Source organism: Candidatus Dactylopiibacterium carminicum, assembly GCF_014736495.1.
GTDB classification, from domain to species: domain Bacteria; phylum Pseudomonadota; class Gammaproteobacteria; order Burkholderiales; family Rhodocyclaceae; genus Uliginosibacterium; species Uliginosibacterium carminicum.
The window spans coordinates 1-54638 of record NZ_MDUX01000020.1; the positions used below are offsets into that span (position 1 = coordinate 1).

The window sequence follows — 54638 nt, forward strand, 5'->3', positions numbered from 1 at the left end:
TGAAAAACAGTATTTCATGAAGCTCGGGGCTGTCTAGGAAACCCGGGGCGATTCAGCTAGAATACAAGGGCTTTTCCGATGCGCGTTGGCATCGGCTACGGAACCGGGGGCGACCTGGCTTCGACGTGGGTCAAGAAGCGACGTGGTGCATACCGAGGACCAGTCACCTCGTAAATCCATCTGGAAATCTATACTCGCCAACGACGAGCAATTCGCAGTAGCCGCTTAAGGCTACAGCCGCTGCACTGGATCGGTCTCTGGGTCAGGTGGGGAAACCCGCAGCAGCGTCATTCACAGAGACTCGTGCCGCATCGGGTTACTTGGTGCGGAGCTAAACTCAAGGTGACTCGCCTCGTGTCGGCCTGCCGGTCGGCTAAGCACGGGGTTAAATTCAAATAGAGCGGCTAAGTATGTAGATCCAGTTGTGGAAGTCTTGCGGACGCGGGTTCGATTCCCGCCGCCTCCACCATTTATCCAAAACCCAACCGTTCTCGGTTGGGTTTTTTCTTGCCCGAAACCCCAGTGCTGGCGCGGTTTCCGGCGTTCGCCTCTTGGACACGCCACCCCGCCGCAGGTCGGTTCCGGGCCGTTTCCGGGCGTTCGGGCCTCTCCGTTCTCTGCACCCCTCTTGAGCTTTCAAGGGGCGAAGTCATGGATTGACGCAGGTCGGAGGGCGGTCGGTTGCGGTTTTCGTCTGGTGGCCGCAGGCGACCGGGCTGGCGATGGGCGAAAAAAAGGCCGCCTTGCGGCGGCAGGTCGGCAAGGCGTGCGTCAACGCAGGCTGGCGTCCAGCTCACCCCGCTGCCCCTGCCAGTACGGCGTAAACCTGCCGCGCAGCAAGGACGTGAGGCTCACGTCGAGACGGCCTTCGGCCATGCCCTCGACCAGATCGGGAGCCAGTTGCGCCAGCCGGTAAATGCGGCTGGCCTGCCCCAAGTCGATGTCCTCGGCGGCGGCGATCTCGGTCATGGAGCCGAACTTTCCTTCATCCAGCAACCGCTGCCAGTGGTACGCCAGACCCAGAGCACGCATCAACGGCGTGTCCCGCGCCGCTTCCCGCAACCGCTGTTCGCGCTGGGCCTCCTCGACGAATACTTGCGGCGCATCCAGTGGCGTGATCACTTCCTTCTTGAAGCCGCGCTGCACGAGCTTCCACGGCAGGAAGGTTTCGATCTGCACGCCGCCCGCAGGCAAAGGCGTCTGGTAGGTAACGGCGTCGCCGGTCGCGCGCCCACGATGCTTCTTGCTCATGCATCCTCCCTGAAGCTGGCGATCAGATCGCGTTGAGCCTGCCAGTCCACCATCAAGGGATGGCGCTGGAACCAAATCAGGTTGAGGCGACGCGGCTGCGTGCCTGCCATGAACTGCTCGATGATGTCCGGGGCCAGCAGCGTCAGGCGCAACAGCTCGTTGACCACGGATTGATGCAGCCTCTCGGCGCGGGCAATGGCCGAGCCGCTCTGCATCACGCCGCTGTCCAGCAGGTGCTGCCAGTAGAACGCGCGCGCCACGCCTTCCAGCAAGGTCACGTCGTGGACGCACTGGTCTTGCTCCAGCACGCGCCTCGCGCCCCGGCGGCGGAAAGCCAGTGGCACGGAAGGTGGTCATGGCGTCGTCCGTCATCACTCCACCTCCATCAGTTCTGCCCCGATGCTGCCCGGCGCGAACTCCTCGACCAGCGCGTTCCAGCCCAGCTCACGCCACTTCACCCGGATGCCTTGCACTTCGCCCGCGTGGACGAGGTCGATGCGCTCGATCATCAGGTTGGCGATGCGGTGGCGCTCGACCGGGAAAAGCTGATCCCACACGTCGTTGAGCCGTCCCATCGCCATCACCGTCGCAGCTTCATCGATCTGCGCGCCAGTCTTCCGGATGTGCCGAACCACCGATGCGATGGCTTCGGGGCTGGTCAGCACCGTGCGCATCTGCGCCACCACCGCTGCTTCGATTTCCGGCGCAGGCAGACGTTCGAAGCCCTTGCCCGGCGCGCCGAAACGGCTCTCCGACTTCGAGACGTAGTAGCGGTACTGGTTGCCGTTCTTGCGCGCATAGGTCGGGTACATCCGCTCGCCCGATGGCGCGTACAGCAGGCCGCGCAGCAGGGCGTCGGTACGCGAGCGAATCTTCGTGGCGACGCTGCGCGCGTGCCCATCTTGGGACAGCACCTCATGCACCTTGCCCCACAGACCCGGATCGATGATCGCCGGGTGCGCGCCGGGGAACCAGCTGCCCTTGTGGGACAGTTCGCCCAGATAGATGCGATTGCGCAGCAGCTTGTGCAGGTACTTCTTGTCGATGCGCGCCCCTGAGCGGGTCTGCCCCTCCTGCGTCGTCCATGCCTTGGTGGTGACGCCATCGGCGGTCAGGCGGGCCGCGATCTGCGTCGGTGAGCCGATGGTCAGCATCTCCTCGAAGATGCGCCGCACCACGGCGGCCTCGGTTTCGTTGATGACCAGTTGCCGGGTGGCGACGTCGTAGCCCAGCGGGGGGACACCGCCCATCCACAAGCCTTTTTTCTTGGCGGCTGCGATCTTGTCGCGGATACGCTCGCCGGTGACCTCGCGTTCGAACTGCGCGAAGGACAGCAGGATGTTCAGCGTCAGCCTCCCCATCGATGTCGTGGTGTTGAACTGCTGCGTGACCGAGACGAAGGACACGCCGTGGCGCTCGAACACGTCCACCATCTTGGAAAAGTCCGCGAGGCTGCGGGTCAGGCGGTCGATCTTGTAGACCACCACGATGTCGATCTGACCGCGCTGGATGTCGGTCATCAGACGCTTCAAGGCGGGCCGGTCGGTATTGCCGCCGGAGAACCCGGGGTCGTCGTAGTCGTCCGCCACCGGAATCCAGCCCTCGGCGCGCTGGCTGGCGATGAAGGCGTGGCCCGCCTCCTTCTGGGCGTCGATGGAGTTGAATTCCTGATCGAGACGTTCGTCCGAAGACACCCGGCAGTACACCGCGCAGCGTTTGCGCGTCTTGGTCGTGGCGATGTGCGAAGGGCCGTTCATCGCGCACCTGCCTTGCTGGCAAGGCCGAAGAACAGCGGCCCCGACCAATGCGTGCCGGTGATCGCGCGCGCCACGGCGGTCAGGCTCTTGTAGCTGCTGCCTTCGTACTCGAACCGCCCTTCGGCGGTGACCGTGACCTTGTGGTCGCGCTCGCCCCATTCGCGCAGCAACACGGTGCCCGGCGCGAAGTGGTGGTCGAGCGGCTTCGCCCTCAGCTTGATCTTGGAATGCTGCGAGCCGATGGCCTCCAGTCGTTGGCGTGTGGTCGGCGACAGACCGCCGAACGCCTCCTCCTGCAACTTGTAGGCGACGCGGGATTCGATGAAGGCCCGGTTGGTTTTCATGGGGCGGCGGCTGAAGTACCGATCCCACTCGGCCCATAGATCGGCGAGTGGCAGATCGGCCAGCGCCGCGATGCGGGCCGAGATGGATGATTGGCTTTCGTTCATTGCAACTTCTCCTGTTGAGACGGGGTTGCATGAACGCGCTGGTTGGGCAGGAAGCCAAGGCGAACCGCGCCCGGTTTGGGCTCGCCAGAGACAAGGCTGCGGGTGATGGCCGCAGCAAGGATGGTGGTGATCTCCGCTGCGCGGGCGGCCGGATGCATCGCCGCAGGGGATGGCAGTTCGAGGTTCTTCATGACGGCTCCGAGGAATAGCAACCGTCAGGGATAGTGAGCCTGATCTTCCGAAGCGGATGGCAATTCCGGGTAATGCCGATGCCGCGCAGTCCCCAAAATTGCGCGTTCACGAAACAGTTGACAGGCTGACGGAGGGTTGATACGATCCAGCCATTAACTAATCACGCAATCAGGTAACAACCATGCCCTTTGGAGCCTTCATCCGCAAGAAGCGCGAAGAGAAAGGCATTCAGATGAATGACTTCGCGCGGCAACTGGAGATCTCGCCCGCCTACTGGTCGCGCATCGAGCGCGACATGGAAAAGCCACCGAAGGACGAGCTGATCCGCAAAGCCGCAGAGATTCTGGGCATCAGCGCCGACGACGCCTTCGTCGAGGCCAGCCGACTGCCGCCGGACATCCGCGATGATGTGGGCAATCTGGTGCGGATGTACCGCAGGCAAGTGACGGAGAAGAAGTGAATGCCGGTTCTGACGCTTGACTACCGGCATTGCGACCGGAAACGCCCCAAGTACCTCAAGCACGCTGACGTCGAAGGCATCGCCGCGCTCGCGCGTCAGCAACTGGTCGCGGCCAGCATCGACGCCATCTCCTTCGATACGCTGCGCCAGATCGATGGCTTGAAGGTCAACGGCATCGACATCTCGCTGGAGGTCAGCACCGACTACGACGTGCATGACGAACAGGGCAACCACGTCTTCGGCATCTGCGAGTACGACCCCGGCGTCCCCGACACGGCGATGGTGTCCGTCTCGCCCGTCGGCGAGAAACTCAGCGAACTGCTGGCTCTCAGCACGCTCGCCCACGAACTGGGGCACGCGGTGTTCGACGCACCCGGTTGGATTTTTCAAGGCAGCAAGGGGCCGGGCCTGTTCGACGCCATCGAACCTTCTACGCAACGAGCCTACCGCAACCACGACGCCGGACAGCGATCATCTGGCAAAGTCGCTGGCGGCAGGCAACCGGATCGGGCCGACCTCGGACGAGCATTTCGCTGAGCTGCGCGCCAACGAGTTCATGGGGTCGCTGCTCGTGCCGCGCCAGCGCCTGAACGCCGCTGTCGAGGAGCTTGCGCCGAAGTACGGCGTCACCATCCATCGCAGCCCGTCCCTTGATCCGGACATCCCCGGCACGGCCCTGCGCCTCACGGCGGACGGCGACATCGGCTTCTTCGACATGGAATGCTTGGAGAAAGCCTTGGCCACCCGATTCGGCGTCAACCGCCGCTTCATTCAGGTGCGTTTGGATCGCTATGGCCTGACCCGACAGGAGGCCGTGATGCGCTGACCTCCGCCTGCCCGCCCACCGCGCCGACTTCGCGTCGGCATTTTTTGAGTCTCGCCATTAACCATTCGCGCAATCGCGCACTTTTTTGAAGGAACCTGCCTATGCCAACCGGCCAAGCCTCCACCGCCCCGCAGAAATCGGCTGTCGCCAAGCAGTCGACTCCGAAACGTGCGCGCGAACAACGATTCGATGATGGCTCGACCATCCTGCCGAACATGGAGCACTTCGTCGGCCTGCTGCGAAAGCTGAAACGCCCCGGCCTCGCGATGCGCTTGCTTGAACAGGCCAGCGGCGCGGCGCTGCCGGAACTGCACGCGCTGGCCGACGCGGCCAAGGGCAAGCTCCCGGTCGAATCCCGTCAGGCGATCTTCCACGCCGTCACCAAGCTGGAAGTCACCGCCCAGCAGAACATCGAGCGCGCTGCCGAACGGGTCATGCTGCTCGAAGACGACTACGGCGCGCAGGCCGTCCAATCCTTGCTCGACGAGCAGCGCACCGACGATGCCGCCGTTCTGGCGATGCCCAGCGACCGGTACAGCCGCGCGCTGTACCTGTGCATCTTGCAGGAGTTCCCAGAGAACGGCGCGCGACGCGAAGATCGGTTCGATCAGGCCGAACACCCACCTGCAAGTGATGCATCGTCAGTGGAAGAGCGACCACTACTCCAGCCACTACCTCGGCCCCAAGGGCGTGCTGCCGAAGACGGGCACGGACGTGCAGGAGGTGCTGCGCACGCGGATCGCCGATCTGTTTCCGCAGGTGCCGAAGGATCAAATCCTGATTGAACAGTTCACGCGGCGCGACCTCTCGCACGCCCAGCGCGATGGCGATGAAGATGCCGACGAAGATGACCCGGCATTGCTCCACACGTTGACTGCGACGTTCAACGGCTCGACGGCTCACTACCAGCAGGTCGCCAACGGGCAGGTCGTCGATCACGAGGAACCTGCCGCGATGTCGGCGCGCTTTTCGTGGGAGCCGGAAACCGGCGCGCTCAGCGTGTTCTGCGAAGACCGAGAAGCACGCCGCGAACTGGCCACGATCTTCCGTGACGTGGCGCTGGCGCACGATGGCGACATCGACGACATGCCCATGCGCCAGTTCGACCTGCTCGGCTTTTCGACATCGGAGATGCTCAAGCGCCTCGAACGGGATCGCATCGCGGGCATCGAGAGCATCTCGATTCTCCAGATCAAGGTGGCGCGTCCGTTCGAGCAGCAGTCGGAGATCAGCGGGCGCACTGTCGTTCGGCAACTGTCGAGCAAGATGGAAATCACCCGCGACCGCCGCGATGGTCGCAGCATCTATCAGGTCGCCTATAAAGACTACAGCGCCGACGACCTGAGCCAGTACGCGCTTGTGCAGGTGAAGCTGGTGATGCGCATGGCCAAGCAACCGCATCGAAAAGCGCACAACGTCGCCGTGCAGATCACCGCTCCGAACGGGCTGAACGACAAGAGCCGGACGGAGGACGACCGCAAGCGCGTGCTGGAGCAGCTCACCAAGATCGGCGTGTTGAGCCAGTTCTGAGGAGGACGCTGACGATGTCACCGTATCTGAGCTTCTTTCTCGCACTGAACAACCTGCCACGTCTGGACGCGCCAGTCTTGGCTGCGAGCCTCGGACGCGACGGACGGCAGTTCCTTCAGCGTCGCTGGATTGCGCCCGCAGGCTTCCACACCCATGTGATGGTGCCGTTCCTCGATTCCGAGCAGGAAATCGAAGTCGAGGTGGATGAGGACGCAGGCCGATTCCAATACCGTAGTCCGCAGAACGGGCGAACCGTCGTGCAACCGTTGGCGGACATTGCGCTGTATTCCATCCAGATGGATTCGTGGCTCAATGATCTGGCCGCGCTGATCGGCATCGAGGCCCGCCGATGCTCCGCCATTCAGAACCGCATACCGAACCACCTGTGGCACCTCGGCGAGATGCGAATCGCCAACACACACGACTTCGCGCCGGTGTTCGTCGGGCGAGCGTGGTCGCGCGCGCCGCAAGACAAGACCACTGCCGTCCTTGCCGATTCGGGCTGGGCGCGTGGCGGTGTCGTCCTGTGCCCTCGGCGTATCGAAGCAGCACTTCCGCGTGATCACGCCATGCGAGGCCTCGACGAGCTCGTGCGCGTGTTCGATGGAGTGGACGCGTTCGACACCGATGCATTCAACCGTGTCCTGCGCGGATACGTCACCACCGTGGGCGAACCGGAGCCCGTGCAATTCTTGAACGGTACGCGGCTCAAGCTCCCGCACATGACATCGTCAATCGAACTCACCGAAGCGCGCGCAAAGATTATCAAGCAGATGTGGGGCACCGATGGACACGCACCGCCCGTGATGTCGTGGGCGGAAGTCAATGGTGCCGTCACCGTCAACACTGGCTATCAGTCATTCGACAACGCTTTCAACGAGACCCCGAGCTGCGAGGACGTGATCGAAAAGGTTTCGCGCGGGAAATACCGCCTGCGACGCAACCCATAAATCCGACTACAAATCGAACTACACACGGGCCATAAACCCGTGCGGAGACTGCGATGTGCCCATTTCATCTAGGAGGCACATCGCAATGCAACCCCAAACCCTTTCCACCAAAACCGGGCTGATCGCGCATCAGCCGATGCCGGGCGGGACGCCGCGCATCGCCCTCGACGAAAACCAGCTCGCCATCCGGTGGGGGCTTTCCGTCAAGACCCTGCGCCGCTGGCGTCAGGAACAGCTCGGGCCGATCTACTGCAAGCTCGGCCACCGGGTCACCTACCTGCTGCACGAAATCGAAGCCTTCGAGCGGCGCGTCTCGCGCTACTCCAGCTTCACTCGTGCGTACCAGTGAGGAGACGGTCATGAACGATTTGACCCTCTTTCCCGCCGACATCGCCGCGATGTCCGTCAGCCAGTTGGCCGCGCTGCCTGCCGCGCAGAAGGCCGAGATCGACAAGAACCTCGACGAAGCCCTCGACTGGCTCAAGAAGGCGCGCACCAAGTTCGACGCGGCGCTCGACGCCGCCTACGGCGAGCAGGCGCGCATGGCGCTGCGCGATTCCGACCGCGACTTCGGCACCGCGCATCTCGACGACGGCCCGCTGCACATCAAGTTCGAACTGCCCAAGAAGGTCAGTTGGGATCAGAAGAAGCTGGGCGACATCGCCGCCCACATCGTGGCCTCCGGCGAGAAGATCGAGCACTTCCTCGACGTGAAGCTGGCGGTTTCCGAATCGCGCTTCACCAACTGGCCGCCGACGCTCCAGCAGGAGTTCGCCGCCGCTCGCACGGTCGAGCCGGGCAAGCCGTCTTTCACCCTTTCCCTCGATTCGGAGCACTGATCATGAGCACCAGCCTCATCGCTTTGCTGCGCAAGCAGCTGCCGTCCATCTTCGGCGAATCCCTGCCCACAGACATCTACTACCGCAGCGCCGACGGCAACGTGGTCGCCGTCGCGCTCGACGCGGCCACGGTGGACGAACTGGCCTTCGCCATCCAGACCGCCAGCGCGGAAGCGTCGGCCTTGAACCGCCGCCGCAACACGCTGGAAGACCTCCACGCCGAGGTGCGCAAGCGCGCCGCGCGCGGTGCCGACCGCATCGCCGACATCGCGTGGGAGGGCTGATCATGAGCGCGATCATTCCCTTCCAGTTCGATAACCACGCCGTTCGCACCGTGGTCGATGACAACGGCGAGGTGTGGTTCGTCGGTAAGGACGTTGCCGGTGTGCTCGGCTACGCCAATCCCTCGGACGCTATCTCCAAGCACTGCAAGGGGGTCGCAAAACGCTACCCCCTTCAGACGCCCGGCGGCACTCAGGAGGTTCGGATCATCTCAGAGCCTGACCTGTTCCGTCTGGTTGTGAACAGTAAGCTCCCTGCCGCCGAACGGTTCGAGCGTTGGGTGTTCGAGGAAGTTCTGCCCACGATCCGCAAGACCGGCGCGTATGCCGTCCCCGGCACGTTGGCGGCTTTGCCAGCGCCGACCCACGACCGCGTGTCCGCCATCCTGCTGATCGGCGAGGCCGTGGCGAAGGTGCCGGGCGTGAAGCCGGGCATCGCGGCGGCGGCGACGCTGACCTGCATTCAGGAGAACACCGGCATCACCACCGAGGTGCTGCGCCGCGCGCTGCCGTCGGCCAACGAGCCGATCTGCGCCTTGAACGCCACGCAGCTGGGCAAGCTGCTGAACCGCTCGGCCAAGGCCACGAACCAGTTGCTGTCGGCGGGCGGCTTCCAGTTCCGCAACGACCGCGACGAATGGGAACTGACCGAGGCCGGTGAAGCGTGGGCCGAGGCCATGCCGTACTCGCGCAACGGCCACAGCGGCTACCAGATTCTCTGGAATCCCGCCGTCGCCGACGAACTGAAGGAGGTGGCGTGATGTCCCTCCCGATCATCTCCGCGCAGCAGCGCATGGCCGAGCGCAAGGGTGTGAAGCTCCTGATGCTCGGCAAGTCCGGCATCGGCAAGACCACCCGGCTCAAAGACCTCGACCCGAAGACCACGTTGTTCATCGACATCGAGGCGGGCGACCTCGCCGTGGCCGACTGGCCGGGCGACACCATCCGTCCGGCGTCTTGGCCGGAATCGCGCGACTTCTTCGTGTTCCTCGCCGGGCCGGACAAGTCCTTGCCGCCGGACGCCGCGTTCTCGCAGGCGCACTACGACCACGTCACCGAGAAGTTCGGCGACCCGGGGCAGCTCGACCGCTACCACACCTTCTTCCTCGACTCGATCACGCAGCTCTCGCGCCAGTGCTTCGCGTGGTGCAAGACGCAACCGGGTGCGGTCAGCGACCGCACCGGCAAGCCCGACATGCGCGGCGCTTACGGCCTGCTCGGCCAGGAGATGGTCAGTGCCTTGACGCACTTGCAACACGCGCGCGGCAAGAACGTGGTGTTCGTCTGCATCCTCGACGAACGGCTCGACGACTACAACCGGAAGGTGTTCGTGCCACAGATCGAGGGCAGCAAGACCAGCCTCGAACTGCCCGGCATCGTCGACGAGGTCGTGACGCTGGCCGAGATCAAGGCAGAGGACGGCAGCGGCTTCCGCGCCTTCGTCACCCACACCCTCAATCCCTACGGCTACCCGGCCAAAGACCGCAGCGGTCGCCTCGACCTGCTCGAACCGCCGGACTTGAACGCGCTGATCGCCAAGTGCGCGGGCACGCCCGTGCCCGCCAGCGCCGCCATTCCCCAATCCCACGAATCTCAGGAGTAATCGCCATGACCACGCAGAACTGGAACGACTTCAACGACGCCGAACAGCAGCAAGGCTTCGATCTCATCCCCAAGGGCACCATCGTCCCGGTGCGCATGACCATCAAGCCCGGTGGTCACGACGATCCCGAACAAGGCTGGGGCGGCGGCTATGCCACCGAATCCTTCGAGACCGGCTCGATCTACCTCGCCGCCGAATTCGTCGTCACCGGCGGCGCGCACGCCAAACGCAAGATGTGGTCGAACATCGGCCTGCACTCCAAGAAGGGGCCGACGTGGGGCCTGATGGGGCGCAGCTTCATCCGCGCCGCGCTCAACAGCGCCCGCAACGTCCATCCGCAGGACAACGGCCCGCAGGCGGCGGCCGCGCGCCGCATCCAGGGCTTCCACGAACTGGACGGCATCGAGTTCCTCGCCCGTGTGGACGTCGAGAAGGACGCCAAGGGCCTGGATCCCAACGTCGTGAAGCTCGCGGTCGAACCCGACCACCCCGACTACGCGAAGTTCATGGGCGTGCCGCCGAAGACCAAGACCGGCGGCGGCACCTCGGGCGCTGCGGCGCAGGCCGCGCCGTCTTCCTACACCGCCACGCCCACCGCGCCGCAGCGCGCGCCGGTGACCGGCAAGCCCGCGTGGGCGCAGTGAGGGAGGCGAATGAAATGCTGGGTCTGCAAACGACAGGCGCGCGGCTACAGCCACACGGATGGCCGGTTCAAAACCGCCGATCCGCGCCGCTACGTGATCGATTGGGTGTTCTGCTCGCGCCGCTGTCAGGACGCCTTCCACATGCTCTACGGCAACTGGATGCGCGTGAAGGAAGGGCGCACGCCCAAGACGGAGGTCGCCATGATCGATCCGTCTGATGTCGAGCTGGGCGCGATGCGCAAATGCCTCAAGGCTTTCGGCGAGGCGGCGGGCGAGATCGGCTTCGACAAGCCCTTGGGCAGCTACGCCGAAGCCGAGGCGCTGCGCGTCATCGACGCCATCGTCACCTGCTACACGGAGGCGATGGTCGATCACCACGAAGCGACCAAGTACCCGCCCGTGCGCGGCATGGAGCCGACGCCCGATCCGTTCGGCTTCTCCGATTTGGAGGACAAGGAATTCTGGGACGAGCCGAGGGGGAAGAAGCCATGATGGACTTCAATTCCTCGTCCAGCGTCTCCGGCCAGATCACGGCGCTGATCGACATCGGGATGCAGCATGCGCGCGAACAGCAGCCCACGCGCGACTACCTCGGTGCCTCGCGTCTCGGCATCGAATGCGAGCGCGCCTTGCAGTTCGAGTACGCCAAGGCTCCCGTGGATCACGGGCGCGACATGGGCGGGCGGATGCTGCGCATCTTCGAGCGCGGCCATGTCATGGAGGACTGCATGGTCGCGTGGCTGCGCGCGGCGGGTTTCGACCTGCGCACGCAGAAACCCGACGGCGGCCAGTTCGGCTTCTCCGACGCGCATGGCCGTCTGCGCGGCCACATCGATGGCGTCATCGTCGGCGGGCCGGACGGCTTCCGCTATCCCGCGCTGTGGGAGAACAAATGCCTCGGCGCGAAGGCATGGCGCGAGCTGGAAGCCAAAGGCCTCGCGGTCGCCAAGCCGGTCTATGCCGCACAGATCGCGCTGTATCAGGCGCACCTGCAACTGCACGAGCACCCGGCGCTGTTTACCGCGATCAACGCCGACACGATGGAGATCTACGTCGAACTCGTGCCCTTCGATCCCGCGCTGGCGCAACGCATGACCGACCGTGCGGTGAAGGTCATCGCCGCGACCGAAGCCAGTGAACTGCTGCCGCGCGCATTCAACGATGCCACCCACTTCGAATGCCGCATGTGCGCGTGGCAAGACCGCTGCTGGAGGACACCGGCATGAACGATGAAACCCAATTCGCTGGCGGCGTCGAACCCATGATCGACGCCAAGCAGGCTGCCGCTGCCTTGCGTTTGCCGTACTACTGGTTTGCCGATCATCAGATGCGATCCAAGTACCGGATTCCGCACTACCTTATGGGGGGCTGGTTCGCTACCGGCTGTCGGAACTTTCCGCTTGGGCCGCGCGCAGCAACGCAGTCCAGAACCGCAACGAACACGACGGCGGATCGTCTGTCGAGGGGGTCGAATGATCGACTTCAACGACGCCAATCCACCTGCCTCTCATGACCTCGACGCCGAACGCGACACCATTCGCACCGAGCTGCTTGGGCGGCTGGAATCGGTGCTGGCGGCACTGTTTCCCGCAGGCAAGAAGCGCAATGGCAAGTTCCTGATCGGCGATGTGCTGGGCAGTCCGGGCGACAGCCTCGAAGTCGTGCTCACCGGCGACAAGACCGGCCTGTGGACGGATCGCGCCACGGGCGACGGCGGCGACATCTTCACGCTGATCGCGGCGCAGCTCGGCGTCAATGCGCACGCGGATTTTCCGCGCGTGCTCGAAGCGGCGACCGAACTGGTCGGGCGCGCTCCGACGACACCGGCGCGCAAGGGCAAATCGGTGCCGCCGGTCGATGACCTCGGCCCGGCCACCGCGAAGTGGGACTACCTCGACGCATCCGGCAAGCTGATCGCCGTCGTCTACCGCTACGACCCGCCCGGCAGGAAGAAGGAGTTCCGTCCGTGGGACGCGCGCCGCCGCAAGATGGCTCCGCCCGATCCACGTCCGCTCTACAACCAGCCGGGCATGGTCAGCGCATCGCTGGTGGTCTTGGTCGAAGGCGAGAAATGCGCGCAGGCGCTGATCGGCGCAGGCGTCGTCGCCACCACCGCGATGCACGGCGCGAACGCGCCGGTGGACAAAACCGACTGGTCGCCGCTGACCGGCAAGGCCGTGCTGATCTGGCCCGACCGCGACAAGCCGGGCTGGGACTACGCGACGCAAGCGGCGCAGGCCATCCTGTCGGCTGGCGCGAAATCCTGCCACATCCTGTATCCGCCCGAAGACGCTGCCGAGGGTTGGGATGCGGCGGACGCGGCAATCGAGGGTTTTGACATCGCGGCCTTCCTCACGCACGGGCCGCGCTTGCAGATGCACGACATCGACGAGGAAGCCGCGCCAGTCGTCAGCAACGACGAATCGGTATGGGGCACCGAGGATGCGCTGGCGCTGTCCTTCACCCGCCGCTATCACCGCGACTGGCGCTACGTCGCATCGTGGGGACGCTGGCTGGTGTGGGACGGGCAACGCTGGCGCACCGAGGACACGCTCGCGGCGACCGACCTGATCCGCAGCGTCTGCCGTCACGCCGCCGTCCACGCGGAAAACCCGAAGATTGCCGCCAAGCTCGCCACCTCCGGCACGGTCGGCGGCGTCGAACGGCTGGCGCGCGCGGATCGCAGGCATGCAGCCACCACACCGCCGAATGGGACGCCGACCCGTGGCTACTCAACACGCCCGGCGGCGTGGTCGATCTCACCACCGGCAGGCAGCGCACGCACGACCGCGCTGACCGGATGACGAAGATCACCACGGCCACGCCCGGTGGCGACTGCCCGATCTGGCGGCAGTTCCTCGCCGAAGTCACGGGTGGCGACAACGAGCTGCAAATCTACCTGCAACGGATGGCGGGCTACGCGCTCACCGGCTCGACGCAGGAGCACGCACTGTTCTTCCTGTACGGCACGGGCGCGAACGGCAAGTCCGTGTTCGTCAACACGCTGGCCACGATCTTGGGCGACTACGCGGCCAACGCGCCGATGGACACCTTCATGGAAACGCGCGCCGACCGGCATCCGACCGACATGGCGGGCCTGCGTGGCGCGCGCTTCGTGGCCGCCATCGAAACCGAACAAGGGCGGCGCTGGGCCGAATCCAAGGTCAAGAACCTCACTGGTGGCGACAAGATCTCCGCGCGTTTCATGCGGCAGGACTTCTTCGAGTTCTTCCCGCAGTTCAAGCTGGTCGTCGCAGGCAACCACAAGCCCGCCATCCGCAACATCGACGAAGCGATGAAGCGGCGGCTGCACCTGATTCCGTTCACGATCACCGTGCCGCCCGAACGCCGCGACAAACACCTCCAGCAGAAGCTCTTGGCCGAACGCGACGGCATTCTGGCGTGGGCGATTCAGGGCTGTCTGGACTGGCAGCGTCTCGGAAGGCTTGCGCCGCCTCAGCAGGTGCTTGAAGCGACGGAGGAGTATTTCGAGTCCGAAGACGCGCTGGGCCGTTGGCTCGACGAACGCTGCGTGCGCGAGACCAACGCCAAGTCGCTCACCGCAGAGCTGTTCAACGACTGGAAGCAGTGGGCCGATTCCGCTGGCGAGTTCATCGGCTCGCAAAAGCGGTTCTCCGATCTGCTCATCACCCGTGGCGTCGAGAAATGGCGCAACACAGCGGGCCTGCGCGGCTTCCGTGGAGTCGGCCTCAAGCATCCGCCCACGCCCGCCTACACCCCTTATGCCGACAACTGACCGCCATGCCGACACACCCGACTGACGGATTTGACGGACTACGTCGTTACTTCCCCCGCGCGCGTGCGCGTGCGCGCCTCATGGAGAGTTTCGATGTCATCCGTCCGATGCGTCAGTCCGAACTGAAACAAGGACTGCAACCATGACCACGACCATCCTCGCCCTCGACTTGGGCACCACCACCGGCTGGGCGCTGCGCGGCAGCGACGGCCACATCAGCAGCGGCAGTGAGAGCTTCCGTCCGCAACGCTTCGAAGGCGGCGGGATGCGCTTCCTGCGCTTCAAGCATTGGCTCACGGAACTAAAGGCCGCGACCAGCGGCATTGATGCGCTGCACTTCGAGGAGGTGCGTCGCCACGTCTCAACCGACGCAGCGCACGCCTACGGCGGCTTCCTCGCCACGCTCACCGCGTGGTGCGAGCACCACCAGATTCCGTATCAGGGCGTGCCGGTCGGCACGATCAAGAAGCACGCCACCGGCAAAGGCAACGCGGGCAAGGATGAGGTGATCGCGTCCGTCACCGCGCGCGGCCACGCGCCGTCCGACGACAACGAGGCCGACGCGCTGGCGCTGCTGCACTGGGCCATCGCGCAGCACGATCTGGCACAGGAGGTATGAGATGAAGATTCCCACGCCCACCTACCGCTGCCCGCTGGCGCGCATCCAGCCCGAGACCACCGACCTCGAAGCGATGAAACAACGCGGCTGGCGCGACCAGCACATCCTCGTCGTCAACGAAGCCGACGAACGCCTCGACTTCATCGAGCGCGAGTTCATCCGGCGCATCGGGGAACGGCTATACGGAGGGGTGCGTCATGGCTGACCGTCGAACCCCGTGGACGATTGACGACGTGGCGGCACGCTTCGAGGAAGCCGCCAGCACCGGACGTCGCCTGCCGCCCGTGCGCGTGCAGGGCTACTTCAACACATGGCCGATCATCGTGCGCAAGGAGTGGGAAGCCTTCGCTGCCGACGAGCACGTCTACCGACCGTTCCCTCCGACCCCAGACGCCATCGACCGGATGCTGGAGACGATGAAGTGGGTGCAGTGGCTGGAGGTCGAGCAACGGCATCTGGTGTGGATGCGCGCCAAGCGGTACGGCTGGCGCGACATCACCATCCGCTTCGCCTGCGACCGCACGACGGCATGGCGGCGCTGGCAGCGTGCCTTGCAGATGGTGGTCGACCAACTCAATGCCGCGTGCGGCGTGCCTTCCAAAAACGTGGGCAATTCCGGGTAATGCTTGCCGCGTTTGTCCTCGGTTTGCCGCGTTTGTCCTTTTCGCAGGGCTTTCGGCGTGCAACAAATCCACCGCTCCGAGGGTAGGATTCGCTCCATGCTTGGGATCAGTGACGACGAAGCGACAGTCGCTTCAGAGCCACGCTCCCGAGGCGAAATGGGCCCTTCCTGCGGAATATCCCATGCGGGGGGCGCGAGCGCGACGCTTTTCTAGCGTCAGGGTGCGAACCGAGGTTCGCACAGGTTCGCGGTTCGCACTCCGTCAAGTTCGCACTTCTCACTCCAACCCGCCCACGGCATCGTCCGTCGGCGGGTTTCGTTTTTGGCTGCGCCGAAACGGCGCTTCGCTTGTTTTCTGGAACCCGAAACCTTGAATCCACTGAACGTCGAGTACCGCAAGGTCGAGACGCTGATCCCCTACGCCCGCAACCCGCGCACGCACACCGAAGCGCAGATCGCCAAGATCGCGGCCAGCATCGTCGAGTACGGCTGGACGAACCCGATCTTGGTCGATGGCGGTAACGGCATCATCGCGGGGCACGGGCGGCTGGCGGCGGCGCACAAGCTGGGCTTGGCCGAGGTGCCCGTGATTGAACTGGCGCACCTGTCCGCCGCGCAGAAGCGCGCCTACGTCATCGCCGACAACCGGTTGGCGCTGGACGCGGGCTGGGACGAGGAGATGCTGGCGTTGGAACTGGCCGAGCTGTCCGAGGCCGGATACGAGCTGGCGCTCACCGGCTTCGAGGATGGCGAGCTGCAAGAACTGCTGGCAGGTGTCGGGAAAGCCGAAGAACCCGACGCCGACGCGCAGGACGACGAAGCGGCAGACGATGCCGACGACGTGCCGGAAGTTCCGGCCACGCCGGTGTCCCGCGCGGGCGACGTCTGGGCCATCGGCGCGCATCGCCTGATCTGCGGCGACGCCGCCGACGCCAATGTGGTCGTCACCCTGATGGCGGGCGAGCACGCGGCGCTGTGCTTCACGTCGCCGCCCTACGGCAACCAGCGCGACTACACCACCGGTGGCATCGCCGATTGGGATGCGCTGATGCGCGGCGTGTTCGCGCAACTGCCGATGGCCGGCAACGGTCAGGTGCTGGTCAACCTCGGCCTGATCCACCGCGACAACGAGTTCGTCCCGTACTGGACGGCGTGGCTCGACTGGATGTGGACGAAGGGCTGGCGGCGCTTCGGCTGGTACGTCTGGGATCAGGGGCCGGGAATGCCCGGCGACTGGCAGGGCCGCTTCGCGCCCAGCTTCGAGTTCGTGTTCCATTTCAACCGCGCCAGCCGTAAGCCCAACAAGATCGTTCCCTGCAAGTTCGCCGGGCAGGAAACCCACCTGCGCGCCGATGGCTCGTCCACCGCGATGCGCGGCAAGGATGGCGAGGTCAACGGCTGGACGCACGCAGGCCAGCCGACGCAGGACATGCGCATCCCCGATTCGGTGATCCGCGTGATGCGGCACAAGGGCAAGATCGGCGACGGCATCGAGCAACTGATCGACGACGGTTCTGGCCCGCGCGCGCATCGACGCGCAGGCGGCTTCCAGTTCGGCATGGCTGGCGGTGGCGACTTCCTTGCGGCAGGCGCGCACCAAGACCGTCATCGCGGCTTCGGCGAGCTTGACGGCGAGGGTGTCGGGGGCGGGTTTGTTCATCGGATGTCCTTTCGACGTGATTGATGGCGTGACGTGATGAACGCGCTGTTCCCGATGGAAGCCAAGCTCTTTCTCGACGAAGGACGAACGAATGATTGAAGGTGCCGATGGGAATCTCGATTCGCGCGTATGCGCGTCACCGTGGCGTGTCCGACGCGGCGGTGCGCAAGGCCATCGCGGCTGGGCGCGTCACGCCGGAGGCCGACGGAACCCTTGACCCGGAGCGCGCCGACGCGGAGTGGGCGCGCAATACCGAAGCCCCGCGCACCGGCACGCGCATGCGCGCGGTCAAGGCCGCCGTGCCGCCGGAAACCGCCACGGCTGCGCCGGTTGCCCCTGCGGGCGAAGGTCAGGCCAATCTGCCCACGGGCGGCGCGTCGCTGCTTCAGGCGCGCACCGTCAACGAGGTGGTCAAGGCGCAAACGAACAAGGTGCGGCTGGCGCGGCTCAAGGGCGAGCTGGTCGACCGCAATCAGGCCATCGCCCACGTTTTCAAGCTGGCGCGTGCCGAGCGCGATGCGTGGATCAACTGGCCTGCGCGCGTGTCGGCGCAGATGGCGGCCAAGCTCGCCATCGACCCGCACACGATGCACGTCGCGCTGGAGGCCGCCGTGCGCGAACACTTGCAGGAACTGGGCGATCTGCGTCCGCGAGTGGATTGATGGACATCGACTACGAAGGCGCTGCCGAAATCGAACGCGCGTGGCGCGAAGGCCTGACGCCAGACCCGCTGCTCACCGTCTCCGAATGGTCGGATCGGCACCGGATGCTTTCCAGCAAGGCGTCCGCCGAACCGGGCCGCTGGCGCACCAGCCGCACGCCGTACCTGAAGGCCATCATGGATTGCCTGTCGCCGACCTCGCCGGTCGAGCGCGTGGTGTTCATGAAGGCCGCGCAGCTCGGCGCGACCGAGATGGGGTCGAACTGGATCGGCTACGTCATCCACCACGCGCCCGGCCCGATGATGGCCGTATGGCCGACGGTGGAGATGGCCAAGCGCAACAGCAAGCAGCGCATCGACCCGCTGATCGAGGAATCGGCGGCGCTGGCCGAACTGATCGCTCCGGCGCGCTCGCGGGATTCGGGCAACACGATTCTGGCGAAGGAGTTTCGCGGCGGCGTGCTGGTGATGACCGGCGCGAACAGCGCGGTCGGCCTGCGCTCGATGCCGGTGCGCTACCTGTTCCTCGACGAGGTGGACGGCTACCCGCTGGACGTCGAGGGCGAAGGCGACGCGATCTCGCTGGCGGAGGCGCGCACGCGCACCTTTGCGCGCCGGAAGATTTTCATCGTCTCCACGCCGACGATCTCCGGTGCGTCGGCCATCGAGCGCGAATACGAGGCCAGCGACCAGCGTCGCTACTTCGTGCCGTGCCCGCATTGCTCGCATCGGCAGTGGTTGCGCTTCGAGCTGCTGCGCTGGGACAAGGGTGCGCCGGAGACGGCAGCCTACATCTGCGAGTCGTGCGACACCGCGATTGCCGAGCATCACAAGACGTGGATGCTCGAACATGGCGAGTGGCGTGCGATGGCAGAAGGCACGGGCAATGAAATTCAGAGGACGGCGGGCTTTCACCTGTCGAGCCTGTATTCGCCGGTGGGCTGGCGTGCGTGGCGCGACATCGCCGCTGCGTGGGAAGCCGCCGTCAGCAAGGAATCTGGTTCCGCCGCCGCCATCAAGACCTTCAAGAACACCGAACTGGGCGAGACGTGGGTCGAGGAAGGCGAAACGCCCGACTGGCAGCGGCTGGTCGAGCGCCGCGAGGAATACCGCATCGGCAGCGTGCCGATGGACGGCCTGCTGCTGGTCGGCGGCGCGGACGTGCAGAAGGATCGCATCGAAGCATCCGTCTGGGCCTTCGGTCGCGGCAAGGAAGCGTGGCTGGTCGAGCACCGTGTGCTGATGGGCGACACCGCCCGCGAGCAGGTGTGGAAACGGCTGGCCGAAATGCTCGACGAGCACTGGACGCACGCCACCGGCGCGGCCATGCCGCTGGCGCGTTTCGCGCTCGACACCGGCTTCGCCACGCAGGAAGCCTACGCCTTCGTGCGCGCTGCCCGCGATGCGCGGGTGATGGCGGTCAAGGGCGCTGCGCGTGGCGCGGCGCTGATCGGCACGCCGACGGCGGTCGATGTCTCGCGCGACGGCAAGCGGTTGCGCCGGGGCATCAAGGTGTTCACGGTCGCGGTCGGCATCGCCAAGCTGGAGTTCTACAACAACCTGCGCAAGGCGGCCAACGTCGGCGAGGATGGCGTCACGACGACGTTCCCCGCGGGCTTCGTCCACCTGCCGAAGATCGACGCGGAGTTCATCCAGCAACTCTGCGCCGAGCAACTGATCACCCGCCGCGACCGCAACGGCTTCCCCGTGCGCGAGTGGCAAAAGATGCGCGAGCGCAACGAGGCGCTCGACTGCTACGTCTATGCCCGCGCCGCTGCGACGGCGGCAGGGCTGGATCGCTTCGAGGAGCGCCACTGGCGCGAACTGGAGCGGCAACTCGGCATGGAACGTCCACCGGACGAGCCACCGCCACCACAACCGATCGATCTCGAAGAGGCCACCCGCAGCGGTGGCCTTTCTGTTTCTGCAACCCCGAACCGGCGGCGCGTCATCAAGAGCCGCTGGTTGTCCTGACCCGAAGGAGAAGTCATGAGTCTCGCAACCCGCATCGAAAGCCTGGTCATCCGCGTCGCGCAAGAGTTCAACGACGTGCGCAACAAGGCGGGCAACCTCGCCAGCCTGTCCACCACCGACAAATCCAGTCTGGTGGCCGCGATCAACGAACTGACAAGCCGTGAACGAACCACTTTTTGTGAGAGCCGAGAGGCGCCGGCGTGGTGTTGCTGGTCCGTGCCGGCCTGTGGGCCAGTTCGTGGTGGCCGCACCGATGGCGGCCGCACAGTTGCGCGAGGGCGCTGCTGGGGCGCTTTCAGCGTGCCCCAGGGGCCGCGCAGGCCCCGACTCAACCGGCTGGCGCGATACCGAGGCTGCGCATGCGCATCAGGTTGTGTGCCAAGGCATGCCACAACAGCACCGCGCGCGCCTTGACCATGCCACAGACGTTGAACCGGTGCAGTCCGCGCCGTCTAAGCTGCGCGTTGGCGCACTCCACGCTGGCGCCACGCCAGACGTACAGGTCTTTGGCGAACTCGCTGGCCATGAAGGCGCGCCAGTGCGCCTGCGCAGGGGTGTCGCTGTCCTTGGGGGCCAGCCGGTCAATGTCCGGGTTGCGGCTGCGCGGTGGCGGCAGCACCGGCTGAGTGCCACGCTCGCTCACCTCGTCGATGGCCTCAAGCTTGGTGAAGCCGCCGTCGGCCAGCCAGTGCTCGGGCATGGTGGCGTAGCGGTGCTGCAGGTCTTGGTGCATCGGCGCCATCTGGCCCATGTCGCTGCCGCTGTTGGTGATGGCCACGGCGGCGATGAGCTGGGTCTGCACGTCAACGGCCAGCTGGGCGTTGAAGGCCGGGCGAAAGCCTCCATCGGCTATCTTCATCACGCGTGCCTCAGGGTCGGTGGTGCTCACGCGCGGCTCGGGCTCGGGCTTGGCTGCTGCGGCACCAGGGCCAGTGGGCGGATCATCGCCGCGGCCACGCCGTTTGGAGCGCTTGGGCACCTTGGGCTCGGGTGGCGGCTTGCGCCGCGCGCTGGCGCCGGCGTCCTCGGTCAGTTCGCGCTTGAGCGCCTGGACCTGGGCCTTGGCCTGGGCATGCAGTTCGGCCAGCTTGTCGCGGCGGCGAAAGCTCGAGGCCTTGGCGTGCGCACGCACGCGCAGCCCGTCCTGGGCCACGACGTTGAGCGTGACCAGCCGGCGCTCGAGCAGGGACGTGATCGAGCATGTGAGCTGCGCGTCCAGCCAGGCCTCCTGCGCGGTACGAAAGTCCGCCAGCGAGTGGTAGTTCACGCCCACGCCGCCGCAGATCCAGCGGTACACGTCATCGCGCTCGCACAGCCGGTCGATCTCGCGCGCCGAGCCGACACCGTCGATCGTGGCCCACAGCCACAGCACCTCCTGACCTCCGGCACCACGGGCCTCGATGCGCTGCTGGCGGCGGTCAACAACCGCGTGCGCTTCGACGCCGCGCAGACGCTGACCGTCGAGGCGCAGGCACAGGCGCGCAGCAACATCGGCGCGGCATCCGCCGCCGCCGTCGGTGACGCCGACACCGACTTCGTGGCGATCTTCGACGCGGCGCTGGCCTGATGACGCTGGTTCAACGCATCGCCGATCTGGTCGCCCGGATCGGCGGCGTGGTTGCCACCAAGATCGACGCCACGCATCCCGGCGTGGCACGCGCGTGGGTGTGCTTCGGCTACGCCAACAACCAGATCACGGTGCGCGCACAGCACAACCTGGCCAGCGTCACGCGCACCGCCACGGGCCGCTACCGCGTGACCTTCGCCACGCCGATGCCCGACGCGAACTACTGCTGGACGGCGCTGGCGCGCAGCAGCGTGGACACGGGTCAGCAACGCATCGCGGTCGTGCGCGCCAGCGGCGACACCAAGACCGCGCAGCGCGTCGATGTCAGCTGCGCCACCGCCGCGACCAGCTTCGCCGATTCCTCCGAAATCAACCTCGTGGTGTACCGCTGATGGCCTACACACAAACCCAACTCGACGCGCTCGAAGCCGCACTCGCCAAGGGCGAGAAGCGCGTGACGTTCGCCGACAAGACCGTCGAATACCGCTCGGTCGATGAACTGAAGGCCGCGATCCGCGAGGTCAAGCGCGGCATCTCCGAACAGGCCGTGGCCAGTGGGCTGTGGCCCGGTGCGCCGCGCCAGATCCGCGTTACGACCAGCAAGGGATTCTGAGATGGCGTGGTTTTCCCACACCGTGCGCCGCTTGTTCGGTGCCTCGCCGGTGCATGAAGCCGCAGGCCGTGGTCGTCGCTCGCTGGCATGGATGCCGGGCAATCCGGGCGCGGTCGCCGCGATGCTGGTCACCAGCAACGAACTGCGCATCAAGAGCCGCGACCTCGTGCGCCGCAATGCGTGGGCGCAGGCGGCACTGGAAGCCTACGTCGCCAACGCGGTCGGCACCGGCATCAAGCCGCAGAGCCTGTCGGACGACGAAGGCTTCAAGGCCGACGTGCAGGCGCTGTGGCGCGACTGGACGGAAGAAGCCGACGCCGCAGGCCAGACCGATTTCTACGGCCTGCAAGCCTTGGCCTGCCGCGCGATGCTCGAAGGCGGCGAATGCCTGATCCGGTTGCGCCCGCGCCGCCCGGAGGATGGACTGGCCGTGCCCCTGCAACTCCAGTTGCTGGAGCCGGAGCACCTGCCGATCCATCTCAACACCGACCTGCCGTCGGGCAACGTGGTGCGCTCCGGCATCGAGTTCGACAACCTCGGTCGCCGCGTCGCCTACCACCTGTATCGCTCGCATCCCGACGATGGACGGCTTGCGCCGATGTCCGGTCAGGGCGGCATGGAAACGGTGCGCCTCGACGCGCGCGAAATCATCCACCTCTACCGCGTGCTGCGGCCCGGCCAGATTCGCGGTGAGCCGTGGCTGTCGCGCGCGCTGGTCAAGTTGAACGAACTCGACCAGTACGACGACGCCGAGCTGGTGCGCAAGAAGACCGCCGCGATGTTCGCGGGCTTCGTCACGCGCCAGAACCCGGAAGACAGCCTGATGGGCGAAGGTGCGGCGGACGGCAATGGCATCGCGCTGGCCGGACTGGAACCGGGCACCTTGCAGATGCTGGAGCCGGGCGAGGACATCAAGTTCTCCGATCCCGCCGACGTGGGCAGTTCGTATTCCGAATTCCTGCGCACGCAGTTCCGCGCGGTCGCCGCCGCCGTCGGCATCACCTACGAACAACTGAGCGGCGACCTGACCGGCGTGAACTACTCGTCTATCCGCGCGGGGATGCTGGAGTTCCGCCGTCGCTGCGAGATGGTGCAGCACTCGGTGCTGGTGCATCAGATGTGCCGTCCGGTGTGGGCTGCGTGGATGAAGCAGGCCGTGCTCGCGGGCGTGCTCGATGCGCCCGGTTTCGCGCGTGGCGGCCCGGCGCGACGCCGCCAGTACCTCGCGGTGAAGTGGATTCCGCAAGGCTGGCAGTGGGTCGATCCGGAGAAGGAATACAAGGCGATGCTGCTGGCGATCCGCGCCGGTCTGACGAGCCGTTCGGAAGCCATCTCGGCCAACGGCTACGACGCCGAGGACATCGACCGCGAGATCGCCGCCGACAACAAGCGCGCCGACGACCTCGGCCTGATCTTCGATTCCGACCCTCGCTACACCTCGAAGGACGGCGGCAGCGCGGAACCCAATCGCAACGCCGTCGCACCCGACGCCACCGGCGGCAGTTCGTCCGACTGACCGCCTGACTTCTTTCCCCGAAGGATTCCCATGAACGTGCTGCCACATCTGGCGGCGCGCCTCTTTGGCGTGCCGCTGGCGATCCATCGCCCGAAACTCGACGTCATCCTCTCCGTGCTCGGCGCGCGCGTCGGCCTGCCGGAGCTGGCTGCGACCGGCGACTACGCGCCGCCCATGCGCCAGCCGACGCCCGCGACCGGCAAGGTCGCCGTCATCCCGATCCACGGCACGCTGGTGCGCCGCATGTCCGGCCTCGAAGCCGCATCGGGTCTCGCCAGCTACACCGGCATCGCCGCGCAGCTCGACGCGGCGCTGGCCAGCCCCGATGTCGCCGCCATCCTGCTGGATGTCGATTCGCCCGGTGGCGAATCCGGCGGCGTGTTCGATCTGGCCGACCGCATCCGCGCGGCGGCGCAGGTCAAGGCCGTCTGGGCCGTGGCCAACGACATGGCGTTCTCGGCGGCCTACGCGCTCGCTTCCGCCGCCAGCCGCGTGTTCGTCGCGCGCACCGGCGGCGTCGGCTCGATTGGCGTCATCGCCATGCACGTCGATCAATCGGTGAAGGACGCGAAGGACGGTCTTCACTACACCGCCGTGTTCGCGGGTGAACGCAAGAACGACCTCAACCCGCACGAGCCGATTTCCGACGCGGCGCACGCCGTCCTCAAGGCCGAGGTGGATCGCATCTACGGCCTGTTCGTCGAGACGGTCGCGCGCCATCGCCGCCTCGATGCCGATGCCGTGCGCGCCACCGAAGCGGGTTTGTTCTTCGGCGATACCGCCGTTGCTTCAGGTCTGGCCGATGCCGTCGGCGGCTTCGACGACGCGCTCGCGCAGCTCAACGCCTCGCTTTCCCCACTCCCGACTCGGGCGGCTTCGGCTGGCCAAGCGGGCTTTCTTCGCAACCACCCGATGGAGTCTTCCATGAATGAACGATCCAACCCCGCTGCTGTTGATCGGCCTCTTGCTGATCTTGCTGGCAGTCCTGCTCAACCGCCCGCCGCCGCCACGTTGAACGTGGCCGACGCCATCGAGATCGCGCAGACCTGCACGCTCGCCGGTCGCGCCGACCTGATCGCGGGTTTCCTCGAAACCAACACCGCGCCCGCCACGGTGCGCAGCCGACTTCTCGCGGCGCAGGCCGAAGCCAGTCCGGAAATCACCAGCCGCATCGCGCCCGATGCCGCGCGCCCTCCGGCCAGCAATCCGCTGATCGACGCGGCCAAGCAGATTGCGGCGCAGTCCACCAAGAAGGAGATCTGAAGAAATGTCCGTACTCACCGAACCGCTGAATCTGGGCGATCTGCTCAAGTACGAAGCGCCCAACCTCTACTCGCGCGACCGCGTCACCGTCGCTTCCGGCCAGAACCTGCCGCTGGGCACGGTGCTCGGCATCGTCACCGCCAGCGGCAAGTTCAAGCAGATCGACCCGTCCGCCGAGGACGGCACGCAGGTCGCCGCCGCCGTGCTGCTGCAAGCCTGCGACGCCTCGCTCGCCGACCGCGATGACGGCCTCGTCGTCGCGCGCCATTCCATCGTCGCCGACCACGCGCTTGCGTGGCCCGACGCCATCACCAACGCCGAAAAACTCGCCGCCGTCGCGCAACTGAAGGCGCTGGGCGTGCTCGTCCGTCAAGGAGCCTGACCATGAACAACCCCTTCAGCAATCCCGCGTTCTCGATGACGGCACTGACCGCCGCCATCAACATCCTGCCCAACCGCTACGGGCGTCTGGAAGAACTGAACCTGATGCCCGCCAAGCCGGTACGCCAGCGCCAGATCGTCGTCGAGGAAATGAACGGCGTGCTCAACCTGCTGCCGACGCTGCCGCCGGGTTCGCCCGGCACGGTGGGCAAGCGCGGCAAGCGCAACCTGCGCTCGTTCGTCGTGCCGCACATCCCGCACGACGACGTGGTGCTGCCCGAAGAAGTGCAAGGCATCCGCGCCTTCGGTTCGGAAACCGAAACCGAGACGGTCGCGGGCGTCATCGCGCGCCATCTGGAGACGATGCGCAACAAGAACGCCATCACGCTGGAACACCTGCGCATGGGCGCGCTCAAGGGCGTGATCCTCGACGCCGACGGCTCCGAGCTGGTCGATCTGTTCGATGCCTTCGAGATCACGCCGCAGTCGGTGTCCTTCGAGTTGGGCACGGCGGGCACCAACGTCAAGGCCAAGTGCGGCACGGTGCTTTCCACCATCGAGGACAACCTCAAGGGCGAGTTCATGAACGGCGTCCACTGCCTGTGCTCGCCGGAGTTCTTTGCCGCGCTCACCGGCCACGCGAAGGTCGAGAAGGCGTTCGAGAACTGGCAGAACGGCGCGATCCTCATCAACGACATCCGTCGCGGCTTCACCTACGGCGGCATCACCTTCGAGGAATACCGGGGACAGGCCACCGATGCCAGCGGCAACGCGCGCCGCTTCATTGCCGCAGGCGAGGCGCACGCGTTCCCGCTGGGCACCGTCGATACCTTCGGCACCTACTTCGCACCGGCGGACTTCAACGAGACCGTCAACACGGTGGGCCAGCCGCTGTACGCCAAGCAGGAGCCGCGCAAGTTCGACCGTGGCACCGATCTGCACACGCAGTCCAATCCGCTGCCGATGTGCCACCGCCCCGGCGTGCTGGTGAAGCTCACGGTGTCGTGATGGGCCTCGTCGAACAGGTCTATGCCGCCGCCGCGAACGCGGGCCTGCTGCGCGATTGCCATTGGCAGCCCGCCGATAGCTCGCCGTTGCAGACGCACGCAGTCGGGTTTGCCGCGCCGGACGACACCGTGTTCGATGGGCTGGTCTCGGCCACCGACTACCAGATGTCGTATCTGGCGTCGGTGTTCGCGGGGCTGGCTGTGCGCGACACGGTCGAAATCGGCGGTGTGATCTATCAGGTGCGAGACATCCGGGCCGTGGGCGACGGCTCGGAGATGCGCGCCAAGCTCACCCGGCTCTGACCGTGTCCGGCAACTCGATCCGCGAGCGGATTCTGCTCGCGGTGCTCGACGCCGTCCGCGCGCCGGTGGAAACGCTCGGGGCCACCTTGCACCGTTCGCCCACGGTGGCCATCAGCCGGGATCGATGCCCGGCGCTGGTGGTGTTCCCCGAATCCGAATCCATCACCGAACGCGCCAACGACCGCGTCACGCGCGTGCTGACCGTTCGCATCGTCGCGCTCGCCCGCGCCGTGCCTCCGGCAATCCCCGAAACCGAAGCCGACCGGCTGCTCACCGCCGCTCACGCCGCGCTGCTGGCCGACCGGAATTTGGGCGGGCTGGCGCTCGGCATCCGCGAACAGGAATGCGAGTGGGACGTCGAGGACGCGGACGCGGTGGCCGCCGCCATTCCTGCGCGCTACGCGATCACCTACCGAACGCTGGCCAGCGATCTCTCAACCACTGGATGACACCCATGACCTCACTCGTCTTGCTGTGTCCGCACACCCATGCGGGCAAGCCCTTCAAGGCGGGCGAACGGCTGATCGTCGATGCGAGCACCGCCGACTGGCTCATCGCCAACGGCATCGCGCGCGCCGACCGGCAGCCGGATGTCCCGCCGCAACCCGATGCCGACGGCAAGCCCGCCGACGCCAAACCCATTCAACGCAAGGAATCCAAATCATGAGCACGTACGCCAGTTTTCAGGGGCGCGTCTTCCTCGGCAAGCGCGACGAATCCGGCCTACCCATCGAAGTGCGCTCGCCCGGCAACGTCGCCGAGTTGAAGCTCTCGCTCAAGACAGATGTGCTGGAGCACTACGAGAGCCAGACCGGCCAGCGTTCGCTCGACCACCGCATGGTCAAACAGAAGTCAGCCACGGTGAACCTCACCATCGAGGAATTCACCAAGGAAAACCTCGCCTTGGCGCTGTACGGCAACCACGTCACCGGCAGCACCGGCACGGTGACGGCGGAACCCATCGGCGGCGCGACGCCCGTGGTCGGCGACCGCTACTTCCTCGCCCACCCGAAGGTGTCGGCGGTCGTGGTCACCGATTCGGCGGGCACGCCCGCGACGCTTGTCGCAGGCACCAACTACACCGTGGACACGGATTTCGGTGCCCTCCAGTTTCTGGATACCACCGGCTTCACCGCGCCGTTCAAGGCGGCCTACACCTACGGCGCGGCCACCGAGATCGGCATCTTCACTCAGTCGGTGCCCGAGCGGTATCTGCGTCTGGAAGGCATCAACACCGCGCAGGGCAATGCCAAGGTGCTGGTCGAGCTGTACCGCGTGGCCTTCGATCCCTTGAAGGAAATTTCCTTCATCTCGGACGAGTACAACAAGTTCGAGCTGGAAGGCTCGCTCCTGGCCGACACCACCAAACCCTATGACGCGCTGCTCGGCCAGTTCGGCCGCATCGTGCAACTATGATGGAGGCCGCCATGAGCGATCTGGACAAGCTCGTTCCGCAAGCCTTCGAGATCACGCTGGCCGGTGAAGCCGTCAGCGTGAAGCCGCTGAAGGTCGGTCAGATGCCCGCCTTCCTGCGCGCCATCACCCCGGTGATGCAGCAGATCGGCGGCGATGGCATCGACTGGCTGGCGCTGTTCGGGCAGCAGGGCGACGACCTGCTGACGGCGGTATCGATTGCCGTCGGCAAGCCACGCGCGTGGGTGGATGACCTGGCGGCTGACGAAGCAATTCTGCTGGCAGCCAAGGTGATCGAGGTCAACGCCGATTTTTTTACCCGGACGGTGATGCCCAAGCTGGACGGCCTGTTCGCGCAGGCGAGCACGGTGGCGGCGACGGCCACGGCTGGTTCGACACCGTCCAGCACCTGATCGCCCACGGCCACCGGCTGCCGGACATCCTCGACTACACCTTGGCGCAGGTGCGTGGCTTTTCCGCCGCCACCGTGCGCGAGGACGCCGCCCGTGACGCACGGCTACTCTCGCTGATCGCCATCGGCACTCGCGGCGACGCCCGCCACATCGACCAGACCCTCGACAGGCTCACCGATCAGGCAACCGACCATGCGCATCTCCGTTCGCATCGATAGCAAGGCCGCGCAGGCGCAGTTGCGCCGCTGGGGCAGCGAGTTCCGCGACAAGGTCAAGAAGGCGGTCGCGCGCGGCATCGCCAGCGAGGCCGCCGATCTGAAGCAGGACGTGCGCAGCCACGTCGCGGGCCAGATGACGGTAGTCAAGAAGTCCTTCGTCAAGGGCTTCACCGCCAAGGTGCTGGACAAGGACAAGAACCGCCTGCCCGCGCTCTACGTCGGCTCGCGCATCCCGTAGTCGGGCATCCACGAGCGTGGTGGCGTGATCGGTGGCCGGATGCTGATCCCGCTGCACGGGCGCGTGGGCCGCAAACGCTTCAAGGCGCAGATCGCCGAGTTGATGCGCGGCGGCAACGCGTATTTCATCAAGAACGCCAAGGGGAACATCGTGCTGATGGCCGAAAACATCAAGGAACACGACCGGCCACTGTCGGGCTTCAAGCGCCGCTATCGCAAGGCCGAAGGCATCAAGAAACTGAAGCGCGGCGCGAACGTGCCGATTGCCGTGCTGGTGCCGCGCGTGCAACTCAAGAAGCGCCTGAACGTGGAACGCATCGTCGCTGCACGCATCCCGCGCCTGTCCGCGACCATCGAGAAGCAGTTGCGGTTGGTGGACTGAAGATGGCGAACCGCATTTCCATCCTCGTCGCGCTCGACGAGGGGCTCAAGCGCGCCATCACCTCTGCCGAGCGCAGTCTCGGCGGCTTCGGCTCCAGCGCCAAAACCGCAGGCGACAAGGCCGCCGCCGGGGTGGCCGAGGTCAAGGCCGGGATGAACGCCTTTGGCGATCAGGTCGCCAAGGCCAAGACGCAGTTGCTAGCCTTCCTGACCATCAACTGGGCCAGCGGCAAGGTGCAGGAGATCGTCCAGATCGCCGACGCCTGGAACATGATGTCCGCGCGCCTGAAGCTCGCCACCGCAGGCAGCCGCGAGTACGCGGTGGCGCAGAAGGAGCTGTTCGCCATCGCCCAGCGCATCGGCGTGCCGATTCAGGAAACCGCCACGCTCTACGGCAAGCTCCAGCAGGCGGTGCGGATGCTGGGCGGCGAGCAGGAGGATGCGCTCACCATCACCGAGAGCATCTCGCAGGCGTTGCGCATCTCCGGCGCATCGGCCACCGAGGCGCAATCGGCGCTGCTGCAGTTCGGACAGGCCTTGTCGTCAGGCGTGCTGCGCGGCGAGGAATTCAACTCCGTCGTCGAAAACAGCCCGCGTCTGGCCAAGGCACTCGCCGACGGCCTGAACGTTCCCATCGGGCGGCTGCGCAAGCTCGCCGAGGAAGGACGCCTCACCGCCGATGTGGTGGTCAATGCCCTGATGAGCCAGAAGGACAAGCTGGCCGCCGAGTACGCGCAACTGCCGATGACCGTCGGTCAGGCCTTCACCCGCCTGTCGAACGCCTTCGGCCAGTGGATCAGCAAACTCGACGAATCGACTGGCTTCACCAAGAAGCTCGCCGAGGCCCTGACGTGGCTGTCGGAGAACCTGGACACGGTGATGAAGTGGCTCCAGCGTATCGCCGAGGTCGGCCTTGCGGTGCTGGTCTACCGCCTGATCCCGGCGCTGATCATCGCGTGGCAGACGGCGGGCGCGGCGGCGGTGACGGCGGCCAGCACCACGGCGGCGGCGTGGGCCACGGCCAATCTGTCCCTGTCGAATGCCATCGCCACGGTCGGCAAGCTGCGCGTGGCCTTCGGCGTGCTGGGCGCGGCCATCATCGGCTGGGAGATCGGGACGTGGCTGTCGGAGAAATTCGAGATCGTCCGCAAGGCGGGCATCTTCATGGTGCAGGTGCTGATGACGGGTATCGAGCACTTGCGTTATCGGTGGGAGGTGTTCGCCGCCATCTTCACCTCCGACACCATTGCCGAGGCCACCCAGCGGCACAACGAGCGCCTCACGGAGATGAACCGCATCTTCGCCGAGATGTACGCCGACGCCACGGAAGGTGCGAACGCCGCCAAGGGCGCGATGGACACCGCCGCGACCGCCGCCGAGGAGATTTCCAAGCGGCTCGAAGCCGTGCGCCAGGGCACGCAGGAAGCGGTCGGGCGCGGCATCGAGGCCGTCCACGCCGCGCTGGAGAAACTCAAATCCCGGCTGGGCGAGGTCGAACAGGCCGTCGGCAAGGCCCAAGGCGTGGTCAACGACGCCACCGCCAAGATGGCCGAGGCCTACAAGGGCTTCACCGCCATTGTCGAGGCCAATCTGCAAGCGCAGATCACGGCGGTGAAGGCGCGCTACGACCAGGAGAAGGCGGAACTGGAGCGCACCCAGCAGTCCGAAACCGCCAAGATCACCAAGTCCACGCAACTGCTCACCGAGGCGCTGACGCAGCAGACGACGCTGCGCCGTCAGGCCACCACCGAGACACTGGGCCTGATCGACCAGGAAACGCAGGCGCGCAAGGACGCCGCCGCCCGCCAGGGCCAGACCGAGGAAGAGCGCCGCGCCAACGTGCAGCGGGTCGAGAACGACATTCTCGCCATCAAGCGCCAGACGCTCACGCAGGCGCTCGCCGAATACCGCCAGCACATCGACGCCCTCAACGCCGAGGCCAACCGACATCTGGCCGAAGTGCAGCGCATCGAGGAAGCCAAGCGCCAGTTGTCGATGTCCACGGAGGATCGCATCCGCGACATCCGCCGTCAGGGTATGACGGAGTACGAGGCCACCGAGGATCGCAAGCGCCAGATCGCCGAGATGCAGGAGCAGGCGCGCCGGGCGCTGGCCAACGGCGAGTTGGAGCTGGCCCGCCAGCTCGCACAGAAGGCGATGGACATGGCCGCGCAGGTGGCCACCAGCCAGACCAACGAGGCCAAGCGCGGCGAGGAAGCGCGCAAGCAGTCCGAACAGGCGGTGTCACAGGTCACGCAGCTCGAAGCGCAGTCGCGCGAGGCCTACCGCAGGCAGGAATACCAGCAGGCCACTGATCTAATGCGGCAGGCCGATCAGCTGCGCGCTGAGTTGGCGCAAAAGGCCCGGGACGCCGACACGCAGGCCGCGCAGGGCAAACAAGGCGTGCGTGACGCCATCGACCGCATCCGGCAGTCCGAAGAAATCCTCAACCAGACGCTGGATGCCGAAGCCAAGGCGCACCAGACGGCGGCACGCTCGGCGATCACCGCGCGCGATGAGATTCAGCGCACGCTCACCGAGACCACGCGCCAGATCGACGACATCACGGCCAAGCTCAAGGATGGCCTGAAGCTCACGCTCGATGCCGACACCACGCGCTTCGACAAGGCACTCGCCGATCTGGCAAGGCGCTGGCCGAGAAGGAGTACCTGCTGCAGATCCAGGCCGACTTGCAGGAAGCGGAGAAGCAGCTCAAGGAATACGAGGCGCTGCTCAAGGAAGGCAAGACGCTGCCGGTCGATGCCGATGTGTCCAAGGCGAAGGAAGCACTGGACAAGCTCAAGGCCTACGCCGACCAGAACGCGCAGTTCGAGCTGAAGGTGGCCACCGACCGAAAAAGCGCAGGCCGCGATCACCAACGTGGACGGGATGATCAAAACGCTGGATCGCATCCAGACCGAGTCGCACCACGCCATCCAGCACAACGCTGATGCCGCACGCGCCGAGGTGATGAGCCTCAACGGCATGCACACCACCAGCACGCACACCATCTACGTCACCAAGGTGGAAACCAATGTGCCACCGGGGGACTGGTCGGCAGTGCGAGCGGCGGCGTGCGGCACTTTGCCGATGGCGGTGCGGTGGCCCCGGCCTTTCCCCGGATGGGCGGCGGCACCGTACCCGGTTCCGGCCACCACGACACCGTGCCGCGCACGCTGGACGCCGGCGCCTTCGTGATTCGCAAGGCGGCGGTGCGCAAGTATGGCGCGGCGCGGCTGGCGAACCTCGCTCGGGGTGTGGCGCACTTCGCGCGAGGTGGACAGGTCGGCGGCGGCAATCCGCCCAAGCGCAACCGAGAGGCGGTCGAGGCGCTGAAGATGATCGACCTCGGCCTGCAGGGGATGAACGAGTACACCAGCTGGCTGCAGTTCAAGTACGGCGCGGCGGTCAGTCTGAACATGAAGTCCGACACGATGCGCAACTACGGCCAGCAGGCGCAGGCGGATCGGCGCACGCTGGATGAGTTCATCGACCGCAAGACGCTCACCGGCAACGAGAACCAGAACCTCCAGCGCATCAAGCAGACGTGGCGGCAGGCGATGGCCCAGCCATTGATCTGGGGCAAAGACCTCGAGCGCGAGCTGATCGACTACATGGAAAGCCTGGACGGCCAGTTCCTCGCGCGCGGCGGTCTGGCCAAGTCCGACACCGTGCCCGCGATGCTCACGCCGGGCGAGTTCGTGGTCAACCGCAGCGCCGTCGCGCGGCTGGGCGCGGGCTTCTTCGAGGCCATCAACAACCTGTCCGCGCCCGCGCAGGCACTGGCAGGCCGCACGCTCGCCAGCGTGCAGGGCTTCGCCAGCGGCGGCTTGGTGCAACCCATCGGCGCGAACGTGCCGCGTCCTACCTTGAACGAGGCCAGCGCGCCCACGCGCACCGTGCGCGTCGAACTGGCTGCGGGCGGCCAGCAGGTCACCGCCACCGTCGATAGCCGCGACGAAGCGCGCCTGCTGCAACTGCTGGACGCCGCACGCGCCCGCACTACCTGAGTTCGATTCCGATGCAACTGAAGAACCTCGCTACCGGGGTGGCTCTGCCATTGCCGGATGATTTGCTGTGGGCGGACGAACACGCGTGGTCGCCCGCCGTCGCCTCCGTGTCCTACCTGCTCACCGGCGCGCTGCTGGTGCAGTCGGCCACACGGCAGGCGGGCCGCCCGATCACGCTGGTCGGGCCTTCCGACATGGCGTGGGTGACGCGCGCGGCGGTGAACCAACTGCACGGCTGGGCCGCTGCGCCGCTCGCGGCCAGCAGTGGCCGCTTCGAACTGACCTTGCGCGACGCGCGCGTGTTCACCGTGGCCTTTCGCCACCAGGAGGCGGCCGTCGATGCCGAACCCGTGCTGGGCTTTCCGGCGCAGGCCGACACCGATTTCTACCGCATCACCTTGCGGTTGATGCAGATCTGACCCACTGGAGAATTTCATGCCCATTCTTGCAGGCGACGTGAAGCTGGTCGCCAGTCAGGTGATGGACGACGTCGCCGAAGGCGGCGGCGCACCCACCGCCAACGTCATCGTGGACGGCGCGAGCAACTCGTTGTTCAACGACATCTCGGAACTGGATCGCGCGGGCGGTCGCGTGAACCTGCGCAAGGTGTTCGCCAGCATCCAGACCGACACCACCGACACCTATCTGGGCGGCAACGTCGTCGTGTCCGATCCGCCCGGCGACCCGCGCGTGGCCGTCACCATCTTCTCCACCGAGCAGGTGTTCGACCGCCGCACGCAGGCGCGCGACCGCATCGAGGCCTATCTCAACAAAGGGTCGATGTGGAACAGCTACCTGCTGGAGAACCACATCGCGGGCCAACGCAGCATCCAGTTGTTCCAGCGCGTGGGCGCGGAGCTGCCGACCATTGGCAAGACCCTATTCCTGGTGATGAACGAAGGGCTGTCCAACGAGTATGCGCAGTACATCCGCATCACCCGCATCGAGTCGGAAACCCGCACCTTCAGCTACGGCTCGGGCAGCAGCATCCAGGACTATCAGGCAGTGGTCGTCACCTGCGATCTGTCCGATGCACTGCGCTACGACTTCGCGGGCTCGCCGCCGGATCGCCTGTTCACGATGGCCACCGGCAAGACCAAGTGCCGCGACACCGTGGTGGCCGATGCCGCCAAGTATTGCGGCGTGGTCAAGACCACCCAGCCGGTCGCCATCGGCGACGTGGCCGCCAGCGTCACCAGCGTGTTCACGCAACTGGAGCCCTCGGCGCAGACCGAAACGCCGCTGCTCGATCTGACGGCAGGCGGCACCTCAGAAACCCTGATCGAATCGGACAACGGCACCGTTTCCTACACCTCGGCGGTGGCCTTCAATTCCTCGACCGTGCTCTCGGTCGGCAACGCCATCCAGCCGGGGACGCTGTCGATTGCGGTCAGCGGCGCGACGCTTACCGACAACGGCGGCGACCTGATGTCGGGCGCGACTGTGGTCGGCACCATCAACTACGGGCGCGGCCAGATCACGCTGGCCTCCAGCGCTCCGACCTACTCGGGCAGCAAGACCATCAGCTTCCGGCCTGCCGCCGCGCCGATCCGCGTGGCCGACACGGCGGGCGTTCGGGTGGACATCGAGAGCCGCTCCTACAACTACATCCTGACCATCGTGCCCAGCCCATCGCCGGGCGCCCTGCAAGTGAGCTACCGTGCGCAGGGCAAGTGGTACGACCTGCGCGACAACGGCGCGGGCGTGCTCAAGGGCGTCAGCCCGGAGTACGGCGTCGGCACCGTGAGCTACACGACCGGCACGGTGGCCGTGACGCTGGGCGCGCTGCCCGACGTGGGCAGCGAGATCGTCTATGCGTGGGGTGGCAAGGCCAACTACTTCAACCGCGCATCCAGCACCATCTCGCCGCCGATGGTGGCCCTGCAACTCACCAATGCAGGCGTCACGCCGGGGTCGGTGACCATCACCTGGAACGACGGCACGGCCCGCAGCGCCACCGACAACGGCAAGGGCGTGATCAGCGGCAACGCCATCGGCACCGTCAATTACCAGACCGGCCTGATCCAGATCACGCCGACCACGCTGCCTGCGGGCGGCCAGACCTACAGCGTCGCCTACACGTGGGGGCCGCCCAACGAGGAGGAATTCCACGCGCCGCTGCGCAACGGCGACGGCAGCATCGATGTGGAGGTGGATTTCGCGGGCACAGTCGAGCTGGAGTGGAACCTGCTGATCGACCTGTACGAGTACATCTCGACCACGCCCGCCGAGCTGCAACTGATCCGCCAGATCGACCCGATCAAGATCGTCAAGGACGACGGACTGGGCGTGCTGCGCGATCCGCAAGGCACGGCCTTCGGCTCGGTGAACTATTCGACTGGCGTCGTCCATTTCACGCCCGACACCACGGTGCGCATTCCAGTGGCGCGCTACAGCGTCACGCAGATCGGCTGGACGCGCGTCAACAACGCAACCGTGCCGGTGTACCGCAACCTGTTCACCCATTGGGAATACATCACGGCGGGCGCGTCGATGCCCGTGGACGAAAGTGGCCTCGTCAAGGTGCGCTACCGCGCGGCGGGCACGTCCAACGCCACGAACGACAACTTCACGGCGGGCGCGCTGGCCATCGACCTGACGCCCACCTTTGCCGAGAACATCGTCCCCGGCAGCATCTGTTTCACGCTGGGCGGCAAGACCTACTTCGACCGGCTGGGCAGCCTGTACTACGACCTGAACCCGGTGACGGGCGCGGCGACGCTGGCGGGTGGCATCAACTACGCCAACGGTGCGGCCAACATCACGGCGTGGGTGCCTGCCGCCGCCAACGCGGTGGCGCTGCGCTCGCTACTCACCACGCTGGACGGCTCGCCGGTCGATGAAGTGACCTTCCGCGTCCCGGCCTCGCCGGTGCGCCCGTCCAGCCTGCAAATCCTCGCCACACGCCTGACCGGCGGCACAATCAACGTCAGCGCCAACAACAACGGCGACATCACCGGCACCGACGTGCTCGGCTCCATCGACTACGAAACCGGCGTGGTGCGCGTGCGCTTCGGCGCGTGGGTGGTGGCGGCTGGCAACGAGGGGCAAAGCTGGTACGACTCAAATGCGGTCGTGACCATCGACGGCGTAGCGAAGATCTTCAAGCCGGTGCCGGTGTTCGCCGACACCATCAGGTACAACGCCGTTGCGTACTCCTATCTGCCGCTGGATGCCGACATCATCGGCCTCGATCCGGTGCGGCTGCCGCAAGATGGACGTGTGCCGATCTTCCGCGCGGGCGACTTCGCGGTCATCGGCCACACCGCCACCGTGGGGCCGCTCGCCGTCACCAGCGGGCAGTTGGTGGACTGCGGTCGCCAACGCCTGTCGCGTGTGCGCGTGCTGGACGGCAACGGCGCGGTCGTCACCACCGACTATATCGCCGATCTCGAAGCGGGCATCGTCACCTTCGGCGTGGTCACGGGCCTCGTGCAGCCGCTCACCGTCGAGCACCGCATCGAAGACATGGCCCAAGTCTCGGACGTGCAGATCTCCGGGCGGCTGGCCTTCACGCGCCAGATCACCCACGACTATCCCATCGGCGCGCACATCTCCTCGGCGCTGGTGTCGGGCGACCTGCGCGCCTACGTCTCCAACCTGTTCGACCAGACCACGTGGAACGGCACGTTTCTGGACGCCATCACCGGCAGCGCGGCCACCGCTACCTACAACGACGTGCTCGCCCCCATCGTGGTGACGAACGCGGGCGCGATCACAGAACGCTGGGCAATCCAGTTCACGAACGCGACCTCCTTCAACGTCATCGGCGAGCACGTCGGCGTGATCGCCTCCGGCACCACGGGCAGCGACATCGCGCCGATCAACCCGGCTACCGGCAAGCCGTACTTCACGCTCGCCGCCATTGGCTGGGGATCGGGCTGGGCCACGGGCAATGTGCTGCGCTTCAACACCACCGGCAGCCTGTTCCCGGTGTGGGTGGTGCGCACCATCCAACAAGGCCCGGAAACCGTCACCAACGACGCCTTCACCTTGCTGGTGCGCGGCGACGTGGATCGTCCTTGAGGGGAATGCCATGAGCAACAAGGTCAAATGGATGCACAACGCGTTCGCCGGAGCGCCCGTGCTGACCAACAACTGGGGCAGCCTGACGGCACTGCTCGATGCCTGCATCGTCACCGGCTTCAACCTGAAAACCGTGACGGCGCTTGCGCGCACGGGCGAGGTGGCCACGGCGACCATCGGCACCGGCCACGGCTTTGTGGTCGATCAGGTGGTGCTGGTTGAGGGCTGCGACCAGCCGTCCTACAACGGCGAGTTCACGGTCACGGCCATCACTTCGACCACGGTGAGCTTCCGTGTGGATGTCGATGGAGGAGAACCCGCGTCGCCCGCCACCACGCAGACCAGCATCACGATGAAGATCGCGCCGCTGGGCTTCGAGACCGTGTTCACGGGCACCAACAAGCGCGCTTACCGCAGCCCGAATCCGCTGTCGAACCGGCACTACCTGCGCGTGGACGACAGCCTGCCCGAAGGCTACACGACGACGTGGGCCAAGTTCGCGCGCGTGACCATCGCCGAAGGGATGGCCGACATCGACACCTTCGTCGGTGCGCAAGCGCCGTTCACGCCGGGCGCGCCGACGCGCAACGAGGTGCCGTCCGGCAGCGGCACGGCGATGTATACGGGCTGGTTCAAGTGGTACTACGCGCGCTCGACCGCCTACGAGAACAACGGGGACAGCGGCGCAGCCGCACGCAGTTGGGTGCTGATCGGAGACGACCGGGGATTCTTCCTCGCCAATTCCTCTGGCCTTGGCGGCGACAAGCGCGTGCTGCACGCCTTCACCGACTTCGATAGCTACAGGCCCGGCGACAACTTCGCGTCCTACTTGATCGCCACGGAAAACTACAGCCCCACGGGCAGCGGCAACTACTTCAGCTACCCATCGCAGTATGCCTACTCGGCTTATTCGCTGGACACCACCGGCAAGATTTGCCTGCGCGACTACACCGGCATCGGCGGCAACGTGCGCATCGGGATGCTCTCGCTCAATGACCAGAACGGCCAGAACGTCTCGGGTCGCTCCGCCGCCATACCGTTCCCGAACGGCCCGGACTACGGGCTGATCATCCACCCGATCTACCTACGTGAATCGGGCGGCCATCTGCGCGGCACACTGCCGGGGATATTCTGGGTTCACCAGAACCAGCCCTACGGCCATCTGACGAAGATCGACAACGTCATCGGCTACGAGGATCGCAAGTTCCTCTACGTGACGGTGGACTACGGCAGCGAAGGAAACACCAGCGGCTTCATGTTCGACATTACCGGGCCGTGGAGGCATTGATCGATGGCCTATCCGTTTGAGGAGGATTTCGCCACCGGCATTCCGTCCGGCTTCGCCAGCAACGGCGGCGGTGGCGGCATCACGGCGACGTGGAACGAGGGACAGCAGGCCGCCGAGCTGGTGTTCAACAACGCCCAGAACTTCTGGCGGCTGACGGATGCACCGCTGTCCACCGACTTCTGGTTCGAGATGGACGTGGAGATCGTGGCATCGGCTGCGCCGCCGCCGCACTTCGGCTTTTGGCTGTGGACGGGCGTGGCGACCTACGAAGGGCATCGCCTGTGCGTCTACAACAGCAACTGGGCGCATTCGTACTGGTCGAGTAGCGGCTCCGAATACGAGCACATCGCCGAAGCGTGGGCAGGCTGGGCGGTGGTCGGCGCGCGGCGCACGCTGCGGCTCGACGTGAAGCGTCAAGCCCATCTGGACGTGTGGCTGCTGCAACTGTCGGTCGATGGCGAAGTGGTCTGGCGCGACTTCAAACGGTGGTATTCGGCGTTCCGACCCTGCATCTTCGGCTACGGCATCACGCTGCGCGTACATCGCGTGGCCGGAGATGCACCGACCGTGCTGGGGGACGCACCCGTTCCCGCGCATCGGCGATTGCCCACCGCCCTGGCGCACCGCGTTCTCGTGCCGGACAACGCGGCGATGGTCGGCTACCACCACCGCGCCTTGCGTCCGCTGCTCGGCAAACGCAACCACTACTACCACGGCGGCCACCGCATCGCGGGCACGGTGAAGCACCGCGTCAAAGGCGTGATCGCCGATGAGCCACTGCGGCGGCGCGTGCTGCTGATCGACCAGGCCACCTACGCCGTGGTGCGCGAGACGTGGAGCGATGCAGCCACCGGCGCGTACTCGTTCGACTACATCGACGACGTGCCGCGCTATCTCGTCATCGCCTTCGACCACGAACGCCAGCACCGCGCGGTCGTCGCCGACAACCTGCGCGCGCAACTCATGACGGAGCTTTCCCCGTGATCCAGATTTCCACCGCGCTCAACGACTACCGCCTGAACGCCGTCATCAACTTCCTCGCCATCGGCACCGAAAACGCCCGCGTCCAGATCTACGGCGGCGAGCGCCCGGACTTCGGCGAGGAACCGGACGGCGACCTGCTGGCGACCATCGTGCTGGTCGAACCCATTGGCGAGGTCGAGGATGGTCTGTTGGCGATCACGCCCACCGGCGAAGCCCTGATCGAAGCCAGCGGCGTGGCAACGTGGGCGCGCATCGTCAATGGCGACGGCGCGCTGGCGTGGGATTGCGACGTGTCCGATCTGAACGGCGCGGGCGAACTGCGCCTGCCTTCCACCACGCTCTACGCCGGGGGCTACACCCGCATCGTGTCCGGCCTGCTGGGGTAGCCCATGAGCGAACCCGGCGATGTCATCCTCGCCGCGACGCTGCCGGAACTGAGCTTCACCGCCACCGCCATCCCCGACGCCAAGGCGACGCTGCTGGCGAACCTGCCGCCGCTCACCTTCGTGGCGAGCACGGGGACACTGGCGGGCGCGGCGCTGGCGGCCACGCTGCCCGCGCTGGTGTTCGCGGCGCAGGCCGTGCCGGTGACGGACGTGGCGCTGACCGGAGCCTTCCCGCCGCTGGAACTGGTGGCCGAGGCGCGCTACCAGTCCTACGCGGTGCGCCCGGTCACCGGCCAGAGCGCCACCCGCTGGGGGCACGCCGCCAGCCGCGACGCCGGGGCCGAGGATCGGCGCGAGGCCACCGTGCGCGAACACGCGCCCACCCGAGCGCCGTGGCAGCGGCTGGCCCACGTGCGGGCGTGGCGTACCGACGCCACAGCACGCGCGTGCGCCCGCCCGTGGCCAACCGGGCGGGGCACCAAGAAGCCGTGCCAGTGCAAATCGGTGGGCGGGTGGGACACGCCGACGCCATCCGGCTGCGCACGACGCGCAGTTCGGCCTTCGAAGGCGCGATCCGCGCCGAATGGCTGCGCTGGGCGCTGCGGCATCAGGACGGCTGGCGCGACCGGCGGTTCATGGGCACCTCGCGCTTTGATACGGCGCGGCGGCACGCCGGGCACTTCCACGCCGAGGAAATCCAGAACGCGGTTTACCTGCGCCGCTGGTGGCGTTCGTTCTTCCAAGCGGCGATGCGCCCGCTGCCGGGCCGCCATCCGCCGGTGCCGTTCGTGCCGCCGGTGCCTGCGGCCTGCTACCTGCCGAACGCGCATCTGCTGTTCACCGAGGACGCCGCCATCGACGGCGACCTGTTGTTCGTCTGCGAGCACTCCGACCACCCGGACGCCGGGTCGGTGCTCGTTCCCAACCGGAGGGTGTATTTCGTGATCAATGAGGTGACGCTGACGCGCTGGCCGGATGGCACACCGGTGCCGGTGCTGGGCCTGTCGCTGTCGCTGGATGCCGATTCGTGGGCATGGGGCTTCGAGGCCACGCTGCCGGTCATCGCCGAATCGCTGGTCGTGCCCGACGTGGGTGCTGCGCCGGTCGAGCTGATCGCCACGGTCAACGGCACCGCTTTCCACGTTCTTGCCGAGAACCTGAGCCGCGAGCGCGTGTTCGGCGACGCCAGCATCCGCATTTCCGGGCGCGGGCGCAGCGCGGCGCTGGCCGCGCCCTATGCGCCGGTGATCGCGTTGGCCAACACCGAGCCGCGCAGCGCCCGGCAGTTGATGGACGACGTGCTCACCTTCAACGGCATCCCGCTGGGCTGGACGGTGGATTGGGCGCTGACCGACTGGCTGGTGCCCACGGGCGTGTTCGCCAAGCAAGGCACATGGATCGAAGCGTTGACCGCCATCGTCGGCGCGGCAGGCGGCTACCTGCTGCCGCATCCGTCCGAGAAGATTCTGCGGGTGCGTCATCGCTATCCGGTCGTGCCGTGGGATTGGTAGATCGAGGTGACGCCAGACTTCGTGCTGCCGGTGGACACGGTGGCGCGCGAGTCGCTGCGCTGGATCGACAAGCCCGCCTACAATCGCGTGTTCGTGGCGGGCCAAGAAACCGGTGTGCTCGGTCAGGTCACGCGCACCGGCACGGCGGGCGACGTGCTCGCGCCGATGGTGGTGGATGCGCTCATCACCCAAGCGGCGGCGGCACGTCAGCGCGGCATCGCCATCCTGTCGGACACGGGCCGCCAGATCGAAGTGACGCTGCGTTTGCCGGTGCTGCCCGAAACCGGAATCATCGAACCGGGCGCGTTCGTCGCCTATCAGGACGGCGGCGTGGCGCGGCTCGGCATCGTGCGCTCCACGCGCGTCGAAGCGGGGCTGCCGGAAGTCTGGCAGACCCTCGGAGTGCAGAGCCATGCATAACCTCTACCAGCAGTTCCGGCAGTTGCTGCCCGATGCGCCGCTGCAAGCGGGCACCGTGCTCGAAGTCGGCTCCGGCGTGGCCTTGGTGGTGCTGCCCGGCGGCGGCCTGATCCGCGCGCGCGGCAACGCCACCGTGGGGCAAACCGTGTTCGTGCGCGACGACGTGATCGAGGGCGCTGCGCCGTCGCTGCCGATGGAAGTCATCGACATCTAAACCGCTTCCTCAACCCTCGTTTCAACCCTGAAACCCGCTCCGGTGCTTCGGCATCGGGCGGGTTTCGCATTTCTGGAGAAAGCCCATGACCGAAGAAGCCAAACCCGAAGACACGCTGCTCCTGCGCCGCGAGGACTTCGAAGACCTGCTCGACCGCGCCGCCGAACGCGGGGCCGAGCATTGCCTCGCCCATCTGGGCTTGGAAAACGGCAGCGCCGCGCGCGACATCCGCGAACTGCGCGATCTGCTCGAAGCGTGGCGCGACGCCCGCCGCACCGTCTGGCGCACGGTCATCAAGGTCGCCACCACGGGCCTGCTGGCCGCGTTGCTGGTCGGTGCCGCCATCAAGCTCAAGCTGACCGGAGGTGCGCCATGATCGAGACGCTGCTGGGTGGTCTGCTGGGCGGCGTGTTCCGCCTCGCGCCCGAAGTGCTGAAGTGGCTCGACCGCAAGGGCGAGCGCGGCCACGAACTGGCGATGCAGGACAAGGCGCTGGAGTTCGAGAAGCTGCGCGGGGCGCAGCGGATGGCCGAGATCGGCGCGGCGGCGGATGCCGCGTGGAACGCCGGAGCCATCGAGGCGCTGAAGGGAGCGGTCGGCGCGCAGGGCAAGCTGTCGGGCGTGCGCTGGGTGGATGCGCTGTCGTGCAGCGTGCGCCCGGTCATCACCTACTGGTTCATGGCGCTCTACTGCGCGGCCAAGACCGCCGCTTTCGTCGGCGCGGTGGACGCGAACATCGACTGGATCGCGGCGATCCAAGCGGCGTGGAGCGAGGCCGATCAGGCGCTGTGGGCCGGTGTGCTGAACTTCTGGTTCCTCGGTCGCGTGTTTGAGCGGGTGAAGTCGTGAGCAGCATCCTGATGCCGCAGGCGGCCATCGCGCTCGCCAAGCGGTTCGAGGGCTTCCACCGCGTGCCGAAGAACAATCCGGGCCGGGCGCATCCCTACGTGTGCCCGGCAGGGTTCTGGACGATTGGCTACGGGCATCTGTGCGACGCCCAGCACCCGCCGATCACCGAGGCCGAGGCGGAAGCCTATCTGGCCCGTGACCTGAACACGGCGCTGGCCGCCACGCTGCGCCACTGCCCGGTGCTGGCCACCGAGCCGGAAGGGCGGCTGGCGGCCATCGTGGACTTCACCTTCAACCTCGGTGGCGGGCGCTTGCAGACCTCGACCCTGCGGCGTCGCGTGAACCAGCAAGACTGGGCCGCCGCCGCGACAGAGCTGCGCCGTTGGGTCTATGGTGGCGGCAAGGTGCTGCCGGGCCTCGTGGCGCGGCGCAAGGCCGAGGTGGCGCTGCTGTGATGACCACAAAACCTGTCCGGGAGGGGTGCCCCTCCGGGGGAGCCTCCGGTAAAATCACCTGTTTAGAGGGGCAGAAAAGAATGACTGTATTCACAATCGGCTACGAAGGACTGGACATCGACGATTTCATGTCGCTGCTCTCCGAGCACGGCATTGAAACCGTCGTGGACATCCGCGAGCTGCCCCTGTCCCGCAAACCCGGTTTCTCGAAGAAGGCGCTGGCCAACGTCCTCAACCTCTCCGGCCTCGAGTACGTCCACATCGTCGAGCTGGGCTGCCCGAGGCCCGTGCGCGACGGCTACCGGGCCGATGGCGATTGGAAACGCTACACGGCGGGTTTCCTCAAGTACCTGAAGACGCAGAAAGACGCCATCGCTGAATTGGCCGATCTGGTGCAATCCTCGACCTGCGCGCTGCTGTGCTACGAGGCCGATTTCAATTTCTGCCACCGCTCGATGGTGGCCGACGCCGTCAGCAAGCAGTGCGACGCGGACATCGAACACATCCCCGTCGTCAAAGCAGCGACATCTGCCGGTCGTCAACTGGCGTTCGCTTAGGCGGGTAGATCAGGCTGACGATCAGCCACTGGTCTTGGAACCGGTGCTGGTTGCCCATCAAAAACATCAGTTCCTTGCTGCCGAGGTCTTCCTCCAGCTTGGCGCGAAACGGCTGCTCCGAATCGACGCCGTGGCTCTGGCGGCACTTCCAGAACAGCGCGCCCGCCTCCCAATCCACGATCTTGTGCCGGTGTTCCTTCTCGCCCTCCGGCGTGTCGCACACGTAGCGGTAGTGGAAGTCGAAGGGCACCTTGCGCAACTGCTTCACCTGCTTGCGTTCCTCGACTTCCGAAAACAGATTGCCCTGCATCTGCTCTTGCAGCAGCTTCTCGCGCTCCTCGTCCGTCCAGTCCGGGTTGCGAGCTTTCGTGATGTCGAGGCCCAGCAGTCGCTTGGGGCGCAGCAGGGCAAGCGATAAGCCATCGGCAAGGCGGGCAGCATCGATGGCGTCGAAACTCTCGAAGGACGGCATCTTGTCCAGCCATTCCCACCGGCTGGCCCACGCCTTCTTGGTGTCGATCACCTCGCCGCAGTTGATGGTATCGACGTAAACCTTGTGGCTTTCGGGCCGGTGATCCTTGTTGGCCTTCTCGACGCGAACGTCGATCCACTGCCACTTCTTGAACTGCTGGCCATCCTCGACCATCCGGAACGGCACGGGGAAAAGGCGGCGCATTGCGCCACCTTGGGCGATGCCCGCGACGCAGGAGGTTTCCACGTACTGCGCGCTCGGCGACGGATAGGTCTTCGCCAGTATCAGGATTCTTTCCACCCGTCCCAAAGCCATCGCGCGTCTCCCTCGTTTTCTTGATTGTCAGCCGCCACGCCCGGTTTGGGTTGGCGGCTTCGCAACGCGCCATCCCCATAGCATCCGAACGCGCTTGGCTTCTCGGCCAGACAGCGCGTTCATGTCATCCGTATCGACCACGGAGCAACCACCATGAGCAACCGATTCAAGAAAGCTGTCATCGACGACGTGACCGCGCGCAACATCGACGCCAGTCTGCAAGAGAACCTGCTCGACCTGTTCGAGTCGGCCATGAAGTCGGTGGCCACGACGCTGGTGCGCGAGGCCAAATTCGACACCACCGACTTCGCCACCGCGAAGATGCGCGGCTGCGAGGGCTTCACGCTGCTGGTGAGCCGCGCCCGCGCGGATTCCCGCGACGGCTGGTTCGGCGCGCTTCAGCGGGGTGACGAACGCCTCGACGTGGTCGGCCATCTGGAATAACCCTCACTCCTCCGCCTCGGGCACGTCCCAGTCCGCCCGGCGCGCTTCGCCGGTCTGGTAGAACTGCTTCACCAGCTTCACGTACTCCAGAAAATCCTTGTTCTCCGTGGCCAGTCGGTTGGCCATGTCCCAATCGATCTCGTCGCGCTCGCGGGCCGGAATCAGCACTTGGCTGTCAGCGGGGTTGTCCACGTCCAGCTTGATGAAGCCGATGCCGTGGGCCGCGAAGAGCATCCGCAACTCCTTCAGCGTGTCCTGCCCGCCGACCTCCGCCGCGACCAAGTAGCCGAAGTTCGCCCACGACGAGTTCGACACCGCCTGAAAGAAGCACTCGCGCACGTTCGAGCGGTTGATCAGCAGCTTGACCTCGAACGACCACAGCTTGGTGCGCTTGTCGGAATACTGGGTCACGCAGTCGCGCACTTCCTGATGCCAGTCCGCGCCCAAGTCCTCCATGCCCACCACGTCTGGGTAGAGCCAGCGGTTGCCGTTCGGCCCGCGCTTGTTCGACGACCGCTTCTCGTCCACACGCTTGGAATACAAGTCGAACTCCTCCCACAGATACTGCGAGAGCAGCGGGTACAAGGCGTGCTCGTCGAGCTTGGGCTGCCCGGCGTCCGCCGCAGTGATGGCCGCCGCGCTTTCGACCGCCGCCACTTCCGCGCTGTCGGACTTCTCCGAGTAGTAATACTTGCGCGGACGGCCTTCCGTCGTCTTCACCTCCGTGTGCCGCTTCTGCAACACCGGACGCTGCGAGCTGATCTCGGCAACCAGTTGCTGCACCAGCTCGGCATCGTTGGTGATGAACTTGCTGCCTGCCTTCTTGGCCTGACACTCGGCGGGGAACGTGGCGAACACCCACTCGGCGATCTGCCGCGCGGTGAACTTCTCTTCGGGCCGGTCTTTCAGGTAGCCAACGACAGCCTTCGCCAGATTGAGTGCCATATCGGTTCCTTACTTGGTGTTCGGCGAAGCGGAAGAAGCCCGGCGCAACGTGGCGGGCAGAAACTTGTCGATCTCCTCGTCCGAGAACGTCAATTCCTCCTGCGCCTTCAAGCCATCACTGGCAATTCCGTAGGCCTTGGCATTCGTTCTTGGTGCTGCGGCATAGATGCCCGCGAGCCTTGCTTGCAGCGCATCGCGCTTCTCCCGCGCTGCCGGAATGTCCAGATTGCCGTCGTGAAGGTCGGAAAGGATGGAAAAATAGGATTCCCGTATATCCCACAGTTCACTGGCCGTTTTCTTGTGCTTCTCCGCTTGCTAGCCGGGGTCAACGTCCTTCATATACGACGTCAACACCAGCAGGATGGTCGAAAACAAAGTCGAAACGACCGTGGCAATTTGGGCGACCTTTGGATCACCAAGCAACGCCGTGATCAAACCGCCGGTGGTGATGGCGGACAAAACGATCTGCACAATCTTGACCCGCTGAAGTCGCCCCATGCACAGATCGGCACATTTTTCGTGCGTCTTGGTCGAGTAAACAACACGCCCGAAGCATTCGCGTATTTGAGCCTCGATGGCTTCTTCGCGCTCAGGCCCGGCCCCGGTCTTTTCCGCAGCTTGCACGAGTCCTTCGATTACGTCACCGAAGTCCTCGACAACCCGGCAGGTCTCGTTCGCATCACCGGCTCGTCGCGCTTTGACTGGCGCAGCTATGGCGAATTGATGGAGTGGTATCACAGCCTGCGTGGCTCGGATCGCTTTGGCGCGTGGACGGCGCTCACGCCGTTCTTCGTCTGCGGCAATACGGGGGTGCTGCACTCGTACAGCACCGAGCGTTGGGCGCGTGCTGGCTTGAGCAGGCCCGCAGAGGAGCCCGCCAAGTGGTTCGTGCTCCGCCCCGGCCTGCAGGATGCCCAGCTCGCTATCCGGCTGGAAATGGAGGAGTATGGCTGGGCCAAGCTGCACCTGACGCTCGACGATGCCACAGCCACGATTCACCTGTCAGAGGTGTTCGACCCATTCCCCGAATTGGTGGCTTGGGGGCGTGAGATCGGCGAAGGCGATCTGCCAATCGAGATGGAAATCGACGAGGAGGGTCAGGAGGCGGTGCTGACGGTGCTGCGCACCGATGATCCGCAGCGCGTGCTGCTGCGCGTCACGCGCAAATACGAGAACACGACGCTACTGGAGGGCATCATGGCGCGCGCCACCTTGGCGGCGGCCTTGAAGGCGGAGTTGCTCCGGTTTTTCGCGGTGGAGTTCGATCCGCAGCATTGGGATTTGCGGGGCGATCCCGAAGACATCGAAGACGACCACGTCTTCGTCAAGGACACCGTTCTGAATCACCCGTGGCTCGCCACTGCCGATAGCGCAAACGGGCCGCGCAGTCAGGATACGGAGGTTCTATGAACCCAAACGCCGCCGTGCTGCTGATGCTGCTTTGCATGCTCGCCGCGTAGGCATGGGTTTGGCGCGTCATCGCCACGCGCCGAACGGTGCGCGGGAAAAACCGCTTCATCGCGCACCTGATTGGCGCACTGGCGGGCAGCGGTGCGGTGTTCGGCGCGTTCTGCCTGAGCGGAGCCTTGCTGATGCCGGGCGCGGGCGACGGGACATCGATTGCGATTGGGGTATTCGGCGCGCTGGTGCTTTGCGCGTATCTCGGCGCATTGCATTCCCCAAAGCAGAAGGCGTCGCAAAGCGCCGAGGCTGAGCCTGCCGTGCTGGTAGCGGTCGCCGGGACGAAGACTGACGCAAGCCCTGTGTCGCGCGTGTCGCGCAAACCCTTCAAGGATTCGCTCCAGTCATGGTGGCAGGAGGAAAAACGCAGGCAGGAAGAATTTCTGCGGCAAGAGGAACGCAAGCGCGTCTCGCGGGAAAAGGCGCTGGGCATGCCATTCGGCACGTTTTTCTCGGAGCGGATGGAAGACCACCTCATGCTTTGGGGCGGTGTGCTGTTCCTCATCGTGTGGGGGTGCCTGTTTGCTTTCGTCCCCTCGGCGGAGGACTGGCTGACCCGGCTGGTTGTGAGTTTCATCGTCGCGTGCCTGCTGGCTGCCGTGTGGGGCGTGTCCTGCATCGTGATCGTCCCGGCCATATTGCTGCTCTTGGCGCTGCTGCCATTTGCTTGCGTCAGCATTCTTGCGGAGGCGTGGTGGCGCATTCGCCACAACCAGCCCTACATCGCGCCACCCGTTGTCATCAGCTACGACAGCATCGCCCCTTCGGCCCCAACCCGGAACGCCGGCAACTGGCTCGTGCCGCTGGCCATTGGGCTGTGGATAGGAAATGCGTGGGGCAAGGACGATTGAGGGTGACTGAATCATGAGCAATGTCGGAAACCCGCCGTTCGTTCCAGTCCTCACCGTGATGGTGGACTACGGCAATGCGCCGTTCCTGTGGCTGGTGGAAAGTCCTGACCAGGGCGGTGTCGGGCCGAACCTGTGCGACGGCTCGTTTTGGGATGATTCTTTCCCGATGTCCGAAGGGCTTTGGCGCAAGTTCGCCGACTGGGCCATCGAGTTCGACCGCACGGCGTTCTACTCCGACGCTTTCAACGCCGACGACTGGGATTGGCCTGCCTTCCACGCACGCGGAGTGCAACTGTCCCGCTGGCTGAAAGAGGAAGTCGGCACTGCGTATCGCGTCGTGTACGACAAGCCTTTCGAAGACCCGAATCACCGCATTGACGAACGCACGGAAATACTCGCAGACGGCACGCTGTTTCCGCTGCCGCCGTTTCGCAGTCCGTTCCCCGAACCACTTCGCTTCTGCGAACGCATCGTCTCCGATGGACAGACGGGGGCGGATCGCGGCGCGCTGGATTTCGCCATCAAGCACGGCTATCCGCACGGAGGGTGAACCCCGCACGGGCGTGAAGCCGAGGATGGCCTTGTCCCACTGAAATACCAGCTCACGGAACTGGCCGATGGCGGCTACCGCCAACGCACCCGACGCAATGTGGAGGAGAGTGATGGCACCTTGATCGTCAATCTCGGCGAACTGGACGGCGGGACGCTGGCAACCGAAGCCTTCGCCCGGCAGAGAGGTCAGCCGCATCTCATTGTGCAGCTCGACGCCGGGGTCACAGCAGATGCGGCGGCCAGTGTTCTTGCATGGCTGCGTGAATACACCATCAAGACCTTGAACGTCGCTGGCCCGCGAGAGAGCAAGCGACCGGGCATCTACCGATTGACCGGAGAACTATTGGAAGCGGTCAATGCCTTGCTTCACCCGGCTTGATGCGTTTGCATAAGCACCCGGCGAAATGAGCGAAATCAGCGAAATGAGAGGCCCGACAAGCGTTTGCAGGCGTCTTGGCTCGGCGAAACGAGCGAAATGAGCTTTCGCGCTACGCGAGCCGGTACACGCGCGTCGGCGTGCCCGGCGCATCGGCGGGCCGCTCGACCGTTTGCACGCTGATCTTCGGCGGCGTGCTGGCCAACAGGTGCTCCAGACCGGCGTCGATCCGCGCCTTCGGCATCTTGCCCTTGAAGCATTCGGCGCTGATCTGGCTGCGTGTGGCCTGACCGCGTTCGCGGAGAAAGACCAGCACGCGGTTCGACAGTTCCCGCACCTGCGCCAGCTTCGCTTCCTCGGCGGCGCTGACGAACACGAAGCGGACGGAGGCCGTGGCGTGCCGAATCCACACCATCGCCGCGTCGATGTGCGGGGTGTCGATACGGGTTTGCAGATCGGCCAGCGCCATCAGCATCGCCAGCCGCAGCAGCATCGGAGCGCGGCGCTCCAGCAATGCACCGGCGACGCCGTCGCCGAGATCGTCGTTCAACTCGCCCCGGTAGAGCTGGGCGTAGCGCCACTGCGCCTGCGGCGACAGTTCCATTCGCAGGTGGTCACGCTCGTCGTGCCGGTCAGCGCGGACGAAGGCGTAGAGCCGGTTCGACTTGGTGGCGGGCTTGAGGTCGACGCCATCCCAACAGTCGCGCAGCGCCGCCGACAGGGTGTTGCCGTCGCGCCGCCCCTGATGCAGCACGTTGGCGAATTCCGACTCGACCACCCACAGGCGCTTGTCCTCGATGGCGGGCACGTCCTGCCGACCTTGCCGGTAGCCGTCGTGCATCAACGCCACCAGCCCTTCGCGGCTGGAGAGGCCGCCGCGATGAATCTGTGGCGCGAAGGCTTCGTCCATCTCGCGCAACGCCTGATCGATGCGCAGCACCAGCGATACCGCATCGCCCTTGCGGCCACGGCCCGAACGTCCGACGTGCAGGCAGAACAGGCGCGCGTGGTGGCGGGTATTGCCGATGGGCAGGTACACGCCGCGCCCGACCGCACAGGATAGATAGGCCATGAAGTTGGCGGCGATGGCCACGGCGTTGGTCTCCGTGCCTTCGCTGCCCGCGCGGGCGACGTCGCCGATCAGTCCATACAGGCAAGCTGGGCCGGCATCGGGAGCGTTGCGATGCGCGGCCATCGCTGCCTCGCCGTGGTCATCGTCGAGCGGCAGGGCAATGTGCGATGGTGCAGTGGCATCGGCGATCCGGCGCATTCATTTGCCATCCAGCGCCACGGTCTGGATGATGTTCTCGAACTCGGCCAACACGTCGGGCTGGCGTTGCGACAGAAAACGGAACACCGCCTTGTTGTCGATCAGCTTGGAGAGGTAGCCGCGCGCCAGCACGAGCAGCAGCACGTCCTGACCGTAGGATTTCTCGACCATCTTCAGTTGTCCCTGCAGGTTACCCATTTCGCGCTCCATCTTCACCATCTGTTCCGCCGTGACGCCGGATAGCTTCCGGGGCCGCTTCTCGCTGACCAGCATGTTCGGCGGCGTGGCTGCGAGCAAGGCCTCGGCGTAGGCGACGGTCATGTTGTTTGCGGTCAGCATCAGTTCCACGCACTCGACCTGTCGCGTGGGTTTCATCTTTCGCAGTACCGAGCCGAGGTTGGCGGCGAAGTGCTGATCCTTGAGCATTTCTGCAGCCTCCGGGCAAATGCCGTCGAGCAGGCTCACTTTCTTGTGGATCAGGCTGACGTCCACGCTCAACGCCTTGGCCAGCCGCTCGGGCGCGACGCCGCGCTCGACCGCGCGCCGGAGCATGTGATGCTCCTGAATCGAAGAGATGCGGTTGATCCGGTTGTTGTAGGTGTAGCTTTCGTCGTCGGTGGCGATGAGGCATGGCGCATCGACGTAGCCGAGCTGCCGCAGGGCCAGCAGGCGCATGTGCCCGTCGAGGAGGACGTGCTGGCCGGTTTTCTTGTCGGCCTTGCCCACGCTCAATGGTTCGATCAGACCGACTTCTTCCATCGACGTCACGATCTGCTTGAATTTGCGCGAAGTCAGAAGTCCTTCTGGCGGCTTGCGTGACGGCAGAATTCGATCCAACGCCAGCGTGATCGGCTCGGGGATGAACCCCAGTGGTTGCTGGCTCATGCAGAGTGGCCCCCGGCCCAGACACGCTCGGCCAGCTGTTTGGGCATGGTGTCCAGGCCTTCGGCGCGCAGCAGGTTCGAGAAATGTTCGTCGGCCAGCAGCTGGCGCAGTGCCTCGACGACGAATAGCAGGCGTTGCTGCGCGAACTCCGCCTTCTTGACCATCAGTTTTTGCCGCTCCACCTCGTGCTGGTAGTTGCGTACCAGGCTGGTCGTGGTGACGGCAGCCCCCTTGCGTGCGGGCCGGTGGGCCAGTGTCTTGCCGAGGGCACTGCGTCGTTGAAGCACGCGCCGCGCTTGCATCAGTTGCCCGCCGCGTAATTGGCCGCTTTCGTAGGCCTCTTGCAATGCAGCCTGCACCGCTTCCTCGTCGCTCGCGCCTGCGATGGTGATGGCGACATTGAGCGGAACTCGCCCGACCTCGACGGCGGCCAGCAGGCGCTCCTCGCCTTTCTCGAAGAGGAGCAGGATGCCTCTGATGTAGTCGAGGCTCAGGCCGGTTTTCTGGGCGATGACGCGTTTGTCGTAGCCCTGTTCGCTCAACTGCTCGATGCTTATCAGCAGTTCCAGCGCACTGTATTTCCTGCGGGCAATGTTCTCGGTCAGGCTCATGATGAAGGCGTCCTCGTCGTTGACCGCGACGACCAGTGCCGGGATTTCCTTCTCTCCAAGCGACTTGAACGCCTTGAGCCTGCCCTCGCCGCAGATCAGCAGGTAGCGTTTCCCGTCCTCCAGGTCATCGCGGGGCGTCACCGTGACGGGCTTCTTCAGACCGATCTTCTTGATGTTGCCGACGATTTCCTCGAACACGCGACCATTGCGGTCGCGCGGGTTGAGCACGGCGATCTGGTCGACCGGAATCATTTGCAGGTTGGTGGCTTGGTGCGGTTTTGTCATGCGGCTCTCCGGATGCGGCTGCGCTCGGCCATGCTGTAGAGGCAGTCCAGGCTGTCGAAGCGGTAGCTTTCGAATTCGAGGCCGTTGTGGTCGGCCAGATGGATGCGCGGCTGCCCGAAGTCCAGGCGCGGCAGCAGGTAGTAGTCCAGCGCAGCCTGATTGCTGTCATCGAGGCGCACGGCGACCGTGATGTCGGGTGTGAGGCTGATGTCGAAGCGCACTTTCCAGCGGCGGCGGTCGTTGCCCTGCAACTGGCAGCGCGACAGCACCAGCGACACGGTGAACTCGCGGTTGACCGTGAGCAGGTCGGTTGCCGGATCGCGGGCGACCGCACCGCCGACTTCGGCGATCATCTTTTCGGTCTGGCCGACGATCTCCGGATGCAGGCGGCGCAGGAACTGGTTGACTTCGAGGTACTGGTAGTCCCGATCCGGCGTGAAGCCCACTGCTTGATAGGCGCGAATCAGGTTGCCGAAGCGGTGCGCGTAAGCCGCCGCAGAGGGCATCCCCTCGGCTTCGTCGATGATTAGGCCGGAGAGGTAGCCGTGCTGCTGGAACAGGCGGCGCAGTTTTTCGACCAGCTCTTCGTTGGTGTACCGGTGCGCTCGTGCGCGCAGGATGCCCTGTGCGGTGTAGAACAGATCGGATCGCACGATGCCCTCGAACGCACCTTCCTTCTTGATCCACATCTCCGGCTGGTTCACGACGCGTACCTTCTTGAGTTTGAAGGAGCGGCGGTTGTAGACGTTGTTGCCGATGTATTTCTCGTTGGAGAGGATTTCGCGCACGGTGGCCCGTGTCCATGCCCGCCCCAGATCGGTGACGATGCCTTTGGCGTTGAGCCGGTCGGCGATTTCCGACTCGAACAGGTTGCCCTCGACGAACCAGCGGTAGATCTGGTTCACGACCGTGACTTCCTCGTCCGGGCCGGGTTGCAGGATCACGCGGTCGGTTTGCAGGCTCTTGTGCTCGCCGCGCGAAAGCTGCCCCTTCACCGAGCCGGACTGATCGATCAGCACGCGCCGCAGGCCGTAGCCCGCTGGCCCGCCTTGCCGGAAGCCCAGCTCGATCAGGCGGCACTGCCCGGCGAACACCTTCGCTGACAGCTCGCGGCTGTATTCGCCCGCCATCGCGCGTTTGACGCCCTTGACGATGGTGGACACCGGCGAGCCGTCATTTTCGAACTGCTCGGCACAGTAGGCGACCTGAATCCCGGCGCGGCGACAGATGTATTCGTAGTAGGCGCTCTCATCCGCGTCTTGAAACCGGCCCCAACGGCTGACGTCGTAGACGAGGATGATCTGGAAGTCGGCCTTGCCGGACTGCACGTCGGCGATCAGTTGCTGGAGCGCCTGCCTGCCGTCGATGCGCAGGCCGCTCTTGCCCTCGTCGGCGTAGGTGCGGACGATCTCGATGTTGCGCCGGGCGGCGTACTCGCGGATTTTGTCGCCCTGGTTCTCCGTCGAATATTGCTGGTGCTCGGTAGACATGCGCACGTATTGCGCGGCGCGGTACACCGGGCCTGACCCTGAAGGGCTTGGAGACGATTCGTTCGATTGCATAGACCCTGTCACTTCGATGGTTGACGTTTCGGGTCTGCCGCTCCCCTCAATGGTTGCGCTACCGCCGAGCGGACGCCGCGCACACGGTTGGAATCGTTGCCATGCACAGGATGTTCGAGAACCCGTTTGGAGACGACGTTACGGGCGGATCGCCGGGGTGTCGATCAAGTCATCTCTTTGCACACGTCCTTTTTGCAGACGCAGTCGATGTTCACGGGCGTGATCTCGACCAGCCACGCATCGCTTTCCTCTGGGAAAGGCGCGGGAATTCGCCGCAGCCGGTACAGGCCGGACGGCAGAATTGACACGTCCATTTTTGCAAGACCCTTGCCCACGCCATCGGCTCCTCCGTTCAGACCACTTTCCACGACATCGGGATTGGCGGCACGATATGCGCGCCAGTAGTCTGGATGCCGGTTGAACCACGCGCGCTGGGCGTCACGCTGGTTGTCGCGGTAGTCCGGATCGGTGCGAAGCTTGTCCTGCTGCCAGCGCAGCTTGCGGGCGCGTTGGCATTCGGCG

At 65.6% G+C, this 54638-nt stretch carries 65 protein-coding genes, 1 other RNA gene and 5 pseudogenes (1 of these 71 running past the window's edge); 57 read left to right on the forward strand and 14 right to left on the reverse strand.

The annotated features are described in order from the left end of the window. The first annotated feature begins 105 nt into the window (after positions 1–105). Positions 106–469, forward strand: a transfer-messenger RNA (tmRNA) gene (gene ssrA / locus BGI27_RS07715). A 302-nt stretch (positions 470–771) separates the two neighbouring features. On the opposite strand, the gene BGI27_RS07720 is transcribed toward ssrA, so the two are convergent. The 5 genes from BGI27_RS07720 to BGI27_RS07740 all read right to left on the reverse strand — a co-directional run bounded on the left by BGI27_RS07720 (position 772) and on the right by BGI27_RS07740 (position 3648). Next, on the reverse strand, positions 772–1251 hold the full coding sequence (locus BGI27_RS07720; protein WP_095524310.1) for a LacI family transcriptional regulator: 480 nt from the start codon (positions 1249–1251) through the stop codon (positions 772–774). After that, on the reverse strand, positions 1248–1559 hold the full coding sequence (locus BGI27_RS07725) for a site-specific recombinase resolvase (RefSeq protein WP_223871670.1): 312 nt from the start codon (positions 1557–1559) through the stop codon (positions 1248–1250). Before BGI27_RS07725 ends, BGI27_RS07720 begins: the two co-directional genes overlap by 4 nt. Positions 1560–1622: 63 nt before the next feature. Further along, the gene (locus BGI27_RS07730) at positions 1623–3008 is read right to left on the reverse strand and encodes a recombinase family protein (RefSeq protein WP_095524312.1); all 1386 of its coding nucleotides are present in this window, start codon (positions 3006–3008) and stop codon (positions 1623–1625) included. After that, positions 3005–3457 carry a DUF2924 domain-containing protein gene (locus BGI27_RS07735; RefSeq protein WP_095524313.1) on the reverse strand — a complete coding sequence of 151 codons (453 nt, stop codon included), beginning with the start codon at positions 3455–3457 and terminating at the stop codon, positions 3005–3007. The genes BGI27_RS07730 and BGI27_RS07735 overlap by 4 nt, the downstream gene beginning before the upstream one ends. Further along, positions 3454–3648 (reverse strand): hypothetical protein, encoded by a 195-nt coding sequence (locus BGI27_RS07740; RefSeq protein WP_095524314.1) that lies wholly within the window; start codon positions 3646–3648, stop codon positions 3454–3456. Before BGI27_RS07740 ends, BGI27_RS07735 begins: the two co-directional genes overlap by 4 nt. Positions 3649–3830: 182 nt before the next feature. Here BGI27_RS07740 and BGI27_RS07745 point away from each other — a divergent pair, with 182 nt between their 5' ends. The 23 genes and pseudogenes from BGI27_RS07745 (at position 3831) to BGI27_RS07840 (ending at position 20075) form a co-directional block, all read left to right on the forward strand. Continuing rightward, positions 3831–4109 (forward strand): helix-turn-helix domain-containing protein, encoded by a 279-nt coding sequence (locus BGI27_RS07745; RefSeq protein ID WP_095524315.1) that lies wholly within the window; start codon positions 3831–3833, stop codon positions 4107–4109. Further along, positions 4110–4646, forward strand: a complete 537-nt coding sequence (locus BGI27_RS07750; RefSeq protein WP_223871671.1) for a hypothetical protein — start codon at positions 4110–4112, stop codon at positions 4644–4646. A 19-nt stretch (positions 4647–4665) separates the two neighbouring features. Further along, complete coding sequence (locus tag BGI27_RS17975; RefSeq protein ID WP_223871672.1) at positions 4666–4935, forward strand: hypothetical protein; 270 nt, start codon at positions 4666–4668, stop codon at positions 4933–4935. Between the two features lie 101 nt (positions 4936–5036). After that, a complete protein-coding gene (locus BGI27_RS17980; protein WP_223871673.1) occupies positions 5037–5720 on the forward strand; it encodes a hypothetical protein in 684 nt (227 codons plus the stop codon). Further along, positions 5626–6465: a hypothetical protein gene (locus tag BGI27_RS17985; protein WP_223871674.1), complete on the forward strand. Its 840-nt coding sequence runs from the start codon at positions 5626–5628 to the stop codon at positions 6463–6465. Before BGI27_RS17980 ends, BGI27_RS17985 begins: the two co-directional genes overlap by 95 nt. A gap of 14 nt (positions 6466–6479) precedes the next feature. Then, complete coding sequence (locus BGI27_RS07760) at positions 6480–7415, forward strand: hypothetical protein (RefSeq protein ID WP_095524316.1); 936 nt, start codon at positions 6480–6482, stop codon at positions 7413–7415. 85 nt (positions 7416–7500) lie between these two features. Beyond that, complete coding sequence (locus tag BGI27_RS07765) at positions 7501–7764, forward strand: helix-turn-helix transcriptional regulator (RefSeq protein WP_095524317.1); 264 nt, start codon at positions 7501–7503, stop codon at positions 7762–7764. Between the two features lie 10 nt (positions 7765–7774). Next, entirely contained in the window at positions 7775–8254 is a 480-nt protein-coding gene (locus BGI27_RS07770) for a hypothetical protein (protein WP_095524318.1), read from the forward strand. 2 nt (positions 8255–8256) lie between these two features. Then, positions 8257–8538, forward strand: coding sequence for a hypothetical protein (locus BGI27_RS07775; protein WP_095524319.1), 282 nt, complete (start codon positions 8257–8259; stop codon positions 8536–8538). Between the two features lie 2 nt (positions 8539–8540). Continuing rightward, positions 8541–9296, forward strand: coding sequence for a BRO-N domain-containing protein (locus BGI27_RS07780; protein ID WP_095524320.1), 756 nt, complete (start codon positions 8541–8543; stop codon positions 9294–9296). Then, entirely contained in the window at positions 9296–10138 is an 843-nt protein-coding gene (locus BGI27_RS07785; RefSeq protein WP_170942981.1) for an ATP-binding protein, read from the forward strand. The genes BGI27_RS07780 and BGI27_RS07785 overlap by 1 nt, the downstream gene beginning before the upstream one ends. Before the next feature lie 5 nt (positions 10139–10143). Then, entirely contained in the window at positions 10144–10782 is a 639-nt protein-coding gene (locus BGI27_RS07790) for a hypothetical protein (RefSeq protein ID WP_095524322.1), read from the forward strand. A gap of 9 nt (positions 10783–10791) precedes the next feature. Beyond that, a complete protein-coding gene (locus tag BGI27_RS07795; RefSeq protein WP_095524323.1) occupies positions 10792–11274 on the forward strand; it encodes a DUF6511 domain-containing protein in 483 nt (160 codons plus the stop codon). Continuing rightward, entirely contained in the window at positions 11271–12008 is a 738-nt protein-coding gene (locus tag BGI27_RS07800) for a PD-(D/E)XK nuclease family protein (RefSeq protein WP_095524324.1), read from the forward strand. Before BGI27_RS07795 ends, BGI27_RS07800 begins: the two co-directional genes overlap by 4 nt. Beyond that, positions 12005–12295, forward strand: a complete 291-nt coding sequence (locus BGI27_RS07805; protein ID WP_223871675.1) for a hypothetical protein — start codon at positions 12005–12007, stop codon at positions 12293–12295. The genes BGI27_RS07800 and BGI27_RS07805 overlap by 4 nt, the downstream gene beginning before the upstream one ends. An 862-nt stretch (positions 12296–13157) precedes the next feature. Beyond that, positions 13158–13442 (forward strand): annotated as a pseudogene (locus BGI27_RS18780) (hypothetical protein); the annotation flags it as partial. Further along, entirely contained in the window at positions 13364–14539 is a 1176-nt protein-coding gene (locus tag BGI27_RS17990) for a phage/plasmid primase, P4 family (protein ID WP_338140497.1), read from the forward strand. The pseudogene BGI27_RS18780 and the gene BGI27_RS17990, both read left to right, overlap by 79 nt. 142 nt (positions 14540–14681) lie before the next feature. After that, positions 14682–15158: a crossover junction endodeoxyribonuclease RuvC gene (locus BGI27_RS07815; RefSeq protein ID WP_095524325.1), complete on the forward strand. Its 477-nt coding sequence runs from the start codon at positions 14682–14684 to the stop codon at positions 15156–15158. Between the two features lies 1 nt (position 15159). Further along, complete coding sequence (locus tag BGI27_RS07820; RefSeq protein ID WP_095524326.1) at positions 15160–15363, forward strand: hypothetical protein; 204 nt, start codon at positions 15160–15162, stop codon at positions 15361–15363. Then, positions 15356–15781: a DUF6362 family protein gene (locus BGI27_RS07825; RefSeq protein WP_095524327.1), complete on the forward strand. Its 426-nt coding sequence runs from the start codon at positions 15356–15358 to the stop codon at positions 15779–15781. Before BGI27_RS07820 ends, BGI27_RS07825 begins: the two co-directional genes overlap by 8 nt. A 369-nt stretch (positions 15782–16150) precedes the next feature. Further along, positions 16151–17464: a ParB N-terminal domain-containing protein gene (locus BGI27_RS07830; RefSeq protein ID WP_223871677.1), complete on the forward strand. Its 1314-nt coding sequence runs from the start codon at positions 16151–16153 to the stop codon at positions 17462–17464. A gap of 71 nt (positions 17465–17535) precedes the next feature. Then, on the forward strand, positions 17536–18102 hold the full coding sequence (locus BGI27_RS07835; protein ID WP_478210098.1) for a hypothetical protein: 567 nt from the start codon (positions 17536–17538) through the stop codon (positions 18100–18102). Continuing rightward, positions 18102–20075, forward strand: a complete 1974-nt coding sequence (locus tag BGI27_RS07840) for a phage terminase large subunit family protein (protein WP_095524329.1) — start codon at positions 18102–18104, stop codon at positions 20073–20075. Before BGI27_RS07835 ends, BGI27_RS07840 begins: the two co-directional genes overlap by 1 nt. A 328-nt stretch (positions 20076–20403) precedes the next feature. Here BGI27_RS07840 and BGI27_RS07845 read toward each other — a convergent pair. After that, positions 20404–21444, reverse strand: a pseudogene (locus tag BGI27_RS07845) (transposase); the annotation flags it as partial. 60 nt (positions 21445–21504) lie between these two features. On the opposite strand from BGI27_RS07845, the gene BGI27_RS07850 reads away from it, so the two are divergent. The 29 genes and pseudogenes from BGI27_RS07850 (at position 21505) to BGI27_RS07975 (ending at position 44087) form a co-directional block, all read left to right on the forward strand. Next, the gene (locus BGI27_RS07850) at positions 21505–21642 is read left to right on the forward strand and encodes a hypothetical protein (RefSeq protein ID WP_223871678.1); all 138 of its coding nucleotides are present in this window, start codon (positions 21505–21507) and stop codon (positions 21640–21642) included. After that, a complete protein-coding gene (locus BGI27_RS07855; protein ID WP_095524332.1) occupies positions 21642–22034 on the forward strand; it encodes a hypothetical protein in 393 nt (130 codons plus the stop codon). Before BGI27_RS07850 ends, BGI27_RS07855 begins: the two co-directional genes overlap by 1 nt. Beyond that, complete coding sequence (locus tag BGI27_RS07860; protein WP_095524333.1) at positions 22034–22255, forward strand: phage head-tail joining protein; 222 nt, start codon at positions 22034–22036, stop codon at positions 22253–22255. Before BGI27_RS07855 ends, BGI27_RS07860 begins: the two co-directional genes overlap by 1 nt. A 1-nt stretch (position 22256) precedes the next feature. Beyond that, positions 22257–23771, forward strand: a complete 1515-nt coding sequence (locus tag BGI27_RS07865) for a phage portal protein (protein ID WP_095524334.1) — start codon at positions 22257–22259, stop codon at positions 23769–23771. Positions 23772–23801: 30 nt separating this feature from the next. Further along, entirely contained in the window at positions 23802–25034 is a 1233-nt protein-coding gene (locus BGI27_RS07870; RefSeq protein WP_095524335.1) for a S49 family peptidase, read from the forward strand. 4 nt (positions 25035–25038) lie between these two features. Continuing rightward, entirely contained in the window at positions 25039–25416 is a 378-nt protein-coding gene (locus BGI27_RS07875) for a head decoration protein (RefSeq protein ID WP_095524336.1), read from the forward strand. A 2-nt stretch (positions 25417–25418) separates the two neighbouring features. Then, on the forward strand, positions 25419–26423 hold the full coding sequence (locus BGI27_RS07880; protein ID WP_095524337.1) for a major capsid protein: 1005 nt from the start codon (positions 25419–25421) through the stop codon (positions 26421–26423). Beyond that, positions 26423–26725, forward strand: a complete 303-nt coding sequence (locus BGI27_RS07885; protein ID WP_095524338.1) for a head-tail joining protein — start codon at positions 26423–26425, stop codon at positions 26723–26725. The genes BGI27_RS07880 and BGI27_RS07885 overlap by 1 nt, the downstream gene beginning before the upstream one ends. Before the next feature lie 2 nt (positions 26726–26727). Further along, entirely contained in the window at positions 26728–27174 is a 447-nt protein-coding gene (locus BGI27_RS07890) for a hypothetical protein (RefSeq protein ID WP_095524339.1), read from the forward strand. 5 nt (positions 27175–27179) lie between these two features. Then, positions 27180–27392: a DUF7210 family protein gene (locus tag BGI27_RS07895; RefSeq protein ID WP_095524340.1), complete on the forward strand. Its 213-nt coding sequence runs from the start codon at positions 27180–27182 to the stop codon at positions 27390–27392. Further along, positions 27389–28141: a phage tail tube protein gene (locus tag BGI27_RS07900; protein WP_095524341.1), complete on the forward strand. Its 753-nt coding sequence runs from the start codon at positions 27389–27391 to the stop codon at positions 28139–28141. The genes BGI27_RS07895 and BGI27_RS07900 overlap by 4 nt, the downstream gene beginning before the upstream one ends. A gap of 11 nt (positions 28142–28152) precedes the next feature. After that, the gene (locus tag BGI27_RS07905) at positions 28153–28551 is read left to right on the forward strand and encodes a hypothetical protein (RefSeq protein WP_095524363.1); all 399 of its coding nucleotides are present in this window, start codon (positions 28153–28155) and stop codon (positions 28549–28551) included. Positions 28552–28601: 50 nt separating this feature from the next. Continuing rightward, the gene (locus tag BGI27_RS07910) at positions 28602–28769 is read left to right on the forward strand and encodes a hypothetical protein (RefSeq protein WP_223871679.1); all 168 of its coding nucleotides are present in this window, start codon (positions 28602–28604) and stop codon (positions 28767–28769) included. Then, positions 28744–29388: pseudogene (locus BGI27_RS07915) on the forward strand (DUF6441 family protein). Before BGI27_RS07910 ends, BGI27_RS07915 begins: the two are co-directional and overlap by 26 nt. 2 nt (positions 29389–29390) lie before the next feature. Then, positions 29391–32225, forward strand: a complete 2835-nt coding sequence (locus tag BGI27_RS07920) for a tape measure protein (RefSeq protein ID WP_223871680.1) — start codon at positions 29391–29393, stop codon at positions 32223–32225. Positions 32226–32276: 51 nt separating this feature from the next. Further along, a complete protein-coding gene (locus tag BGI27_RS17995) occupies positions 32277–32585 on the forward strand; it encodes a hypothetical protein (protein WP_223871681.1) in 309 nt (102 codons plus the stop codon). Next, on the forward strand, positions 32552–33397 hold the full coding sequence (locus tag BGI27_RS18000) for a hypothetical protein (RefSeq protein WP_223871682.1): 846 nt from the start codon (positions 32552–32554) through the stop codon (positions 33395–33397). The genes BGI27_RS17995 and BGI27_RS18000 overlap by 34 nt, the downstream gene beginning before the upstream one ends. A gap of 11 nt (positions 33398–33408) precedes the next feature. After that, positions 33409–33816, forward strand: coding sequence for a hypothetical protein (locus tag BGI27_RS07925; protein WP_095524343.1), 408 nt, complete (start codon positions 33409–33411; stop codon positions 33814–33816). 16 nt (positions 33817–33832) lie between these two features. Then, positions 33833–37423: a hypothetical protein gene (locus BGI27_RS07930; RefSeq protein WP_095524344.1), complete on the forward strand. Its 3591-nt coding sequence runs from the start codon at positions 33833–33835 to the stop codon at positions 37421–37423. A gap of 10 nt (positions 37424–37433) precedes the next feature. Beyond that, positions 37434–38711 carry a hypothetical protein gene (locus tag BGI27_RS07935; protein ID WP_095524345.1) on the forward strand — a complete coding sequence of 426 codons (1278 nt, stop codon included), beginning with the start codon at positions 37434–37436 and terminating at the stop codon, positions 38709–38711. A 3-nt stretch (positions 38712–38714) separates the two neighbouring features. Continuing rightward, positions 38715–39695: a hypothetical protein gene (locus tag BGI27_RS07940; protein ID WP_095524346.1), complete on the forward strand. Its 981-nt coding sequence runs from the start codon at positions 38715–38717 to the stop codon at positions 39693–39695. Continuing rightward, entirely contained in the window at positions 39692–40081 is a 390-nt protein-coding gene (locus tag BGI27_RS07945; protein ID WP_095524347.1) for a hypothetical protein, read from the forward strand. The genes BGI27_RS07940 and BGI27_RS07945 overlap by 4 nt, the downstream gene beginning before the upstream one ends. A 494-nt stretch (positions 40082–40575) precedes the next feature. Then, a complete protein-coding gene (locus BGI27_RS18005; protein WP_223871683.1) occupies positions 40576–41592 on the forward strand; it encodes a hypothetical protein in 1017 nt (338 codons plus the stop codon). 6 nt (positions 41593–41598) lie between these two features. Beyond that, positions 41599–42012, forward strand: coding sequence for a hypothetical protein (locus BGI27_RS07950; protein ID WP_223871684.1), 414 nt, complete (start codon positions 41599–41601; stop codon positions 42010–42012). Further along, positions 42005–42226, forward strand: a complete 222-nt coding sequence (locus BGI27_RS07955) for a hypothetical protein (protein WP_095524348.1) — start codon at positions 42005–42007, stop codon at positions 42224–42226. The genes BGI27_RS07950 and BGI27_RS07955 overlap by 8 nt, the downstream gene beginning before the upstream one ends. An 85-nt stretch (positions 42227–42311) precedes the next feature. After that, positions 42312–42602, forward strand: a complete 291-nt coding sequence (locus BGI27_RS07960; RefSeq protein WP_095524349.1) for a DUF6127 family protein — start codon at positions 42312–42314, stop codon at positions 42600–42602. Next, entirely contained in the window at positions 42599–43075 is a 477-nt protein-coding gene (locus BGI27_RS07965; RefSeq protein WP_095524350.1) for a hypothetical protein, read from the forward strand. The genes BGI27_RS07960 and BGI27_RS07965 overlap by 4 nt, the downstream gene beginning before the upstream one ends. Further along, the gene (locus BGI27_RS07970; RefSeq protein ID WP_223871685.1) at positions 43072–43530 is read left to right on the forward strand and encodes a lysozyme; all 459 of its coding nucleotides are present in this window, start codon (positions 43072–43074) and stop codon (positions 43528–43530) included. The genes BGI27_RS07965 and BGI27_RS07970 overlap by 4 nt, the downstream gene beginning before the upstream one ends. Before the next feature lie 80 nt (positions 43531–43610). Further along, the gene (locus tag BGI27_RS07975; protein ID WP_095524351.1) at positions 43611–44087 is read left to right on the forward strand and encodes a DUF488 domain-containing protein; all 477 of its coding nucleotides are present in this window, start codon (positions 43611–43613) and stop codon (positions 44085–44087) included. On the opposite strand, the gene BGI27_RS07980 is transcribed toward BGI27_RS07975, so the two are convergent. Next, positions 44044–44874 (reverse strand): hypothetical protein, encoded by an 831-nt coding sequence (locus BGI27_RS07980; RefSeq protein WP_095524352.1) that lies wholly within the window; start codon positions 44872–44874, stop codon positions 44044–44046. The genes BGI27_RS07975 and BGI27_RS07980 overlap by 44 nt on opposite strands. Before the next feature lie 153 nt (positions 44875–45027). On the opposite strand from BGI27_RS07980, the gene BGI27_RS07985 reads away from it, so the two are divergent. Further along, on the forward strand, positions 45028–45318 hold the full coding sequence (locus BGI27_RS07985) for a hypothetical protein (protein WP_095524353.1): 291 nt from the start codon (positions 45028–45030) through the stop codon (positions 45316–45318). Positions 45319–45321: 3 nt separating this feature from the next. On the opposite strand, the gene BGI27_RS07990 is transcribed toward BGI27_RS07985, so the two are convergent. Then, complete coding sequence (locus BGI27_RS07990; protein ID WP_095524354.1) at positions 45322–46263, reverse strand: COG2958 family protein; 942 nt, start codon at positions 46261–46263, stop codon at positions 45322–45324. A 9-nt stretch (positions 46264–46272) separates the two neighbouring features. Further along, positions 46273–47262 (reverse strand): annotated as a pseudogene (locus BGI27_RS18860) (SLATT domain-containing protein). A 9-nt stretch (positions 47263–47271) separates the two neighbouring features. On the opposite strand from BGI27_RS18860, the gene BGI27_RS18865 reads away from it, so the two are divergent. The 3 genes and pseudogenes from BGI27_RS18865 (at position 47272) to BGI27_RS08010 (ending at position 49506) form a co-directional block, all read left to right on the forward strand. Then, positions 47272–47673 (forward strand): hypothetical protein, encoded by a 402-nt coding sequence (locus tag BGI27_RS18865; protein WP_420886925.1) that lies wholly within the window; start codon positions 47272–47274, stop codon positions 47671–47673. Positions 47674–47759: 86 nt separating this feature from the next. Continuing rightward, the gene (locus BGI27_RS08005; protein WP_095524356.1) at positions 47760–48575 is read left to right on the forward strand and encodes a CCDC34 family protein; all 816 of its coding nucleotides are present in this window, start codon (positions 47760–47762) and stop codon (positions 48573–48575) included. 166 nt (positions 48576–48741) lie between these two features. Beyond that, a pseudogene (locus tag BGI27_RS08010) lies at positions 48742–49506 on the forward strand (putative molybdenum carrier protein). Between the two features lie 109 nt (positions 49507–49615). Here the strand turns inward: BGI27_RS08010 and BGI27_RS08015 are convergent. The 5 genes from BGI27_RS08015 to BGI27_RS08035 all read right to left on the reverse strand — a co-directional run. Then, positions 49616–50773, reverse strand: a complete 1158-nt coding sequence (locus BGI27_RS08015) for a hypothetical protein (protein ID WP_223871686.1) — start codon at positions 50771–50773, stop codon at positions 49616–49618. Continuing rightward, positions 50774–51658 (reverse strand): plasmid partitioning protein RepB C-terminal domain-containing protein, encoded by an 885-nt coding sequence (locus BGI27_RS08020; protein ID WP_095524357.1) that lies wholly within the window; start codon positions 51656–51658, stop codon positions 50774–50776. It lies immediately after the preceding gene. Continuing rightward, positions 51655–52554: a plasmid partitioning protein RepB C-terminal domain-containing protein gene (locus BGI27_RS08025; RefSeq protein WP_095524358.1), complete on the reverse strand. Its 900-nt coding sequence runs from the start codon at positions 52552–52554 to the stop codon at positions 51655–51657. The genes BGI27_RS08020 and BGI27_RS08025 overlap by 4 nt, the downstream gene beginning before the upstream one ends. After that, positions 52551–54116: a recombinase family protein gene (locus BGI27_RS08030; RefSeq protein ID WP_170942980.1), complete on the reverse strand. Its 1566-nt coding sequence runs from the start codon at positions 54114–54116 to the stop codon at positions 52551–52553. The genes BGI27_RS08025 and BGI27_RS08030 overlap by 4 nt, the downstream gene beginning before the upstream one ends. 164 nt (positions 54117–54280) lie before the next feature. Continuing rightward, a protein-coding gene (locus BGI27_RS08035) for a hypothetical protein (protein WP_223871687.1) crosses the window boundary here: on the reverse strand, positions 54281–54638 show its 3' portion. Its footprint extends 92 nt past the window's final position; only the last 358 of its 450 coding nucleotides appear in the window; its start codon lies off the right edge, out of view; its stop codon occupies positions 54281–54283.

Excerpts from the sequence above, each read along its gene's own strand:
- BGI27_RS08025 (WP_095524358.1), bottom strand. The coding sequence starts at position 52,554 with ATGACAAAACCGCACCAAGCCACCAACCTGCAAATGATTCCGGTCGAC.
- BGI27_RS07735 (WP_095524313.1), bottom strand. The coding sequence starts at position 3,457 with ATGAACGAAAGCCAATCATCCATCTCGGCCCGCATCGCGGCGCTGGCC.
- BGI27_RS07920 (WP_223871680.1), top strand. The coding sequence starts at position 29,391 with ATGGCGAACCGCATTTCCATCCTCGTCGCGCTCGACGAGGGGCTCAAG.
- BGI27_RS07900 (WP_095524341.1), top strand. The coding sequence starts at position 27,389 with ATGAGCACGTACGCCAGTTTTCAGGGGCGCGTCTTCCTCGGCAAGCGC.
- BGI27_RS07895 (WP_095524340.1), top strand. The coding sequence starts at position 27,180 with ATGACCTCACTCGTCTTGCTGTGTCCGCACACCCATGCGGGCAAGCCC.
- BGI27_RS07825 (WP_095524327.1), top strand. The coding sequence starts at position 15,356 with ATGGCTGACCGTCGAACCCCGTGGACGATTGACGACGTGGCGGCACGC.
- BGI27_RS07780 (WP_095524320.1), top strand. The coding sequence starts at position 8,541 with ATGAGCGCGATCATTCCCTTCCAGTTCGATAACCACGCCGTTCGCACC.
- BGI27_RS07770 (WP_095524318.1), top strand. The coding sequence starts at position 7,775 with ATGAACGATTTGACCCTCTTTCCCGCCGACATCGCCGCGATGTCCGTC.
- BGI27_RS07855 (WP_095524332.1), top strand. The coding sequence starts at position 21,642 with ATGACGCTGGTTCAACGCATCGCCGATCTGGTCGCCCGGATCGGCGGC.
- BGI27_RS07760 (WP_095524316.1), top strand. The coding sequence starts at position 6,480 with ATGTCACCGTATCTGAGCTTCTTTCTCGCACTGAACAACCTGCCACGT.
- BGI27_RS07720 (WP_095524310.1), bottom strand. The coding sequence starts at position 1,251 with ATGAGCAAGAAGCATCGTGGGCGCGCGACCGGCGACGCCGTTACCTAC.
- BGI27_RS07865 (WP_095524334.1), top strand. The coding sequence starts at position 22,257 with ATGGCGTGGTTTTCCCACACCGTGCGCCGCTTGTTCGGTGCCTCGCCG.
- BGI27_RS07790 (WP_095524322.1), top strand. The coding sequence starts at position 10,144 with ATGACCACGCAGAACTGGAACGACTTCAACGACGCCGAACAGCAGCAA.
- BGI27_RS07930 (WP_095524344.1), top strand. The coding sequence starts at position 33,833 with ATGCCCATTCTTGCAGGCGACGTGAAGCTGGTCGCCAGTCAGGTGATG.
- BGI27_RS17995 (WP_223871681.1), top strand. The coding sequence starts at position 32,277 with ATGATCAAAACGCTGGATCGCATCCAGACCGAGTCGCACCACGCCATC.
- BGI27_RS17980 (WP_223871673.1), top strand. The coding sequence starts at position 5,037 with ATGCCAACCGGCCAAGCCTCCACCGCCCCGCAGAAATCGGCTGTCGCC.
- BGI27_RS07800 (WP_095524324.1), top strand. The coding sequence starts at position 11,271 with ATGATGGACTTCAATTCCTCGTCCAGCGTCTCCGGCCAGATCACGGCG.
- BGI27_RS07905 (WP_095524363.1), top strand. The coding sequence starts at position 28,153 with ATGAGCGATCTGGACAAGCTCGTTCCGCAAGCCTTCGAGATCACGCTG.
- BGI27_RS07935 (WP_095524345.1), top strand. The coding sequence starts at position 37,434 with ATGAGCAACAAGGTCAAATGGATGCACAACGCGTTCGCCGGAGCGCCC.
- BGI27_RS07840 (WP_095524329.1), top strand. The coding sequence starts at position 18,102 with ATGGACATCGACTACGAAGGCGCTGCCGAAATCGAACGCGCGTGGCGC.
- BGI27_RS07875 (WP_095524336.1), top strand. The coding sequence starts at position 25,039 with ATGTCCGTACTCACCGAACCGCTGAATCTGGGCGATCTGCTCAAGTAC.
- BGI27_RS07885 (WP_095524338.1), top strand. The coding sequence starts at position 26,423 with ATGGGCCTCGTCGAACAGGTCTATGCCGCCGCCGCGAACGCGGGCCTG.
- BGI27_RS07750 (WP_223871671.1), top strand. The coding sequence starts at position 4,110 with ATGCCGGTTCTGACGCTTGACTACCGGCATTGCGACCGGAAACGCCCC.
- BGI27_RS07975 (WP_095524351.1), top strand. The coding sequence starts at position 43,611 with ATGACTGTATTCACAATCGGCTACGAAGGACTGGACATCGACGATTTC.
- BGI27_RS07955 (WP_095524348.1), top strand. The coding sequence starts at position 42,005 with ATGCATAACCTCTACCAGCAGTTCCGGCAGTTGCTGCCCGATGCGCCG.
- BGI27_RS08015 (WP_223871686.1), bottom strand. The coding sequence starts at position 50,773 with ATGCGCCGGATCGCCGATGCCACTGCACCATCGCACATTGCCCTGCCG.
- BGI27_RS07775 (WP_095524319.1), top strand. The coding sequence starts at position 8,257 with ATGAGCACCAGCCTCATCGCTTTGCTGCGCAAGCAGCTGCCGTCCATC.
- BGI27_RS07820 (WP_095524326.1), top strand. The coding sequence starts at position 15,160 with ATGAAGATTCCCACGCCCACCTACCGCTGCCCGCTGGCGCGCATCCAG.
- BGI27_RS07730 (WP_095524312.1), bottom strand. The coding sequence starts at position 3,008 with ATGAACGGCCCTTCGCACATCGCCACGACCAAGACGCGCAAACGCTGC.
- BGI27_RS07860 (WP_095524333.1), top strand. The coding sequence starts at position 22,034 with ATGGCCTACACACAAACCCAACTCGACGCGCTCGAAGCCGCACTCGCC.
- BGI27_RS07965 (WP_095524350.1), top strand. The coding sequence starts at position 42,599 with ATGATCGAGACGCTGCTGGGTGGTCTGCTGGGCGGCGTGTTCCGCCTC.
- BGI27_RS07940 (WP_095524346.1), top strand. The coding sequence starts at position 38,715 with ATGGCCTATCCGTTTGAGGAGGATTTCGCCACCGGCATTCCGTCCGGC.
- BGI27_RS07815 (WP_095524325.1), top strand. The coding sequence starts at position 14,682 with ATGACCACGACCATCCTCGCCCTCGACTTGGGCACCACCACCGGCTGG.
- BGI27_RS07990 (WP_095524354.1), bottom strand. The coding sequence starts at position 46,263 with ATGGCACTCAATCTGGCGAAGGCTGTCGTTGGCTACCTGAAAGACCGG.
- BGI27_RS07925 (WP_095524343.1), top strand. The coding sequence starts at position 33,409 with ATGCAACTGAAGAACCTCGCTACCGGGGTGGCTCTGCCATTGCCGGAT.
- BGI27_RS07980 (WP_095524352.1), bottom strand. The coding sequence starts at position 44,874 with ATGGCTTTGGGACGGGTGGAAAGAATCCTGATACTGGCGAAGACCTAT.
- BGI27_RS08020 (WP_095524357.1), bottom strand. The coding sequence starts at position 51,658 with ATGAGCCAGCAACCACTGGGGTTCATCCCCGAGCCGATCACGCTGGCG.
- BGI27_RS07785 (WP_170942981.1), top strand. The coding sequence starts at position 9,296 with ATGTCCCTCCCGATCATCTCCGCGCAGCAGCGCATGGCCGAGCGCAAG.
- BGI27_RS07795 (WP_095524323.1), top strand. The coding sequence starts at position 10,792 with ATGAAATGCTGGGTCTGCAAACGACAGGCGCGCGGCTACAGCCACACG.
- BGI27_RS17975 (WP_223871672.1), top strand. The coding sequence starts at position 4,666 with ATGGGGTCGCTGCTCGTGCCGCGCCAGCGCCTGAACGCCGCTGTCGAG.
- BGI27_RS07745 (WP_095524315.1), top strand. The coding sequence starts at position 3,831 with ATGCCCTTTGGAGCCTTCATCCGCAAGAAGCGCGAAGAGAAAGGCATT.
- BGI27_RS07880 (WP_095524337.1), top strand. The coding sequence starts at position 25,419 with ATGAACAACCCCTTCAGCAATCCCGCGTTCTCGATGACGGCACTGACC.
- BGI27_RS07765 (WP_095524317.1), top strand. The coding sequence starts at position 7,501 with ATGCAACCCCAAACCCTTTCCACCAAAACCGGGCTGATCGCGCATCAG.
- BGI27_RS07740 (WP_095524314.1), bottom strand. The coding sequence starts at position 3,648 with ATGAAGAACCTCGAACTGCCATCCCCTGCGGCGATGCATCCGGCCGCC.
- BGI27_RS07870 (WP_095524335.1), top strand. The coding sequence starts at position 23,802 with ATGAACGTGCTGCCACATCTGGCGGCGCGCCTCTTTGGCGTGCCGCTG.
- BGI27_RS07805 (WP_223871675.1), top strand. The coding sequence starts at position 12,005 with ATGAACGATGAAACCCAATTCGCTGGCGGCGTCGAACCCATGATCGAC.
- BGI27_RS07985 (WP_095524353.1), top strand. The coding sequence starts at position 45,028 with ATGAGCAACCGATTCAAGAAAGCTGTCATCGACGACGTGACCGCGCGC.
- BGI27_RS08030 (WP_170942980.1), bottom strand. The coding sequence starts at position 54,116 with ATGCAATCGAACGAATCGTCTCCAAGCCCTTCAGGGTCAGGCCCGGTG.
- BGI27_RS07960 (WP_095524349.1), top strand. The coding sequence starts at position 42,312 with ATGACCGAAGAAGCCAAACCCGAAGACACGCTGCTCCTGCGCCGCGAG.